Origin of the sequence: [Scytonema hofmanni] UTEX 2349, assembly GCF_000582685.1 — a bacterium.
GTDB lineage: Bacteria > Cyanobacteriota > Cyanobacteriia > Cyanobacteriales > Nostocaceae > Hassallia > Hassallia hofmanni.
In genome coordinates this window covers 485,971-529,368 of sequence record NZ_KK073768.1, presented here as the reverse complement: position 1 = coordinate 529,368, position 43,398 = coordinate 485,971, and the positions used below count along the sequence as shown (strand labels likewise).

General features: G+C 42.0%; 40 protein-coding genes and 1 pseudogene. 24 read left to right on the top strand and 17 right to left on the bottom strand.

Annotation, left to right across the window (positions count from 1 at the left end; all coding sequences use genetic code 11):
• From TOL9009_RS38480 to TOL9009_RS38475, 6 genes and pseudogenes are all read right to left on the bottom strand, one after another.
• The coding region (locus TOL9009_RS38480) for a tetratricopeptide repeat protein (RefSeq protein ID WP_260675859.1) at positions 1 to 1,976 on the bottom strand (1,976 nt) is incomplete at its 3' end.
• 244 nt (positions 1,977 to 2,220) lie between these two features.
• A complete protein-coding gene (locus TOL9009_RS45280; protein WP_144238173.1) occupies positions 2,221 to 2,457 on the bottom strand; it encodes a hypothetical protein in 237 nt (78 codons plus the stop codon).
• Positions 2,458 to 2,515: 58 nt separating this feature from the next.
• Positions 2,516 to 2,575 (bottom strand): annotated as a pseudogene (locus TOL9009_RS50480) (hypothetical protein); the annotation flags it as partial.
• A 167-nt stretch (positions 2,576 to 2,742) separates the two neighbouring features.
• A complete protein-coding gene (locus TOL9009_RS0107430) occupies positions 2,743 to 3,078 on the bottom strand; it encodes a XisI protein (protein WP_029632239.1) in 336 nt (111 codons plus the stop codon).
• Positions 3,066 to 3,485, bottom strand: a complete 420-nt coding sequence (locus TOL9009_RS0107425) for a XisH family protein (RefSeq protein ID WP_029632238.1) — start codon at positions 3,483 to 3,485, stop codon at positions 3,066 to 3,068. Before TOL9009_RS0107425 ends, TOL9009_RS0107430 begins: the two co-directional genes overlap by 13 nt.
• 150 nt (positions 3,486 to 3,635) lie before the next feature.
• Complete coding sequence (locus tag TOL9009_RS38475; protein ID WP_051502833.1) at positions 3,636 to 4,181, bottom strand: phosphoribosyltransferase; 546 nt, start codon at positions 4,179 to 4,181, stop codon at positions 3,636 to 3,638.
• Positions 4,182 to 4,408: 227 nt separating this feature from the next.
• On the opposite strand from TOL9009_RS38475, the gene TOL9009_RS0107415 reads away from it, so the two are divergent.
• From TOL9009_RS0107415 to TOL9009_RS0107400, 4 genes are all read left to right on the top strand, one after another.
• Complete coding sequence (locus TOL9009_RS0107415; protein WP_029632237.1) at positions 4,409 to 5,863, top strand: MFS transporter; 1,455 nt, start codon at positions 4,409 to 4,411, stop codon at positions 5,861 to 5,863.
• Between the two features lie 96 nt (positions 5,864 to 5,959).
• Positions 5,960 to 6,565 (top strand): methyltransferase domain-containing protein, encoded by a 606-nt coding sequence (locus tag TOL9009_RS0107410; protein ID WP_029632236.1) that lies wholly within the window; start codon positions 5,960 to 5,962, stop codon positions 6,563 to 6,565.
• 158 nt (positions 6,566 to 6,723) lie between these two features.
• Positions 6,724 to 7,395: a HEAT repeat domain-containing protein gene (locus TOL9009_RS0107405; protein ID WP_029632234.1), complete on the top strand. Its 672-nt coding sequence runs from the start codon at positions 6,724 to 6,726 to the stop codon at positions 7,393 to 7,395.
• A gap of 192 nt (positions 7,396 to 7,587) precedes the next feature.
• On the top strand, positions 7,588 to 8,154 hold the full coding sequence (locus TOL9009_RS0107400) for a phycobiliprotein lyase (RefSeq protein ID WP_029632233.1): 567 nt from the start codon (positions 7,588 to 7,590) through the stop codon (positions 8,152 to 8,154).
• Positions 8,155 to 8,362: 208 nt separating this feature from the next.
• Here TOL9009_RS0107400 and TOL9009_RS0107395 read toward each other — a convergent pair whose 3' ends face one another.
• Complete coding sequence (locus TOL9009_RS0107395; RefSeq protein ID WP_029632232.1) at positions 8,363 to 9,781, bottom strand: coiled-coil domain-containing protein; 1,419 nt, start codon at positions 9,779 to 9,781, stop codon at positions 8,363 to 8,365.
• A 154-nt stretch (positions 9,782 to 9,935) separates the two neighbouring features.
• Positions 9,936 to 11,414 (bottom strand): site-2 protease family protein, encoded by a 1,479-nt coding sequence (locus TOL9009_RS0107390; RefSeq protein ID WP_029632231.1) that lies wholly within the window; start codon positions 11,412 to 11,414, stop codon positions 9,936 to 9,938.
• A gap of 199 nt (positions 11,415 to 11,613) precedes the next feature.
• Between TOL9009_RS0107390 and TOL9009_RS0107385 the strand changes: the two genes are divergently transcribed.
• The 3 genes from TOL9009_RS0107385 to TOL9009_RS0107375 all read left to right on the top strand — a co-directional run bounded on the left by TOL9009_RS0107385 (position 11,614) and on the right by TOL9009_RS0107375 (position 14,207).
• A complete protein-coding gene (locus tag TOL9009_RS0107385; RefSeq protein WP_029632229.1) occupies positions 11,614 to 12,348 on the top strand; it encodes an MBL fold metallo-hydrolase in 735 nt (244 codons plus the stop codon).
• 209 nt (positions 12,349 to 12,557) lie between these two features.
• Positions 12,558 to 13,460: an RpnC/YadD family protein gene (locus TOL9009_RS0107380; protein WP_029632227.1), complete on the top strand. Its 903-nt coding sequence runs from the start codon at positions 12,558 to 12,560 to the stop codon at positions 13,458 to 13,460.
• A 252-nt stretch (positions 13,461 to 13,712) separates the two neighbouring features.
• Positions 13,713 to 14,207: an AAA family ATPase gene (locus TOL9009_RS0107375; protein WP_260675858.1), complete on the top strand. Its 495-nt coding sequence runs from the start codon at positions 13,713 to 13,715 to the stop codon at positions 14,205 to 14,207.
• 332 nt (positions 14,208 to 14,539) lie between these two features.
• Here the strand turns inward: TOL9009_RS0107375 and ctpA are convergent, their stop codons facing one another.
• Positions 14,540 to 15,793, bottom strand: coding sequence for a carboxyl-terminal processing protease CtpA (ctpA, locus tag TOL9009_RS0107370; RefSeq protein WP_029632223.1), 1,254 nt, complete (start codon positions 15,791 to 15,793; stop codon positions 14,540 to 14,542).
• A gap of 405 nt (positions 15,794 to 16,198) precedes the next feature.
• On the opposite strand from ctpA, the gene petB reads away from it, so the two are divergent.
• The 5 genes from petB (at position 16,199) to TOL9009_RS0107340 (ending at position 20,297) form a co-directional block, all read left to right on the top strand.
• The gene (petB, locus tag TOL9009_RS0107365) at positions 16,199 to 16,846 is read left to right on the top strand and encodes a cytochrome b6 (RefSeq protein ID WP_029632221.1); all 648 of its coding nucleotides are present in this window, start codon (positions 16,199 to 16,201) and stop codon (positions 16,844 to 16,846) included.
• A 177-nt stretch (positions 16,847 to 17,023) separates the two neighbouring features.
• Complete coding sequence (gene petD / locus TOL9009_RS0107360; protein ID WP_029632219.1) at positions 17,024 to 17,506, top strand: cytochrome b6-f complex subunit IV; 483 nt, start codon at positions 17,024 to 17,026, stop codon at positions 17,504 to 17,506.
• A 220-nt stretch (positions 17,507 to 17,726) separates the two neighbouring features.
• On the top strand, positions 17,727 to 18,170 hold the full coding sequence (locus TOL9009_RS0107350) for an ATP-binding protein (protein ID WP_029632217.1): 444 nt from the start codon (positions 17,727 to 17,729) through the stop codon (positions 18,168 to 18,170).
• 492 nt (positions 18,171 to 18,662) lie between these two features.
• Positions 18,663 to 19,835 (top strand): glycosyltransferase, encoded by a 1,173-nt coding sequence (locus TOL9009_RS0107345; RefSeq protein WP_029632215.1) that lies wholly within the window; start codon positions 18,663 to 18,665, stop codon positions 19,833 to 19,835.
• A gap of 90 nt (positions 19,836 to 19,925) precedes the next feature.
• Positions 19,926 to 20,297, top strand: coding sequence for a hypothetical protein (locus tag TOL9009_RS0107340; RefSeq protein WP_029632213.1), 372 nt, complete (start codon positions 19,926 to 19,928; stop codon positions 20,295 to 20,297).
• A gap of 7 nt (positions 20,298 to 20,304) precedes the next feature.
• On the opposite strand, the gene TOL9009_RS0107335 is transcribed toward TOL9009_RS0107340, so the two are convergent.
• Positions 20,305 to 20,736, bottom strand: a complete 432-nt coding sequence (locus TOL9009_RS0107335) for a hypothetical protein (protein ID WP_029632211.1) — start codon at positions 20,734 to 20,736, stop codon at positions 20,305 to 20,307.
• Positions 20,737 to 21,299: 563 nt separating this feature from the next.
• Between TOL9009_RS0107335 and TOL9009_RS0107330 the strand changes: the two genes are divergently transcribed.
• The 3 genes from TOL9009_RS0107330 to TOL9009_RS0107320 all read left to right on the top strand — a co-directional run bounded on the left by TOL9009_RS0107330 (position 21,300) and on the right by TOL9009_RS0107320 (position 24,809).
• Entirely contained in the window at positions 21,300 to 21,650 is a 351-nt protein-coding gene (locus tag TOL9009_RS0107330; protein WP_029632210.1) for a hypothetical protein, read from the top strand.
• Between the two features lie 59 nt (positions 21,651 to 21,709).
• The gene (locus tag TOL9009_RS0107325) at positions 21,710 to 23,833 is read left to right on the top strand and encodes a pentapeptide repeat-containing protein (protein WP_029632209.1); all 2,124 of its coding nucleotides are present in this window, start codon (positions 21,710 to 21,712) and stop codon (positions 23,831 to 23,833) included.
• A gap of 241 nt (positions 23,834 to 24,074) precedes the next feature.
• The gene (locus tag TOL9009_RS0107320; RefSeq protein ID WP_029632208.1) at positions 24,075 to 24,809 is read left to right on the top strand and encodes a hypothetical protein; all 735 of its coding nucleotides are present in this window, start codon (positions 24,075 to 24,077) and stop codon (positions 24,807 to 24,809) included.
• A gap of 255 nt (positions 24,810 to 25,064) precedes the next feature.
• On the opposite strand, the gene TOL9009_RS0107315 is transcribed toward TOL9009_RS0107320, so the two are convergent.
• The 3 genes from TOL9009_RS0107315 to TOL9009_RS38470 form a co-directional block, all read right to left on the bottom strand.
• On the bottom strand, positions 25,065 to 26,198 hold the full coding sequence (locus tag TOL9009_RS0107315; RefSeq protein ID WP_029632207.1) for a quinone-dependent dihydroorotate dehydrogenase: 1,134 nt from the start codon (positions 26,196 to 26,198) through the stop codon (positions 25,065 to 25,067).
• A 213-nt stretch (positions 26,199 to 26,411) separates the two neighbouring features.
• Positions 26,412 to 27,011 (bottom strand): CHAT domain-containing protein, encoded by a 600-nt coding sequence (locus TOL9009_RS0107310; RefSeq protein WP_260675963.1) that lies wholly within the window; start codon positions 27,009 to 27,011, stop codon positions 26,412 to 26,414.
• Positions 27,012 to 27,045: 34 nt separating this feature from the next.
• Positions 27,046 to 27,951, bottom strand: a complete 906-nt coding sequence (locus TOL9009_RS38470; protein ID WP_051502831.1) for a caspase family protein — start codon at positions 27,949 to 27,951, stop codon at positions 27,046 to 27,048.
• A 151-nt stretch (positions 27,952 to 28,102) separates the two neighbouring features.
• Here TOL9009_RS38470 and TOL9009_RS0107300 point away from each other — a divergent pair, with 151 nt between their 5' ends.
• The 6 genes from TOL9009_RS0107300 to TOL9009_RS0107285 all read left to right on the top strand — a co-directional run bounded on the left by TOL9009_RS0107300 (position 28,103) and on the right by TOL9009_RS0107285 (position 33,554).
• Positions 28,103 to 28,336, top strand: coding sequence for a type II toxin-antitoxin system Phd/YefM family antitoxin (locus TOL9009_RS0107300; protein WP_029632204.1), 234 nt, complete (start codon positions 28,103 to 28,105; stop codon positions 28,334 to 28,336).
• Positions 28,323 to 28,703 (top strand): type II toxin-antitoxin system VapC family toxin, encoded by a 381-nt coding sequence (locus tag TOL9009_RS0107295; protein ID WP_029632202.1) that lies wholly within the window; start codon positions 28,323 to 28,325, stop codon positions 28,701 to 28,703. The genes TOL9009_RS0107300 and TOL9009_RS0107295 overlap by 14 nt, the downstream gene beginning before the upstream one ends.
• Positions 28,704 to 28,923: 220 nt before the next feature.
• On the top strand, positions 28,924 to 31,791 hold the full coding sequence (locus TOL9009_RS0107290; RefSeq protein ID WP_029632200.1) for a GAF domain-containing protein: 2,868 nt from the start codon (positions 28,924 to 28,926) through the stop codon (positions 31,789 to 31,791).
• A 399-nt stretch (positions 31,792 to 32,190) separates the two neighbouring features.
• Entirely contained in the window at positions 32,191 to 32,355 is a 165-nt protein-coding gene (locus TOL9009_RS43200; RefSeq protein WP_072022112.1) for a DUF2256 domain-containing protein, read from the top strand.
• A 65-nt stretch (positions 32,356 to 32,420) separates the two neighbouring features.
• A complete protein-coding gene (locus tag TOL9009_RS45275) occupies positions 32,421 to 32,600 on the top strand; it encodes a hypothetical protein (protein ID WP_144238172.1) in 180 nt (59 codons plus the stop codon).
• A complete protein-coding gene (locus tag TOL9009_RS0107285; protein ID WP_029632199.1) occupies positions 32,601 to 33,554 on the top strand; it encodes an isoaspartyl peptidase/L-asparaginase in 954 nt (317 codons plus the stop codon).
• Here TOL9009_RS0107285 and TOL9009_RS0107280 read toward each other — a convergent pair.
• Together TOL9009_RS0107280 and glmU are read right to left on the bottom strand one after the other, a co-directional pair.
• Positions 33,545 to 33,967: a DUF29 family protein gene (locus tag TOL9009_RS0107280; protein ID WP_029632198.1), complete on the bottom strand. Its 423-nt coding sequence runs from the start codon at positions 33,965 to 33,967 to the stop codon at positions 33,545 to 33,547. The two genes, TOL9009_RS0107285 and TOL9009_RS0107280, sit on opposite strands and share 10 nt — an antisense overlap.
• A gap of 105 nt (positions 33,968 to 34,072) precedes the next feature.
• Positions 34,073 to 35,440, bottom strand: a complete 1,368-nt coding sequence (gene glmU, locus TOL9009_RS0107275) for a bifunctional UDP-N-acetylglucosamine diphosphorylase/glucosamine-1-phosphate N-acetyltransferase GlmU (protein ID WP_029632197.1) — start codon at positions 35,438 to 35,440, stop codon at positions 34,073 to 34,075.
• Between the two features lie 132 nt (positions 35,441 to 35,572).
• On the opposite strand from glmU, the gene TOL9009_RS38465 reads away from it, so the two are divergent.
• The gene (locus tag TOL9009_RS38465; RefSeq protein WP_038296227.1) at positions 35,573 to 36,703 is read left to right on the top strand and encodes an RNA-guided endonuclease InsQ/TnpB family protein; all 1,131 of its coding nucleotides are present in this window, start codon (positions 35,573 to 35,575) and stop codon (positions 36,701 to 36,703) included.
• Positions 36,704 to 36,885: 182 nt separating this feature from the next.
• On the opposite strand, the gene TOL9009_RS0107265 is transcribed toward TOL9009_RS38465, so the two are convergent.
• On the bottom strand, positions 36,886 to 38,100 hold the full coding sequence (locus tag TOL9009_RS0107265; protein WP_029632195.1) for a response regulator: 1,215 nt from the start codon (positions 38,098 to 38,100) through the stop codon (positions 36,886 to 36,888).
• Between the two features lie 777 nt (positions 38,101 to 38,877).
• Between TOL9009_RS0107265 and TOL9009_RS0107255 the strand changes: the two genes are divergently transcribed.
• Positions 38,878 to 39,693 carry a sulfurtransferase gene (locus TOL9009_RS0107255; protein ID WP_029632191.1) on the top strand — a complete coding sequence of 272 codons (816 nt, stop codon included), beginning with the start codon at positions 38,878 to 38,880 and terminating at the stop codon, positions 39,691 to 39,693.
• Positions 39,694 to 39,756: 63 nt separating this feature from the next.
• On the opposite strand, the gene TOL9009_RS47000 is transcribed toward TOL9009_RS0107255, so the two are convergent.
• Complete coding sequence (locus TOL9009_RS47000) at positions 39,757 to 41,532, bottom strand: porin family protein (protein WP_051502829.1); 1,776 nt, start codon at positions 41,530 to 41,532, stop codon at positions 39,757 to 39,759.
• A gap of 531 nt (positions 41,533 to 42,063) precedes the next feature.
• Between TOL9009_RS47000 and TOL9009_RS38455 the strand changes: the two genes are divergently transcribed.
• On the top strand, positions 42,064 to 43,398 hold a 1,335-nt coding region (locus tag TOL9009_RS38455), incomplete at its 3' end, for a FecR family protein (RefSeq protein WP_051502828.1).

Genomic DNA, 43,398 nt, shown 5'->3' with positions numbered 1-43,398 from the left:
CCCTGAGCTTTGTACAGTTGTGCCAAATTGTTTAGGCTAGTTGCGACATTGGGATGTTCTTTGCCCAGTACTTTCTCTCTAATTGCCAGCGATCGCACAAGCAGAGGTTCAGCTTTTTTATAGCTCCCCTGTTCTCGGTACAGTTGTGCCAAATTATTCAGGCTAGTTGCGACATTGGGATGTTCTTTACCCAGTGCTTTCTCTCTAATTGCCAGCGATCGCACAAACAGAGGTTCAGCTTTTTTATAGCTCCCCTGAGCTTTGTACAGTTGTGCCAAATTGTTTAGGCTAGTTGCGACATTGGGATGTTCTTTGCCCAGTACTTTCTCGTAAATTGCCAGCGATCGCAAATACAGAGGTTCAGCTTTTTCATAGCTCCCCTGATCTTGGTATAGGGAAGCCAAATTGTTCAGACTTTGTGCGACATCCGGATGTTCTTTACCCAGTGCTTTCTCTCTAATTGCCAGCGATCGCACAAACAGAGGTTCAGCTTTTTTATAGCTCCCCTGAGCTTTGTACAGTTGTGCCAAATTGTTTAGGCTAGTTGCGACATTGGGATGTTCTTTGCCCAGTGCTTTCTCTATAATTGCCAGCGATCGCAAATACAGAGGTTCAGCTTTTTCATAGCTCCCCTGATCTTGGTATAGAGAAGCCAAATTGTTCAGACTTTGTGCGACATCCGGATGTTCTTTACCCAGTGCTTTCTCTCTAATTGCCAGCGATCGCACAAACAGAGGTTCAGCTTTTTCATAGCTTCCCTGTACTCGGTATAGTTCTGCCAAATTGTTCAGGCTTTGTGCGACATCCGGATGTTCTTTGCCGAGTACTTTCTCACTAATTGCCAGCGATCGCACAAACAGAGGTTCAGCTTTTTGATAGCTTCCCTGTTCTCGGTATAGTCCTGCCAAATTATTCAGGCTAGTTGCGACATTGGGATGTTCTTTGCCCAGTACTTTCTCTCTAATTGCCAGCGATCGCACTAACAGAAGTTCAGCTTTTTCATAGCTACCCTGTGCTTGGTACAGTAGTGCCAAATTGTTAAGGCTAGCAGCGATATTTGGATGTTCTTTGCCCAGTACTTTCTCTCTAATTGCCAGCGATCGCACTAACAGAAGTTCAGCTTTTTGGTAGCTTCCCTGTTTTAGGTACAGGGAAGCCAAATTATTCAGGCTAGTAGCGACATCCGGATGTTCTTTACCGAATACTTTCTCGTTAATTGCCAGCGATCGCAAATACAGAGGTTCAGCTTTTTGATAACTGCCCTGTGCGTGGTACAAGCCTGCTAAATTGTTCAGGCTATTAGCGATGTCGGGATGTTCTTTACCCAGTATTTTCTCTCTAATTGCCAGCGATCGCACTAACAGAGGTTCCGCTTTTTGATAGTTTCCCTGTTTTAGGTACAGGGAAGCCAAATTGTTTAGGCTTTGTGCGACAAGAGGATGTTCTTTGCCTAGTACTTTCTCTCTAATTGCCAGTGATCGCATAAACAGAGGTTCAGCTTTTTCATAACTCCCCTGAGCTTGGTATAGTAGAGCCAAATTGTTCAGGTTATTAGCGACATCCGGATGTTCTTTGCCCAGTGCTTTCTCTTTAATTGCCAGCGATCGCAAATACAGAGGTTCAGCTTTTTCATAGCTACCCTGTGCATAGTACAGTTGTGCCAAATTGTTCAGGCTAGTTGCGACATCCGGATGTTCTTTGCCCAGTGCTTTCTCAAGAATTGCCACTGCCCGTTCTGCTAGGGGGATGGCTTGACTGTACTTGCCTGCGTTATACAACTGTCCGGCTTGTTGATTCAGTCGCTTGGCTTCTTCCAACTCTGCTGACTGTTGTGCTGACAGTGAAGGCTGAGATTGTCCTGTCACCTCTTTTGGTATACTGACTAGCAGCCCTAATGCCAGTGCTGCTGTAATTGACCAGGATACCAACTTGATGCAACCTTGGGTTTTGGCTTTTTGCCGGGAGAATCTAGACACGTATTTGTGCTTCCTGGCTGGGTTGGGGGTGTGAGACAGATAATACCGAGTTTATAAAATCTCTCGGTAAATAATTTAAAAATATTTAGATTTCCCAGTTCTCTACTTGACTTGATTGTTTTGCATTATTCTCAATTAGCCTTCTAACCCACCTGGGAATTAATTCCCAGGCTAATAGCTGAAGTCCACTTAAGTGGACTCAAACCCTTGTTCAGTCGTCTTTAGACGACTTTAGCTATTAGCCTCAGAATTCATTCTGAGGCGGTTGTTGAGAATGGTGCAAGATATCCATTGTGACCCGATGCGATCGCATTGTCACTCGATCGCATCGCATTGTCACCCGATGCAATGGCATTGGATCGCGATCGGATCGCATTGTGACTCGATGCAATGGCATTGGATCGCGATCGGATCGCATTGTGACTCGATGCAATGGCATTGGATCGCGATCGGATCGCATTGTGACTCGATGCAATGGCATTGGATCGCGATCGGATCGTATTGTGACCCGACACAATCGTATTGTGACCCGACACAATCGTATTGTGACCCGACACAATGGCATTGTGACTCGACACAATGGCATTGTGACCCGACACAATGGCATTGTGACTCGACACAATCGCATTGTGACCCGATGCAATCGCATTGTGACCCGACGCAATTAAAAACGCTACGCTTTTATGCAAAACTTTATTAAGTAAGAAGTCGGGGCAAATCGTTTTTCAACTTACCTTATCCGAACCGTATTGAGTTTGAAAAGACCCTAACTTACAGCGTATTCCGTAAACTGCCTCATAAATGGTGACTGAAATCCCAGCACAATATCTTCCTTTGGGACTCCCGCAGCAACCAAATCAGCGGCAATATCATCCTCTGTACTATTCCACTGAAGCCAAATTTTTTCGCCTTTAATATCAATGTGGATGATACAGCTATGCACCCAATCCTGACCTTCCCAGCCTACATGAACGATTTGGTAATGGTCGCGTTCTGTATCAAAAATTTTCTCAACTTCTATATCCCCGTAAGCGGGTTTTTGCTTGCCGTATTCAGAAAGCATCTGCTGTACAATTTTGCGGTATTGTGCTAATTTTTCCATTCAGCAATTACCTCATGCTCTATATCATAAATAATCATCTTGACTTGATTTTCTAGCACCATTTCCTTGGGAAAATCAAGCTGAAAAAAAGTTTTGTAAGTTGTCAGAGGCACTGCTAAATATAAAATACGTTCTGGCTCTCTACGCCTTAATGCCCCTCGATAATTGATAAATTGACCTAATGCTGTATGAAATTCTGAGATTGCAGACGATCTCTCTAAAAAGCTTTTGACTTCCACAGCAATTTTTTCTCCTTCGCGTTCTGCTGCAATTAGCTTTTCTGCTGCCAAGTCAATTGACATATTTACACCACCCACACTGAATGATAATGGGTCGTGAGTTATCTGCCAACCGTCTTTTTGTAAAGCTTTTTTGACAACTTCATGAAAGACATCTTTGGCAGACATATTTATCGGTGATAATATTTCCTACTTAAATACTATCTCATTGCATTTTTAAGTGCGATCGCACTCCATAACTGCTAACTCCCGTAGAGACGTTCCAGCGGAACGTCTCTACCTAATTCCCCTACAGACGTTCCGCTGGAACGTCTCTACCTAATTCCCATACAGACGTTCCAGCGGAACGTCTCTACCTCTCACCTTTTCCGCTAAATCCGCCGGCTTCATGTATTCGTAATGCTCAAAGGGTTGATGAATCCAAGGATTATCCGCTAAATAATCAACGTAGTAATCGGGAACGATCGCAGAACACGCTTTATACCAAAGTACAGCAGTGCGAATTTCCTCAATGGCAAACTCATCATTTTCCTTTAACCAAGGAATAGTTTCTTGCAGCGTCACACCAGAATCTACCAAATCATCGACTAAGAGAATCCGCGAACCTAACTCTTCAGTAGTCATGGTCATGTGACGCGAGAAGGTTAAATTGCCTCTTTCTTGCTTGCCAGAACCACTGTAAGATGATGCGGCTAAAATCGCTAACGGCTGATCGTATATACGGGAAATGATATCTCCTATCCTAAGTCCACCTCTAGCAAGGCAGATAATCTGGTTAAATTCCCAACCCGATTGATAAATCTGAGCAGCCAGTTGTTCAATTTTCTGGTGATAATCTGACCAAGAAACGTAAATGTCTGGCATAAGCAATATAATTTATAGCTAAAACAGGGATAGCAAACTCTTTATTTTACAGTGATTTTTAGGTAATGAGACCTAACCCCCACCCCCTTCCCTACGTTCGCGCAGCGTCTCGAAGAGAGGGAAGGGGAGAAATTCAAAGCCTCTCTCCTTGCAGGAGAGAGGTTTGGAGAGAGGTCAGGGTATAGTTTAATTACCTGAAAAGTGCTGTAATATGAGCGCAACATATTATGAATGATTCTGACGATAATGCCTACTCTCAATCTGGGGAAAGCGAAAAGCTAGACATAAGTACTAAACTTGCTTTTGGTGCGGGGGATTTGGGAACAGCGATCGCAGCGATGATTGGCATTTCTTATTTATCGCCTTTTTTAACGGATGTAGCTGGATTAAGTCCCACTTTAGCCGGACAAACTCAACTAGTCGGCAAAGTTTGGGATGCTGTCAACGATCCGATGGTGGGAGTGTTGAGCGATCGCACTCAAAGCAAGCAGGGAAGACGTTATCCTTGGATGATTTGGGGAGCAATTCCCTTTGGTATTTTCTTCTTTTTGCAGTGGATTGTACCACACTTTAGTAATAACGAAAATGCGAATCAGTGGGGTTTATTTTGGTATTACACTGCGATATCGATTTTATTTAACGCCTTTTTTACAATTGTTAATTTACCATATACCGCCCTCACAGCAGAACTAACCCAAGACTACGACGAACGCACCAGTCTAAATAGTTTTCGCTTTTCCTTTTCCATTGGCGGTAGTATTCTTGCCTTAATGATCGGTTTAGTTATTTCTTTACTAGTTCCAAGCGATCGCCGTCAACAATATCTTTTAATAGGAGCAATCTGTGCAATCATCTCAGTTTTGCCTGTATACTGGTGTGTTTGGGGAACCAGAAAACGCGCTCAAGCTGTCGCCAAACTACACCCAGAAACTGAGCAAAGTGTATCTCTGCCCATATTCCAGCAACTGAAAATTGCTTTTACAAATCGTCCTTTCTTATTCGTAGTTGGTATTTATTTATGCTCTTGGTTAGCCGTGCAACTGACTGCCGGCATCATACCCTACTACGTCACCAGTTGGATGCGTCTTCCCCAATGGCACATTAGCTTAGTACTTTTAGCGGTGCAAGGAACCGCTATGGCTATGCTATTTGTTTGGAATGCAGTCAGTCGGCGTTACGGCAAACAAGCTGTATACTTTATGGGAATGAGTTTGTGGCTTATCGCCCAAGGTGGACTCTTTTTCGTACAACCCGGTCAAATTGCCTTGATGTATGTTTTAGCAGTGATGGCAGGTTTTGGAGTATCTACAGCTTATCTTGTTCCTTGGTCAATGTTACCTGATGTAATTGAACTCGACGAATTAAATACAGGACAGCGACGTGAAGGCATTTTCTACAGTTTCATCGTATTTGTACAAAAAATCTGTTTAGGAATTGCCGTCAACATCGTTTTACAAAGACTGGGAACAGCAGGATATATTAAACCCACAACCGAAATTGCCATCCCAATTCAACCAAACTCAGTATTAGACGTCATTCGCTTTTCTATTGGTCCCATACCAGCGATCGCCTTAGTTTGCGGGTTAATTTTAGCTTACTTTTACCCACTTACCCGCGAAGTACACGCAGAAATTTTGCTCAAACTCAAACAACGTAAAGAAGGAGTCCAAAATCATTCTTAAAACCCTCTCCTTCTCTTTCCTCTGTGTTCTCTGCGTCTCTGCGGTTCGTTTTTCTTCACATCTCCCACTTCTGCATCTTTACAAAAACTTAATTTTATGCATTCAGTAGCTAATCCCGAATATTGGGAACAGCGCTATCAAGAGAAAAGCGATCGCTGGGATATCAAACAAGCAGCACCACCCTTTGTAACTCTATTACAATCCACAACAGCACCCTCACCCGGTCGCATTGCCGTGTTAGGCTGTGGTAGAGGTTATGACGCTTTGCTATTTGCTGCACATCAATTTGAAGTTATCGGATTTGACTTTGCAGAATCGGCAATTACCGATGCGATCGCTTTAGCTGAAGCATCTCAAAGTTCCGCTAAATTCCTACAGCGAGACATCTTTGATTTACCAGCAGAGTATGAAAACTATTTTGATTACGTATTAGAACACACTTGTTTTTGTGCGATCGAACCAGCACAGCGTCAAGATTACGTGCAGCTTGCAAAATCAATTTTAAAGCCGCAAGGACAACTAATTGGCTTATTTTTCACACATAATCGACCTGGAGGACCACCCTTTGGTATGACTCCAGAGGAAATTTGCCACTACTTTGAGACAGATTTTCAAATTCATTCTTTGATCCCAGTCACGAATTCCATACGCGATCGTCAGGGAGAAGAACATTTAGGACGATTTACCGTTGTCAAAAATTAAATCTTAAGATTGAAACTACACCCATCAAAGACGCGATTAATCGCGTCTACAAGTATATATTTCCCAACAGGTACGGATAAACCTACCATCTAACCTATGCATTGATAGAAAAGAAATGTTACATATAATGTAAAGATAAGTAAACAAACTTAAAATAAATGGCAAATCTAAGCATTGAAGAAATTTCCAGTCAGTTAGAAAGCGAGAATTTGCGCGATCGCATGGTAGCGCTTGCCAATTTGCGTCATGTATCCAATGAAGACGCAGTACCCTTAATTAAAAAGGTATTAGATGACGAATCTCTGCAACTGCGATCAATGGCAGTATTTGCCTTGGGAGTTAAACCGACAGAAGAATGTTACTCTATTTTGATAAAAATTTTAGAATCTGACCCAGATTATGGTATACGCGCTGATGCCGCTGGTGCGTTAGGATATTTAGGTGACGTTAGAGCATTTGAGCCATTGTCACGAGCATTTTACGAAGATACCGATTGGCTAGTACAGTTTAGTGCAGCGGTTTCCTTAGGTAATATTAAAGACCCCCGCGCTCATGATGTACTGATTCAAGCATTGAAGAGTGAAGAAGTAGTAATACAACAAGCTGCGATCGCAGCATTGGGAGAAATCAAAGACATTAGCTCTGTAGATCATATCCTGGACTTTGCTCAATCAGAAGATTGGTTAGTACGGCAGCGTCTAGCAGAAGCATTAGGTAATCTTCCCAGTGCGAAGACGGTTTCCGCTTTGAAATACCTAGAAAAAGACAACCATTCTCATGTTCGTGAAGCCGCAAGAATTTCCCTCAAACGACTTGAACAAGCAGGTTGATATAATCAGCATTCAACAGATGAAAGGGGAAAGGGACTCATAGTAAGAAAGAAGAAATATTTCCCCCTTGTCCCCCTTGTCCCCCTTGTCCCCCTTGTCCCCCTTATCCCCCATTTCCCCTTTTAATCAACACCTCCTGCTATTTTTTAATAAGTGGGATTTTTTGTATTTTGATGAAAGGTAATTTCATTTATGAATATTGAAGAATTTTTTGAATTGAGCGCAGGTAAATGGTTTTCTCATCGTACCAGTCACCACTTGGCTTTCAAGCAATCTGAAGACGGCAAGTCAGATATTGTAATTGAGATGCTTGCAGCAGATCATCCAGAAGTAGCCAAATTGTGTCAACAATATGAAATCGACCCAAAACTTGCTTCCTGTGGTGCCAGAGTTACCTGGAATGGGACAATGGAATGGGATGAAGAAAAACACACTGGTTCAACAGTGTTGGCTACCGTCCCCAATCAAGATAATCCTAATGAAGGTAAGTTGCTGCGGGAAATGGGCTATGCGGAGAAAGCTCCAGTTGCCGGCAGCTATAAAATGGGTAGTGATGACGCCTTGACACTAATCACAGAGTATGAAACCATGTGGTCTGAAGAACGTCTGTGGTTTGCTAGTCCCAATTTACGGATGCGGGTAAGTGTCCTGAAGCGTTTTGGCGGTTTCAGCATGGCTTCGTTCACTTCTGAAATTCGTATGGGTGTTACTACACCACCAGCAAAAGTATCTGAAGCTGCTAACTCAGCGTCAAGTTAATTTTGTTACTTAACTCTTCGGTTTTCCGGGGGTTTCATATCATGTCCGTTTAATTAACATAAAAACCTACCTACCGTCGTCGTAGAGACGTTCCGCTGGAACGTCTTTTGTAGGAACGTCTTTAGATTGTAAGTAATTTTCCGGACATGATATCAGCCCTTAAAACCTTTGATATGAGCGGTAAACCGCTCACTACGAATTTACATATTTAATCAGTTCCTAGCGTAGTCTTTTTAAATCCTTTGGTTTTTGGTCTGTTAGCTTCCTGGGAATTTGTAATGCGATTTTCTAGATTTGAGATTACTTGAACTAAATTTTCAATTTGAGTTTTGACAGTTTCAAATTCCTGTAATTTATTCTCTAGGGTTTGTAACTTCTCTAGTTGTACCTCGCTTGCTTTCAACTGAGTTTCAAGATTTGAAGTTCCTTGAATCAAACTTTCAACTTGATTTTGCAACGTTGTAAATGCATCAAATTTCTTTTCTAGGGTTTCTAACTTCTCTAGCTGTACCTCTGTGTTACCCGGCACTAACTCCGCAATGCTTGCTTTCAACTGAGTTTCAAGATGTGAAGTTCCTTGAATCAAACTTTCAACTTGCTTTTGCAGCGTTGTAAATGCATCAAATTTCTTCTCTAAAGTTTGAAACTTCTCTAGTTGTATCTCTGTATTCCCCTGGACTAACTCCGCAATGCTTGCTTTCAACTGAGTTTCTAAATTGGAAGTTCCTTTAATTAGACTTTCAACTTGATTTTGCAACGTTGTAAATGCATCAAATTTCTTTTCTAGAGTTTCTAACTTCTCTAGTTGTACCTCTGTATTCCCCTGGACTAACTTCGCAATGCTTGCTTTCAACTGAGTTTCTAAATTGGAAGTTCCTTTAATTAGACTTTCAACTTGATTTTGCAACGTTGTAAATGCATCAAATTTCTTTTCTAGGGTTTGTAACTTCTCTAGTTGTATATCTTTACCTTGCAGCAAAAGAGCAAGACTTTCACTCTTATTATTGTCAGCTTCTAGTAACTGAATCAAACGATTTTCTAGATTTTTATTGGCTACAATCAAAGTTTCAACTTGGGTTTCTACAGATGCAAATGTTTCAAGTTTATTTTCTAGTGATTGCAACTTTTCTGGGAGCATCTCTAGATTGCTTTGTAGTAAATTAGCAATTGTTTCTCGTAGCCGATTTTCTAAATTTAAATTTTCTTTAATTAGATTTTCAACCTGCGATGACACAGGTGTAATTATCTCTAATTGATTACCCAAAGCTTGCAACTTTGCTAATTGCACTTCTGCGTTGTCCCGCACCATATGGGTAAGGCTTTCTCTAGAATTATTGTTGACTTCTAGTACCTCAACCAGACGATTTTCTAGATCCGAACTTCCTTCAATTATACTTGCAAACTGATTTTGGACATTTTCACAAGATTCAATCTGCTTTTTTCGAGCTTCAACAGTTATTTGATATTGCTCTTTATTTAGCTGGTTAGCCGCTTCTACAAATTTTAGTAGTTTTTCTTGTTCTGTTATCGTAGCATTTAAGCTCTGTTTAAGTTGCAGAACTAATACGCCAATTACTACTATTGATATTGTTGATATGGTAGAAACAATTAGTGGCAGATTTTCCATAATTAATCACTAAGTAAATAAACTTCAATATTCATAGTCTTTTAAGCATTTTTTTAATTGCAAAAAAAACTCATCAAACATCATCATATTTTATCTAAACTTATTTTTTTACTAATAGAAGCGCTTAAGCTTTTATTTTTTCTCCTGATGCTGTTTATATTTGCAACAAGCGAGCGATCGCCTGTGGTAGTGGTAGTATAATCAGTACCAACAAAGCCATTGCTGCTAATCCCCAAATATCACGTTTATTATCTAGTTCTGTGACATCGTTTAAAGCGGGTTCATCAATTAGCGGTATAAATAACAAGATAATTGCCCACAAGAAAAATTCCGACTGTACTAAAGAAAGTAGTAGCAGCAATAAGCGAGCAACTTGACCAATTACGATCGCTTTTCTTTGCCCAAACATCGCATGGACAATATGACCTCCATCGAGTTGTCCCACCGGCATCAAATTCAACGCTGTGACAATTAGTCCGAGAAAACCTGCGATCGCTACTGGATGCAAATCAATCGCTGATTGTGACGTTAACTGACTCGATAGCGCTAATTTCGACAGCAACGCCATTAAAATAGAATATTTAGGATTGAGAGCATCAGTATTTAACAGTCCGTTTTTTTCAGCTAAAGGAACCACCTCAGAATGAGCTAAACCCCATATTAGTAAAGGCAAAGTCGCAACAAAGCCTGCAAGTGGTCCCGCGATGCTAACGTCAAATAAAGCTTTGCGATTGGGTATCGGACTACGCATTTGAATAAATGCACCGAAGGTTCCCAAGAAAAACGGCATCGGGATAAAATATGGCAGTGTCGAGCGAATTTTATAGAATCGAGCTGTTAAATAATGACCAAGTTCATGAATGCCCAAAATGGTCATTAGCGTTAAAGCATAAGGCAATCCTTTTAACAGATTAACTGGGTTAGATTCCAATGTCGTCAAATCAACACCAGCCATTTTTACTCCCACGAAGGTAGTAGTTACCAAAGTACCAAGCACTAGTAAAAGGGCTAATCCTGGTCGTGTTAGCTGTTCTGGGTTACGTGTATCAGCTTTGGCGTTCTTTTGGGTGTTGGGAGTGAGGATAAAGAAAGGTTTGCTATTGAAACCTTCTTGAAATATTACCAAGAAGCGATCGCCAAATTGTGCTTCAATATTTGCCTTAATTTTTTGATACGCTTCAGTCGGGGAGGATCGTAACTGTCCCCGGCAAATCACAGCTTGTGGTCGATACTCAATATTTTGGATGTAGTATACAGACCAGGGAAAACAATTTCGTAACTGGGTTTCTTCTGTTGGCTCAATGGGACGCACTGTCACTGGTTCTGCGGTAGGATGAGTAGCCGATTGTGATTCGGAGATTTGGGGTTCGGTCTGTGTGTTTTTTGGTGCTTGACGCCCCCATTGAAACAACAGCCAGTATAACAGAATGCAGATCATTGAGGGCCAAACGATTAGCGATGGTGGGGGAGTTTGTTTCGCTCCATACATCAGCGTCCAGCCAGTTAACACTAATGCTGGTGTCATTAACACCAACCACAACAGCCACACTGGTGTCTTGGTGATATTAGCGACACTGCGCTGCACCATTAGATAAGTAAATAGTCCCAGTAGAAGGAGAAACCAAAATGTCATTTTATTTTCAGATATTTTGAGAACAATGTCCCACCAAAAGGTATTAGCACCACAGCACTTACTACAAACCAGACCTCAAGCTCCAATTTTTCACTCCTAACAATCGTTAAAGTGCTTATCAACTCTTAAGTATCAATTCTTAAGAATTTCAACACTGTAACCATTTCCACAACTGCGTTCTTTGCGTGGTTTTTTACTCATGTGCCCCATACCTCAACAGCCAAATCATACAGTTAAGTCACCACAGGCTGTGTTCTGTGGGAAAATTTCGATTGAAGAAACCCTCAAATCGAACTTCGGGCAAAACAACATTTTTGCCTTTCCACCAAATCGGGACACATTAGGGGGGACTTCTTACTTTATTGTAGGAAATGAAAGTAATATCTTGATAGATTGCCCTGCCTTAGACCAAACAAATCAGGATTTTTTACGATCGCACGGAGGTGTACACTACCTATTCATCACTCATCGGGGTGCGATCGCAAAAACAGCAGAATTTCAGCAAATCTTCAACTGTCAGATTCTCATTCAAGAGCAAGAAGCTTATCTAATACCCGGATTAACCCTCACTACCTTCGCTTACGAATACACTCTGGATAATACAGCACAAGTGATTTGGACACCAGGACATTCTCCCGGCTCCTCTTGCCTGTACTACAGTGAACTTGGAGGAGTACTATTTTCTGGACGCCATTTACTCCCCAACCAGCAGGGCGATCCAGTACCATTACGAACAGCCAAAACCTTTCACTGGAATCGACAAATTAAAAGTGTTAAGTTTTTGTTAGAACGCTTTACACCAGAAACTCTTCAGTATATTTGTCCAGGTGCCAACACAGGGTTTCTGCGAGGCAAGCGCTTCATAGATCAAGCCTACCAGCGCCTCGCCTCCCTAGATTTACAAGCTTTGCTGCCGATACAGCCCCTACTTTAAAGTGAAGTTCCACTACGCCAATGTCATAATACCTAATACCATTTCTCTATGAAGATGCGCCTAATTTAGCCCACGCAGGTGGGCTTCCCTTCTCCTTCGGAGACGCTAACGCGAACGGGACGCTGCGCGAACGTTCGTTTAGCCCCAGCATTCCATGCTGAGGGCGTTATGTCCTAACTTCGGATTTGTGATGATTTGCTAACAATTCCATGACCCGACAACCACACGACCAATTTGCTAAACAATATTTAGAAGAATTGCTTTCCCCATTTGGAAAGGTAGAAGTAAGTCGGGAAGTCACAGATGAAGTTCGCCAAGTAGATATCTTGTTTTCTCCGATATCTTCCCCTAATGCTGACCTTCAATCTCTTGGGTTACTTGGTAGAATTGCCACAACTGCCTCATTATTGGAACCTTTCCGCAATCAACCCAGTAAAACCGAGGTACGCAATTGTCTGCTGAAGCTATTTTCTGTTTATGGAGAATCACAACGCAAAGCCAAGCGTGAAAATACATCTTTACCAGAAGATAATTTACCGCGTTTATGGATTTTGGCAACTTCAGCTTCAACTACTTTACTTGAGAGTTTTGGCGCTAGATTAGATACAGATAATTGGCTAGCGGGTGTTTACTTTCTACCAGACTCATTTAGGACAGCAATAGTGGCGATTAATAAATTACCACTAACTCTGGAAACCCTGTGGTTGAGGATTTTAGGTAAGGGAGAAACGCAACGTCAAGCCGTCAGCGAATTACTGTCACTTGACCAAAACAACCCATTACGGCGAAATATCCAAGAACTGATTACCAGTTGGCGAATAACTGTAATAAACCAGACAAATCTTACAGAAGATGACCAAGAGGTGATTATGAACTTATCGCAAGCTTATTTAGAATGGCGGGAAGCTACTTTACAAGAAGGTGTTCAAGTAGGGCAAAAAGATGAACGTCGCCAAGTAGTAGAAAACTTGTTGCGCGTCCGGTTTGGTTCGCTAGATGAAGAATTGGAACGAGTAATTGAGCCTTTATTACAGTTACCACCACAAGAATATAGTCGCTTGTTACTCGAATTATCCCGCGATGAATTGTTGACAAGATTTGGTGGTGGTTGACTAAAAAAAGCATTCTCTGACGTGACCGTGGCGATTTTAGATTAAATCTAAATCCAGAATCAAAAAAAAGTTTCAATCTCCTGAATTTATTCATGGAAAAACAAAAAAATTCCTTTTTCAATAAGAGTTAATTTATTCATGGGATCAATCCCAAATCGGAAATCTAAAATCAAAAATTGAATGACCGAATTTGCAGCTGTTAACTAGGGCTTGCTGATTAAGTAAGCTGAGAAAATATAAGGATATCCAATAGTGAAAATAGATCCCGTTCTGCACTTTTTCTGCGGAAAAATGGCATCAGGAAAGTCTACTTTGTCGAAAAAATTGGCATTAGATTATAACGCTATTCTTATATGTGAAGATATCTGGTTGTCGAAGTTGTACCCGGAAGAAATTAGCAGTTTTGATGATTATTTAAAATATTCGTCACGTCTAAAAAATGTAGTCTCACAGCATGTGCAAAGTATTCTTGAACAGGGAATATCGGTTGTTCTAGATTTTCCAGGGAATGTTCCTTCTCAGCGAAAGTGGTTTCGCTCAATATTTGAAGCAGCCAAAGTGAATCATATCCTTCATTACATTGATGCGTCTGACTCGTTATGCAAAGAGCAATTGCTGAAACGAAACGCCGAAAAGCCTGAAGGTTCGATGATAATGTCTGAGGCAGAATTCGACTACATCACTACGTACTTTCAACCACCCACGGCAGACGAGGGCTTTAATATCAGTAGGTATGAACCAAATTAAATGTGGTTGATTACAAATAGTAATCCCTACATCAGTAATAGCTAAAGAAACTAGTATTTAGGCTCTTTAGCTATTACTGATGTGAACAAAACAGGACTTAGGCAAAGATAAAATATTTTTGTCATTGCTTCGCTTTGCTCGCTGCGGACAAATCATCGCTGCGTAAGTCCTGCAAAAAAGAGTACAAATGGCACAGACATTAATTTGCATTTAACCCACCTTCGTGGGTTTTATCTGTGTAGCTGCGACTTCCAGTCGCTAAGGCAAGTGTCAAAATAGGGAAGCATCCAGTTTTGGCGAATCGCCCTCAGACTAGAATAGGGCTACACAAATCAGAAGTCTATTGAATGCGAGATTGCTGGCGAATTTTTCGCCAATAGTTCCACCGCTGCTTGATATTGCAAATCGTCTTGCGTACCAATTTGTTCGCGGGTAATTGGGTGTTGAGAAATCTCTTTATCCGGTTTAATACCGAGTTTGTGAATATCTCGGTGTTTAGGAGTTTCATACTTAGCAATTGTTACCGCCAAGCCAGAACCGTCTGACAATTCAAATAAGGACTGAATTAAGCCTTTACCAAAGGTAGTTTCTCCAACTAGTTGGGCACGATTGTTATCTTGCAATGCGCCGGCGAGAATCTCACTGGCACTAGCAGTTCCTTGATTAACTAAAATCACTAGCGGATCTGGCGTCAGCGCTGAACCAGAGGCTTCAAAACTACCTTGAATGCCTTGTCGGTTAACGGTGTAAACGATGGTGCCTGAATTGAGCCACAGGCGGGCAATTTCAATTCCTGATTGCAGCAACCCCCCAGGATTATTTCGCAGGTCAAGAATGTAGGCAGCAGCGCCTTTTTTTTCTAGACTAGTAATAGCGTGTGCCAATTCCATTGAGGCGTTGGCATTAAATTGACTTAGGCGAAGGTAGCCGATGGGCGTACCCTGCTTTGAAGAATCTAATTCTGCTATTACAGGGTTAAGAGCAATGCGCGATCGCACGATTCTAAATTCCTTTTCGCCTTCTCCGTCTCGTTCTATCATCAAAGTAACGAGACTGCCAGACGGTCCGCGCATCTTCGCGGCAGCTTCGTCAAGGGTGAGGTTTTCTGTGGAGATGCCCTCAATTTTGACAATGCGATCGCGTGCCTTAATTCCTGCTTTGTCTGCTGGTGAACCGGCGATCGGTGCTACTACTTCCAACTTTCCTGATCGGGAATTAAGCGCTATTTGCAATCCCACTCCCGTCAGTTCACCAGATGTATTCACCTGTAAACTGCGGTAGTGTTCCGGATCTAAAAAGCGCGTAAAGGGGTCATCAAGGCTCTTGAGCATATTCTGAATTGCCCCATAAGCCGCTTCGCTGTCCTTGAGGGGCTTCTGCAAAACTTTTTGCCTCACCATCGCCCAGTTTTGATGATTAAACGTCTCATCCAAATAAGTACGATTGACAATTCGCCATACTTCTGATACTAGCTTTTGTTCACCCGTCAAAGCGATCGCTGGTTGCGCGAGTAGCCCCAGCGCCAAGCAAAATGCCACTAGCAGTGACAATCCAACCCGAAAAACCTTTTTGTCCATGAACCGCATTTTCAACTTCACTCGTTACCCAAATTGCCAAAAACAGCTTAGTTGTCTTGTTGATTGATGAAATCTATCTCTCGACTATGTTACTTTTTTTATAGAAGTGGAGTGTTGCTCTCATCAAATTGTTTAGGCAAATGATGGCAGTAAATCCCACTCTGAAAACGATAAGATCTACTTTGTGTCCATCATCCCTGCTGTTGAGGTACAAAGAGAACGCAATATATTTCCTCTTTGTAAAGTGTCTAAGTTTCTTAACAATTCTTAACACTCTGAAAGATCACAAGCAGTAAAATGCTCTTTGCTAAATCCCAAGCTCGTTAATTGGGACAGAAGTGTAAGCAGCGATTAGCCGCTTAGAACTTCGCAAAATTTATTAACCGCAACCGACTTCGAGGAACTTGAGATTGTATGGCTAACGTTTACGACTGGTTTGAGGAACGCTTAGAGATTCAAGCGTTGGCTGAAGATGTCACCAGCAAGTACGTCCCTCCCCACGTCAACATCTTCTACTGCTTGGGTGGCATTACCTTAATGTGTTTTCTCATCCAGTTTGCTACTGGATTTGCGATGACGTTTTACTACAAGCCAACAGTAGCTGAAGCTTACTCTTCCGTAGAGTACCTGATGAACGAAGTAAGCTTCGGTTGGCTGATTCGCTCCGTTCACCGCTGGTCTGCCAGCATGATGGTGCTAATGATGATTTTGCATACCTTCCGGGTTTACCTCACCGGTGGATTCAAAAAGCCCCGCGAATTAACCTGGGTAAGTGGTGTCATCCTTGCCGTAATCACAGTTTCCTTTGGTGTAACAGGTTACTCCCTTCCTTGGGATCAAGTAGGCTACTGGGCTGTAAAAATCGTTAGCGGTGTACCAGAAGCGATTCCTGTAGTTGGCGTTTTGATTTCCGACTTGCTGCGTGGTGGTTCTAGCGTCGGTCAAGCAACTCTAACTCGCTACTATAGCGCCCACACCTTTGTATTGCCTTGGTTGATTGCAGTCTTCATGCTCTTTCACTTCTTGATGATCCGCAAGCAAGGCATTTCCGGTCCTTTGTAAATTTAAGTTATTAGCGAAAAAGGTAACAGTTGCCAGTTTTCAGATAGAGATGTTTGTTTTAAACTTATGATACATAAGCGACCAAACAACGAACACTCTGAAAGCTAGCTAATACCTCAAGTGCTGATAGCTTTGACAAACGCTTTAACTTAACTTAAGCAAGAGAGCACACAAAAAATGGGAACACAGAAAAAACCCGATCTAAGCGATCCTCAGTTAAGAGCCAAACTTGCCAAAGGCATGGGTCATAATTACTATGGCGAACCTGCTTGGCCCAACGACTTACTGTATGTATTCCCCATTGTAATGATGGGAACCTTTGCCTCTATTGTGGCGCTAGCGGTGCTAGATCCGGCGATGACAGGTGAACCAGCGAATCCTTTTGCTACACCGTTGGAAATTCTGCCAGAGTGGTACTTGTATCCCGTATTCCAAATTTTGCGGACTGTTCCTAGCAAACTCTTAGGAGTATTTGCGATGGCATCTGTGCCTTTGGGGATGATTCTCATTCCTTTTATTGAGAACATTAATAAGTTCCAAAATCCATTCCGTCGTCCAGTTGCAACCACGGTGTTCTTGATTGGCACTGCCGTTACCCTTTGGTTGGGTATTGGTGCTACCTTTCCAATTGATCAATCTTTGACCTTGGGATTGTTCTAAATCAGCCACCAAGAAGCGCTTTGACGCCTGTGAGTTTCAAGAGCAAGTGCAGATGGATGTATTGCAAGCTTGAAAAATCAACAGGCGTCAATTTTAGTAATCCAGATCACATCTGGAATTTTAAATTTTGGAATAAATGAAAACATTATTCCAAAATCTAAAAACTTTAAGCTACAACAGATACAAACATTTTCACTCATTTATATTCAAGTCACGGTCAATGCTTAGTACAATGAAGCAAGACCATCTGAGGGTTAAGAGCGATCTGAAGCTTCTGAACCAAGTACAACAATGGTTTGAGAATTTTTGTCTGCAACACTTGTCTCAACTTGGCTGGTCAGAAAGCCAACTTTATCGCCTTAACTTAGCATTGGCAGAAGGCTTTACAAACGCGGTTCGCCACGCTCATCATGCTTTGCCCCCGGAAACAACCATTGATATTTATCTTTCTCTATGGATTGATCGGCTAGAAATTAGAATTTGGGATCATGGAAAACCTTTTAATCCCGATGCAATAGTAGAGCCAGAACCGGGCACTTTGCAAGTAGGGGGATATGGATGGTTTCTGCTGCGACGCTTGGCAGACAGCGTTGTTTACGAACGGGGTGGGGATGGAAGAAATTGTCTGCTCATCGTCAAATATGGTCAAAAAGGGCAACAGTAGCTGCGAAAAATCTTAGAACAAGCAAGAAGCGGGGAGCGCACCTGATTTAGGGGGAGAATGCATTCCCTGCTGCCCCCAATATCAAAATTGATATATCTGGCGCCACTATAAAAATACTGAATTTTGCTGAATTATAATAAAGACTTAAAAAAATTGGTGCATGAATCTTGATGTAAAGACGTTCCGGCGGAACGTCTCTACAAAGATTTTAGTATTATGTAAAATCATTCTCATACCCAGATTCAGCAACGCCAAAAATACATCTGTATGAAAAAAAATACTGAATACCGTAAAGACAGCATTCGAGTTGTAGTCACTCGTTTGCTAGGATTTGGCAGTGCTACGTCTTTACATCAATACACTTGGTGTTAAGGATTTTTGGTATTGATTTCGGCATGTAGAGACGCGAAATTTCGCGTCTCTACACTCGTATTTCGGGCTTAACTGAACGGTATTCGTTTATTGCTAATAATTTATATCTGGTAAATAAAAATGCTAATCAATAAATTAAGTAAAACATCAAACATCGGTGGTAATTTTCAAAAAAAAACTCAGCATGTTTTCGTATTCTTAGAAATTTTTGAACGCGAAGGTGGAATTCAATCATATGTAAAGGATATTTTTCGAGCCTATGTCGGATTGAAAGAAACCTATCACGCAGAAGTATTTTTGTTGCGAGACGGTTCTGGCTGCTCAAATCCTTTTAAGTCTGAACATTTAAAATTTCATTACTTTAAAACTGAGTCTCCTCAGGTGGGACGAATAAGAATGGCAACAGCATTGCTGAACCACCTGCTGCGGCAGCGACCAGAGCACGTTTTTTGCGGTCATATTAACCTCGCACCATTGGTAGGTATGTTGTGTCAACCTCTAGGAATTCCCTACACAGTGATGATTCATGGCAAAGAGGTTTGGCAGCCATTACCAGCCCCGACAAAATCCAGCCTGCAAAAAGCAGCACGCATTTGGACGGTCAGCCGCTACACTTGTCAAGTTGCCTGTGCTGTCAACAATCTTAATCCTGCTAATGTAGAAATATTACCTTGTGCAGTGAATGGTGATTACTTTACTCCAGGACCCAAGCCGACTGCGTTGTTAGAGCGCTATGGTTTAACTGATGCCAAGGTCTTAATTACCGTAGCGCGGTTGTGGTCGGGAGATATTTATAAAGGTGTGGATATAACCATTCAGGCGTTACCGCAAATAGCTCGCGTTTTCCCAGAAGTAAAATATTTGGTAATTGGTCGTGGCGACGATCAACCCAGATTAGCACAGCTAGCCAAAGATTTAGGGGTTGCACAGCAAGTTATCTTTGCTGGGTTCGTGCCTACAGAAGAATTGGTAGCACACTACCGTCTCGCTGATGCTTACATTATGCCTTCCCAAGAAGGCTTTGGTATTGTCTATTTAGAGGCGATGGCTTGTGGAGTGCCGGTGCTATCAGGTGATGATGATGGCTCTGCTGACCCCTTACAAGATGGTAAACTAGGATGGCGAGTACCCCACCGCGATCGCGATGCAGTGGCAGCGGCTTGTTTAGAAATTCTCAAAGGTGATGACCAGCGTTGTGATGGCGAATGGTTGCGAGAACAAGCGATCGCTATATTCGGTATCGAAGCCTTCCAACAGCGTTTGCAGCAACTTTCATCAAGAGTCAAGAGTTAAGGGAATATTAATTTTGGACTATTGACCATTGACTATTGACTATTTTATAAAGTCGCTATCCTAGAAGGAGAGCAGGATAACATTTAAAAAATGAGCCTTAAATCCTTACAGTTAAATCTTTTAAATCTCCGCCCTTGGCTGACTGTAGTCGCAGTTATCTGGTTGCTGGGGTCATTGGGCTTGGGCTGGTTGGTTAATTCGCTGCTAATTATTTTTGGGCTGCTATTCTTAGCACCCGTTTTAGCTTTCTTTGGGTTTCGCTGGTGGTTGCAACGCAACTTGGTTAATGACCAGTGTCCCGTCTGTGCGTATCAATTTAGCGGCTTAAATAATACTCCGTTGCAGTGTCCTAACTGTGGAGAGCAATTATTGGTGCAACAAGGTCATTTTCGGCGTTTCACACCAGAAGGGACAATTGATATTACCGCAGTGGAAGTGCCAGCCCAATCAATTGAAGATTAATGAATGACTACTTGTTTTGTTGCGAAAATGAAAGGCTATAGTTATACTGTCGTTGGGATAGCTCACCGACATATATTGAGTAATTCCCTTTTTGCCAGTAACCAGAAATTTCTGGCTTGCCTCCAGAGTAACTATCCGCTAAAACACAAAAGCGCCCTCCAGGACCGTCTATCAACAGTGTCGGCTTTCCAGGGCTTTCAACTGTTAATCGCAAGTAAGGTAGTGGATCTGTAATCTGGATAACTTGATTAGGTGTATCGGCAATGTTACCGCAATTGCTTTTGTTTTGTCCCCCTGACTTGCCATTGACAATCAGTGGTTCGGGTTGGGAATTGGGTTTGATTACTAAAAGTGGTGCGATCGCCAAAGTAACATTGGTGAAAACCAAACTCATCGCCAATACTGCGGGAACAACCATAAATAGCTTAAGCGTCTTCATCTGCTAATGCCCCCGATTTATATAGCGATATTGATATACATAGCTTGAGTTAGTAGACGCTGGCAACTAATTTTTTGTTTCTAAGAGGATGTCTGAGAAGTCTTATTTTTTACTCTACCGGGCGACTACAAGTCGCGGCTACACAATCAAAACCCCCCTACACTGGTTTAAAATCCCTTGTTTTTATATAATCCGCGTAGGCAGACTTGCCTTTGTAGTAGCGAATTATAGTTGTTTTTCAGGCATCCTCTAAGTGTGGCGTATAATTTTTTCTTTGCCAAATAAATCACTACATGCCCTGAGGGGGAAAAGTTCTTTCTTCTTACAAACGTCAACGGGACGGTACAGTCCACCGCTGAGGAAAGCGCTTCTTCCTTTACCCCTTCCCCTTTGCCCTTTCTCCTTCTTGGTAAATGTGATTGGGGCGATCGCCTAAAAACCAACAACAAAAAAACATAATTTTTCCCCGAAGAGAAAGGTATTTTATACACAGAATGAGAAAATCACAAGTGATTTTCACAAATCTGTTATTTCACAAGTATCCTGGCTAAGGTAAAAAATTTATGAATCCTCAAAGAGAAGATGATTTGCAACAACGCCTTCAACAACTAGAAGAAGAAATGAATTCTTCCTCTCCTAAAGTAGTCGTTGAGCAGCCAAAAGCACAAAAACAGACATCTCAAATCAATTTTCTTGCCTGGAAGTCGCACTTAGAGAAATTTAAAATCTGGTTCAAAAGCCTTTCGGGAATGGGAAAACTTGCTGTTGGGGGTGTAAGCGTTGTATTGGGTTTAGCGATACTGCAAACGGTTATCAAACTCGTTGCGTCTGTTGTCAGTTTGGCAGTTTTGGCAGTGTTAGTGTATCTTGGATACAAATTTTTCGTGTCCGGCAGCTTTCAACGTAAGCAATAGTATTGTTGTCATCCACTTTTCAATAGTCGTGTGGAAATAAACTTAAAGGGAATTATGTAATGACGATTCCAAGTGTGAGGAGAAGTAATCATCAAACCAGTCACTCAAAAGAACCGGATAAATCGAATTTTCTACCCTTGGGAACTAAGCGTATTGCCGCTTGGGTAGCCGAAATTACATTGGTTGTTACCAGTGGGTTGATTCCCTTCGGTATGGGTGTATACGCAAATTCTCGAAGCGATCTAGACCGAGTACCACTCAACCCGGTGCTTGTAGTCACTGAAAGAGCGATCGCTCAACCTTTGGCTCTACCCATAAGTTACGGTACGCGAAATGTAGCATGGGCTACTAACTTTTTGTGGACAGTAGCTTTGTTAGCTCCCCTGACAGTCTCTGGCTGGCAATTATACTTACTGGCTAAAACTGGTAGCACCATTCCTAAACGTTGGTTTGGCGTGCGGGTTGTGAACGAGAAAGGCGCACCTCCCGGTTTTGGGGCAGTTTTGGTGCGAGAAGGAATTGGTCGTTGGACTGTGCCTATGTCCATCGCTTATCTGGTGTGGAGATACAGCTTATTCTTTCCTAATTTAAGTGTTTTCACGGGATTAGTTGCTTTGCTTTGGTTGGCAGAAGGGATAGGTTTACCGTCAAAACAAAAGCCGAGACGGGCACTACACGATCGCTTGGCGGGTACTTACACCATAGATGCGACTCGTCCCTTTACCCCCCCTAATGAAAGTCAGCCTAGCTTGATACAAGATGAAGAACAAGCGATCGCATTAGAATATGTCGATCAGCCTAAACTCTGGGGACAGATAGGGCGAAACCCCAGTCTGCCTTTGTTTGCGGTAGCAGTTGTCAGCATGGTTGCCGTATTAGGAACTTTAGTCGGTACTCAAGTTTACATCCAAACTCAGCAAACCAAGCGCGAAGCCGATCAAGGTAAAAGACAACAGTTTCTCTCACTCGAAAAACTGTTAACTCCCAACTCCACCGCTACCGATGAGGAACGCCGAAGTGCAATTTTGGCAATGGGTACTCTGAATAACCCGCAGGCGATGCAATTTTTAGTGAGTCTGTTAGCGAAAGAAACCAATCCCATTTTACTTGATACGATTCAACAAGCGTTGGTAAATATCGGTCCCGAAGCCATCCCCGATTTAAAACGTATGAATCAGTTTCTTGCTGGTGAGATGGATGCTAACAGCAACTCGCCCCAAGATAAAGAAATGCGGCAAACAAAATTGTATATCAATCAGCGAGCGATTAACAAGATTTTAGCTGTCAACAGCAGTCGAATCGACAGCCTCGATCTGAGTCGCACGCAATTGGGACAAAGCAGCAATGGGAATAGTTCCAACTTCAACTTGGTACTAAACAATGTTGATTTATCAGGAATTAATTTCAAATTCGCAAGTCTGAATTCTGCAAGTTTTAAAAGTAGCCGTTTCCGGGGTGTAGGTGAAGATGGACGCTGGGATACATACGACGATTCAATTGCTGATTTAAGTGGCGCTCAAATCAAACAAGCCAATCTTAGTGATGCTAACCTCAGCCGCGTTTTGATGATCGGTACTGATTTGAGACGTGCTACCCTCAACAGAGCCAATTTATCCAATGCGCGTCTGGTTGGTGCCAAACTTGGCAGTGCTCAGTTAGTGGGAGCCGATTTGCGTGGTGCAGTTTTGGAAAATGCTAGCTTAACTGGGGCTGATTTGGGCGAAGCGAAATTAAACGAAGCCAATTTGTATGCTGCTAGTTTAAGTCGGGTGATTGCGATCGGTACGCAATTATCTTTTGCCAACTTAACTAAAACTAATTGGCAAGGATCGGATTTATCGGGAGCTTATTTAGATCGCGCCAATCTCAGCGATGCTAACTTAAGTGCTACTCGTTTGACTGGTGCGATATTGCGATCGGCTCAGATGTCTAATGTTAATTTGCGGAATGCTGACTTGAGCCTTGCAGATTTACGGGGAGCAAATTTAACTGGTGCTGATTTTCAGGGGGCAATTCTTGCTCCTAGCAAACAAGATCCGGCAGATCAATTTGTGCAAACCCCAGCAATGGGGGCACAATCTGCTGTAGTACAGGGAGTTGATTTTACTCAAGTCAAAAATTTAGATCCTAAGCAACTGGCTTACATTTGTACCCAAGGTGGCATTCATCCTCGTTGCCCTTAGTGGGAGATGGGTAGATAAGGGAGACAAGGGAGACAAGGGAGATAGAGAAGTAAGTTTCTTTCTAGTCTCCTTATCCCCTGCGCTTTGCTCCCTGCCCCCCTGCCCCCCTGCCCCCTTGTCCCCTTGTCGCCCTTTCTTTTTGTCGGCAAATTTGCTACATTTTGCCAAATACTACAACCAAACGTGCCAATTTTTGCCAAGATAATATTATTTCCCAAAAAGTCAGTGGGCAATAATCGGCATGAGTGAAAAATCCATAGAAAGTCGCGGGAAGCCTTTTCTCGCTCTACTTTTGCCAATCTGTTTTTTAATTATTTTCCTGGTTTCCACCTGGCGAGTTTTGCTGGGTGTTATTTTGCTGGTAGCTGGTTTTAATCTTTGGCAGCGCTATAAATGGCAAAAGTGGTGTCAAGAAGTTAACCCTACTTTCAATAAAATGATTCGGGAAAGCCAGGGCAGAATTACGCCAATGGATTTGGCAATCAAGGGCAATTTTTCTGGGCAAAGGGCAAAACGTTATCTAGATACTAAAGCCACGGAATTTGGCGCTAGCATCCTGAATGAAGAGAGCAATCCGGTCTATCATTTCATCACTGGTAGCATTCTGGGCAGCATACTTGACAGTAGTGAGCCAATTGAAGAATTTGCATCTTTACCTGTTGCAATTAATACACAATTACTCACAGCACCGTTACCTGAGGTTCAGGAGGAAAAAGCAGAAGCAGAATCTGAATCATTAACACAAACAACAACAGAGGAAGTGAAAAAACCTCTGGATAAACAATTGGTTTTTGGCTCTCTTATCCAATCGGAACTGGCTAAACGGCTAAAGGTTTATTCCAGTACGGTATATAAGCGACGAAACGATCCAGATTTTTCTGAGTGGAGTCGTAGCAAAGATCCTGATGGGATTGCTTGGAGTTTTTCCCGGACAAATAAGGAGTTTTTCCCGTTGGAGGAAGAAGGCAAAAGTTAGAAGTTGTGCTTTAATACCCTCAGGCTGGAAGCCTGGGGCTAAACACACAGAGCTTGCCTACACGGGCTAATTAAGGGCTTTTTCATATAGGAACGCCATTAATAGGCAAAATAAAATAAATTCATTCTTATTTTTTACAGAAGAGGGGAAAACGGACTCATGGGAAAAGGAAAAGAAGTAATTTGAAACATTTCTACTAATTTTAAATAACTCCTCCCCTTTCCCCTTTTTTGCTTTACCCTTTCCCCCTCTTTTTTATTTTTTTATTTGTAAACCTACCGCTTCGGAGATGGAATTTAATCCGTTTTGTTCTAACTTGGAAAGCAAGCCTTGAAGAATACGGCGTACCATAAAAGGACCTTCGTAAATCCAGCCTGTGTAAACTTGGATGAGAGTAGCACCAGCAGTAATTTTTTCCCAGGCGTCTTCTGGGGAAAATATGCCGCCAACGCCGATTATCGGCATTTTACCTTGGGTTTGCGCGGCAATAAACCGAATTATTTCTGTGGAGCGATCGCTTAATGGGGCACCACTAATTCCACCGGCTTCTTCTAGTACAGATTTGCCGGTTTGATCAATAACCTGCGTTTTTAGTTGATCGCGGCGGATGGTGGTATTAGTGGCAATAATCCCCGCTAGTTGGTATGTCTGAGCAAGGGAAATTATGTCAGCGATCGCTTCCCATTCTAAATCTGGTGCTATCTTGACAAAAAGAGGTTTTTGTGCAGTGTTTTCTTTTTGTAAGAGATCCAAGATAGAACTAAGCATAGAGGCATCTTGAAGCGATCGCAACCCTGGCGTATTCGGCGAAGATACATTAACGACAAAGTAATCTCCACAATCTTTAAGTAAGCGAAAACTGTTGAGATAATCACATGCAGCTTCTTCTAAGGGTGTCACCTTAGATTTACCCAAATTTATACCTATTGGGATTGAGATTAAACTTTGCTGGCTTTCTGACAATAATTTTGCCATAACTGCCGCACCACTATTATTAAAACCCATGCGGTTAAGAGCGGCTTTATCCAACGGCAAACGAAACAAACGGGGACGGGGATTTCCTGGCTGTGGGTGGTAAGTGACAGTTCCTAGTTCGGCAAAGCCAAAACCCAAACTCGACCAAATAGGAGCAGCAACCCCATCTTTGTCAAATCCAGCAGCTAACCCCAAAGGATTTGGGAAGTTTAGCCCAAATAGATTTTGTTCTAAACGTGCATCCTCAAGACACAAAGACTGTTGCAAGCGGTGATTTATCCAGCTAGCGGGTGGATTATTGCTTGTTTGCGACAGCCATTTTAAACTGCGAATCGTTGTGGAGTGTAACTGCTCTGGATCTGCTTTTAACAGATTAAATAAAAGAGGTCGAATAGCAACTTGATATATATCCATTTCAATCCCTGATAGGGATTAACATACAATACCCTACTTTTTTATCTGTTATGGCGGGTTGAACTTGGATGCAATACAGAACCTCACCCCGTCCGTTCCGGACACCCCTCTCCTTACTAAGGAGAGGGGAAGGGGGTGAGGTTTTATGTACCTCACTCAACCGAGAACCGCTATAAACCCGGATATTCTGAGTTTATCAAATATTGTCCCTCCTTATTGCCATTCACCTTGGACAGTAAACGCAGCCCAGTAATAAGGTGCTTTCCCTTTTCCTGAGTCCCACATTTCTAACTGTGCTGCTCGCATTGCCGCAACCGGATTTTGTTTTCCTTCCAGATACTTTTGGTAAAAGTTCTGCATGAGAGTGGCTGTACTCAAATCGTTCACACTCCATAAACTCACAACAACACGCTTCGCCCCTGCATACATAAAGCCTCTTGTCAAGCCTACTAAGCCTTCTCCTTGCACATTTTGACCCAAACCGGTTTTGCAAGCGCTGAGGGTAACGAGTTCAACAGGTAAATTGAGGTTGTAGATTTTGTTGAGATTCAGGTTGCCGTCAATAGTTTGACGTTTTTCATCGAACTGGGAAAGCACTAATTTTGTTAATTGCGGATTCTTTTGTGAGACGCAACCGTGAGTTGCAAAATGAACTATCTGATATTGGGATAAATCAGGTTTGACAGCAGTAGTAAGAGATGCAGCAAAACCCAAGGCAGAGAATTTATTTGTGGGATTCCGCTCAAGAGAAAGAATATAATTAGCTTCGTCTTCGGTATAATTTAGACGGTTCAAATTGAGACATTCGTTTATTTGAATGTCAAGTCCAGAACGCTCTCTGGATTGATCATTGCGTGGCTGTGGGATCTTTGTCAGACGCTGATCGAACGATGAGCAAGCGTTTTTGCTTTAGTTGACTCGCTACAGGTGCGAGAATCATTTGGCTCAATTTTATTCCCACTTCTGGGATACCCGCAGAATCTTGTTTTTTTAACAGTTCTTTATTAAAAGCCAGTGCCGCAGCTTTAATATCAGCACCTTTGACAAAATCTTGGCGTTTGAGGTTAAGTTTAGTTAGCCACTTTTCTTGGTATGCTTTTTCTGCCGGCAAAACTTGGATATTCTTACCACCATCACGAGAACGAATGCGAAAATCCCTAGTTGCACCACCAGAAAAACAACTATCTAAAACAGCGGTGAAATTTTCACTTTTCACAGATGCCATCAACAGAAACAAAGTATGTCCCATAATGTCCTTAACCTGTCCACCTTGTTGAGGATATCCAGGAGGTAGCAAACCATCAATGGGTACTAAAGTCCCGTTTAAACCTGTGTTATCAACGAAACTCACTAAAATAGGATCTGGATCGTTAATGCGGGAACCATGTCCTGAGAAGTGAAACACCACCACATCATCAGGGTTGGCTTGTTTAATTAAATACTCTTCAAATGCTTGTAATATATTTTCACGAGTCGCTTGTTGGTTAGTCAGAGTGTGAATATCTTCTTTGTTAAAACCAAAGCGATATTTCAGCAAATTGCGCTGCAACTCCACATCACTGAGACATCCCCGCAAAGGCTGAGATTTATAATCATTAATACCCACCAGTAAGGCAACTTTGCGTGAAGTAGTTTTTGCTAGAACTTTTCCGTAACTTTCAGCCTGTCGGAGAAAGTTAGACTGGCTAAACCCCAAAGTTGCTAAAGTAGAGCCAGCGAATTGGAAAAATCTACGGCGAGAAATAAAACGCATAACTACTGTACGTAATAATACACAAGTGCTTTCACTTTATAATGCCTAGTTCTCAAGTTAGTTGTTTGTATCAGAATTTGTAACATAAACCTTTCTAAAGGCAGAAGACAGAGCCGCTAAAATAAATAATACAGTCATGAGGCGCGAAGCCATGAAAAAGGTTACACTAACGGAATTGAGTAATAATATTGAGCGTCTACTGGATGAAGTACTAGAAACAGGTATTCCACTAGAACTTAACAAAAATGGCAAGTTGTTCAAGATTGTTCCTGTAGAAACAGATAAGCTGAAAAATTTGACTTTTAAACCTAATGCTATTCAAGGGAATCCAGATGATTTAGTTAATATTACTTGGGAACAGGAGATTAAGATTGATTTATCTTGATACTCATGTAGTAGCATGGCTTTATTCTGGTTTGACAGACAAATTAACTGAAAAAGCTAAAAACTTAATTAATGACAATGAAATTTATATTTCGGCAATTGTTCGATTAGAGTTACAGTATTTATATGAGATAAAACGTCTTACAGATGAATCGGATCTGATTATTGCCCAACTGTCCGAGCAGATTGGTTTAAAGATATGTAATAAAGACTTTAAAGATATTATCAGCATTGCTTTAACGATTACTTGGACTCGCGATCCTTTTGACCGGATTATTACGGCAAATGCTCTGTTAAATAACAACATATTACTGAGCAAAGACCAAAATATTCTAAATAACTATCTGTATGCAAAATGGTATGATTGAAACTTACTTAAATTAATCACAAAAGCAGCGATGCCTACACAGTTTCAAATCCGCATCACCTAAGAAACACAGAACATCCATCTACGCAAATCAACGTAGGGTGTGTTAGCGACGAAAGTACGACACCGAAAAATAGCATTATGAGTCCTATAGTTGCAATATTAGTTTGAGTGCTTTTCTGGGCATTCTATATTACTAGCTATGTTGACTGATAATTCAGATGGCGCCGAACCAAAAACCTATAGCCGCCGAATCACAACTTTTTTCCTTGGGTCGCGTTCTCCAAAGCCTTAGGGAAGAAAATAATGTTGACGTTCTGATTGAAACTACTATTTCTTATATCCAAGAGCAGTTTGATTATAAATTGATTTGGATTGCTCTTTACGACAGATTTAATCATATATTATTTGGTCAAGGGGGCTTCACGCCAGGTAATGACACCACTCTTTTACAACAACGCGTGGTTCTGAGTCCGGGAGATTTATTAGAGCAAGTACTAATTGAACAGCGTCCCTTGGGTGTAGCCGATTTGCGAGCCGAAAACCGAGGGGAAGAATGGCAGAAATTAGCAAAAAAATACAACATTCAAGGAACAATTTTTTTGCCAATTCGTTATAAAGACCGTTGTTTGGGTGTGGTGTTGCTGGGTTCAGAACGTTGGGGTTACTCACTGGGAGGGGAAGACAAAGTAAGGATATTAATAGTTTTAGGCGAACTGGGCGCACAACTGCATCAAAGTGAGATTAATTTGCAAGAGCGGCAAATAAAGCGTCTTGATGAGCCTTTGATGAAATTGTTGGAGCGAGTCCAAACTTTAAATAATTTAGAACCAAAGTTACAAGCAGTAGTGCAGGCAACTCATGAATTTGTCTCTCCTAGCCGCACTAATATTTACTGGTTTGTGCGCGAAGGGCGCTATTTTTGGCGACGGGTTAGCAATCAATCAAAGAGCATTAGCCATACAAATAATCAGCAAGTTGCGGGAATTACGGTACAGGAGTTTAGCGATTTTTACTATGCTTTGTCGGTCAATCAAATTGTCTCGATTAGTGAGGCAGGTAGTTCTATTAAAAGTAATTTTACTGGAAAGTTGCTACAACGGCTGCGAGTGCGATCGCTTTTAGCTGCTCCTATCATCTGGCAAAAAGATTTACTTGGCTTTTTAACAGTGGAAGCAAATGAAGCGCGAATTTGGACGGAAGCTGATACAAATTTCCTCAAAAGTGCTGCTGGGTTAATTTCTCTAGTTGTTCCCACTGAAAGTATGGAAACTACTATCAATCAAGTTCAACAAGATTCTGAGTTAACTAGCCAAGTTGCCCAAGCTATTTATAGTAATCATGATGTGGAAGAAATTTTAAGTAACTGTGCGGCAAAAGTTTTGCAGCGCTTAGGGGCAAATTGGTTTTTACTCTTACAGTACAACCCAGACCAAAATAATTATCAATTTGTTTACCAAAGTCAGCTTGCTAATCGCCGATGTTTGACATTTACTCTCGATGCTCTCAAAGAAGTCGATTCACAGCTTTTGCAACGTTCTACAGTTGCAGTGGGGATAGAAAATTTCCAGGAAGATTTGCGCTTTTTTAATTGGCGTTTTCCGTTATTGGAAAATGGCGTGCGATCGCTTTTAATTAGTAATTGTGCGGCAAAATATGCACCAGAAGCGCTTTTAGTAATTGCTCACGAAGCCTACCGCGTTTGGACAACTTTAGAAAAAGAGCTTTTGCAGGTTGTCGCTCAACAAATTGGTCTGATTGTCCGTCAGTGGCAGTTACACGCAAGCACGGATCAACAGCAAAAAATTTTACAAACCTTCCAGCAATTTTTTCGCGTTACGGAACAGGCATACACTACAATCGAAGCTGAAGAAAACCATCTAGAACGTACAGCACTGCAACAAATCGCATCTCTTCTCAAGTGTCCTTTGGCGATACTATTATCTTGGTCGCCCGGTCAGCATGTAGCCGAAATTATACCCGGAGTAATTGCCAATAATCGGTTTGCGATCGCTCTCAATGCACCCATCTTAATTGAAACAGAAGTTTTGATTCAGTGGGCGCTTGCTACAGATGGTTTATTAACTCTGAGCGTGAATGATTTACCACCTGATACTAAGAAATGGTTGAATGGTACTGACATCGGTCAAATTTTGGTGATGGCATTACGTACCAATCCTGATTATCAACCTACAGGTGTAGTGTTGATGGCTGACAATTCAGAACGGCGCTGGTCAGAACAAAGTTTTCTCACCATAGAAGCGTTAATTTGTCAATTAGCTTGGTCGCGACGATGGCTAAAAATCACTGAAAGTCTTGAATCAACAACAGAGGAATTACAACAACTCAATTGGTACAAACATCGTCGTTTAGAAGACATTCAAAGAACGACAACGTTGTTACTCGGTCAAATTCATGATTTGGGGGTTCCGGGGACGGAACTAGCTCAAATGCGCTTTGGGGAACTGCTGCGGCAATTAGATTATACAACCACTTCGATGACACAATTGTTAAAGCTGGAGCAGTGGCAGTTGGTTTTTACCTGTGAAAAAATGCCAATCGCTAGTTTGTTCAAGCGATCGCTCGAACGAATTGATAATTTAATTAAACAGCAGAAGTTGTGGGTAGGGGTGCATGGTTTAGGATCTGTTGGCATTCAAGAGTCAGAACAAAGCGGTTTGCTTTACACTAAAGGGAAAACTACAAACAATCAATCCTCAATAGCGATCGCTGGTGACATCGTGAAAATAGAATTAATTCTGCATGAATTGTTGCTTGGAGCATGTCATCGTTCTCCAACAAACAGCAGAATTGATATTTGGTGTCGCTATCTAGATGAGCGTTCCTTAGAAGTGTCAATCACAGATAATGGCATCATTGACCTACAGCTACTTCAAGAGCTACACCAAGATACACCCAAAGATTTACTTGCTTTGTTAAACCTCAATCAACTACCCGGTTTACACCTACTGATTTGCCAAAACCTCATGCAAAAACTAGGGGGAGAATTGCAGGTTTATCAATTACCAGATAATCGAGTAGTCAGCCGTTTATTGTTACCTCTAGTTTGTGGCAATGAATCATATTAACTTGCAGATTTAAGCATGAAACTGCAAACCTTCAATTGAAATTGCCAAGCTGGACTGAAACAGTCTTTATAAGTATTAACCCTGTTTAACTAGTTTGAAAAAGTACATAAAAAGCTTGGTTAGGTTTTGAGGGGTATAACCCATTACATTTCTCGGTTTAGCAGTGGCAAAAAAATGTTTGAGAGACTTCTTTACATTCCTCTATTCATCTTAAATAAAGGGAATTTTTCCTTAAAGAGCCGCCAAGTAGATTAAATATCTCCGTAGCAGATCGTCAAAAAGCTTAGGAGGGGAATGACCCCACATTTGTTCGCAAAAAGTATTCAACCGTTGTAGCATTCTGGTTATAATTGTCTTCCATCTGACTTTCACATTTAACTCAAATCTGCACCATTTGATATGGCACGTACCCGTTCTAAATCTGATTTACCTACAAAAATCTGTCCGGTATGTCAACGTCCCTTCACATGGCGTAAGAAATGGGAAGATTGCTGGGACGAAGTGAAATATTGCTCAGAACGCTGTCGTCGTCATCGTTCTGAGGCTAAAACAACTGGGGACTAGGGAAAATTTGAAGAGGGGGAAAGGGGAAAGGGGAAAGGGAAAAGAATTATTACCAATGACGCCAGATGCTTCAACGGTCGTGTTCCTCCCTTCGGGTTCGCCACTTCGACGGGACGGAAACCGACACCGCCGAGTGGACTCACCGCAACGCACTGGCTCCCCAATGCCCAATGCCCAATGCCCAATGCCCTAATCTCCTGGTTAAACGCAACTTAGTATTAGACGCAAATAGCGCAAAGGTATAAATGAAGTTACATATGCAACCTAAATTGATTATTCATGGAGGAGCTGGGAGTTCTCTCCACGGTAAAGGGGGAGTAGAGATAGTGCGGCGATCGCTCTATAAAATAGTAGAGGAAGTTTATTCTCTTTTACTTTCTGGTGCAAGAGCTTCGGAAGCGGTGGTGCGGGGTTGTCAAATGTTGGAAGATGACCCCCGCTTTAATTCTGGTACTGGTTCAGTACTGCAATCTGACGGTCAAATCCGCATGAGTGCTTCTTTGATGGATGGAACAACGCAAAGCTTTAGTGGTGTAATTAATGTTTCGCGGGTGCAAAATCCGATTGAATTGGCGCAATTTTTACAAAATTCACCCGACCGAGTGCTGTCAGATTACGGTTCTGCTGAACTAGCGCGGGAAATGCAAATTCCTAGTTACAACGCTTTAACTGAGTTGCGTTTGCAAGAGTGGATGCAAGAACGCCAAGATAATTTTAAAAGAACAATGGCTGGGGTGGTGGCAGAACCGGAACTAGTGGAAACTAGTAACGCTCGACGCGGTACCATTGGCGTAGTAGTATTAGATACTCACGGCAGACTTGCTGTTGGTACTTCCACTGGTGGTAAAGGCTTTGAGCGGATTGGGCGTGTCAGTGATTCTGCCATGCCTGCGGGTAATTATGCTACAGTGAATGCTGCCGTAAGTTGTACAGGTATTGGCGAAGATATCATTGATGAGTGTTTGGCACCAAAAATTGTCATCCGGGTTACTGATGGTATGTCCCTCAAAGATGCAATGCAGCGTTCATTTAGGGAAGGACAAAACCACAAGCGGGATTTTGGGGCGATCGCTCTTGATGCGAATGGGGCGATCGCTTGGGGTAAAACCAGCGAAGTCTTGCTTGCAGCTTACCACGATGGCGAAAAAATTAATGACACTTTGGAATGGACTAGCGAAGAACTAGTAGGTTATTGCTGAATTAATTTCAGCGCTGAAGCTATAATTTCTTGTTCGTCAATCATTACTGCTAATTCTTCCGTTTCATAACGTCCTTCAAAAGCTTCAAGCGCCGCTTTTTTCAAAGCTAGTTGATATCCTTGTTGCAGAATATCGATTAATTCTGCCCTCTGCAAGTAAAAACCGCCTGATTTGCCGCGCTTGTTGATTTTGTTTATTTCTCGCACCGCATTTTCTATAGATATCTCCCAAGAGCGAGTAGAACGTTTTTCAGCTTTCTGTTTAATTAAATAAATGAGAAGAATTACGCCGTAACTATCAATTTTATTGATTTTGTTACTCAGGCTCATTTCTTCTAACTCATCCACCAATAGCAGGGCTTCATAAACTTTACCTTGTTCTAGAAGTTGCCTAAGTTCTAGTAGTTCTTCCATATTGAATTATGCGTTATCCAAAACCCTTGTAGAGACGTAGCACTGCTACGTCTCTACATTGTTTTTCTATTGTAAAAACGTTCCGGTGGAACGTCTCTACGACGGTTAGCCCAAATCCTCGTCGGGAGTCTTCAACCGCCAACCGGGTTTAACTACTTGACGCGCACGGGCTATTACCAGACAATCATCAGAGACATCTTCTGTAACAGTGGAACCGGCAGCGATTGTGACATCATTTCCTAGTGTCAAAGGAGCCACTAAAACGCTACTCGCACCAGTTTTAGTCCGATCGCCTATTTTGGTAGGATGTTTTTTGACACCATCATAATTGGCGGTAATTGTACCAGCACCGATATTTACTTGATTTCCGGTAGTGGTATCGCCCAAATATGACAAATGTGCTGCATTGGTGCGATCGCCTAACTTCGTATTTTTTAATTCCACAAAATTACCGATGCGGCAATTTGCCCCCACTTGTGCATGTCCGCGCAAATGGGCATAAGGACCAATTCGGGTGTTTTCCTGCACTGTGCTATCTGTCACCACAGAATACATCACGGTGACATTTTCACCCAATTGGCTATTCTCAATTAAACTCCCAGGTCCGATGCGACATCCTGTTTGAATGACCGTATTGCCTCGGAGGTGAGTTTGCGGTTCTATAATTACATCTGGCTGTAATTCTACTGTGTCATCAATTGTAATGCTGGTGGGGTCGATGAGAGTGACACCTGCCGCCATCCATTTTTCCTTGACTCGCCTTTGTAAAATATCAGATGCTGTTGCTAATTGCAGGCGATCGTTAATACCGAGAATTTCCTGATAATCTGGCACATCAACTGCCATCACTTTGCCAACTTGAGTTACCGCATCAGTGAGGTAGTATTCTTTTTGAGCATTATTGCAAAGCAAATGTGGTAAAATATTTGCTAATTTTTCCCAATTAAAGCAGTAAATTCCCGCATTGACGCGGCGATTTTCTTTTTGGGCAGTAGTGCAATCTTTATCTTCAACCATTTGTTCAACAATGTTATCACTGTTGCAAAAAACACGCCCGTAGCCTTTAGGATCGCTCAGGTGTGCAGTGAGGATGGTAGCAGCGTTGTGATTTTCTTGATGAGTTTGCAACAGTTGTTTGATTGTTTCGGTGCGTAATAACGGCACATCCCCGTTTAACACCAGTAAATCCCCAGTATAGCCTTCGAGGTGGGGGAGTAATTGCTGGATGGCATGACCTGTTCCCAATTGTACAGCTTGTTCAACAAACTCCAAATCTGGGTTTGATTGCATAGCTGTTTTTACTTCAACAGCTTGATATCCGACAATTAGCATTTGCCGGGAGGGCTTGAACGGTTGTACACTTTCGAGAACTCTCTCTACTAGCTTACGCCCACCCAAAGAATGTAAAACCTTGGGTAAGTGTGATTTCATCCTTGTCCCGCGTCCTGCCGCTAGAATTGCTACAACTACCATAATTAGCTATCAGTGAATTACGATCAATCTACCGACAATTGTGGGTTTAGAGCCTCCCCCTTCGTCGTGCTTCTTTAATTAATTTATTCCTATGACGAGTATGCTATCATAGGAATAACCAGAGAAAAGAAAATGCTAGTTCTCGAATTCAAAGTTTACGCCAAACCAAACCAATTCCAAGCGATCAATGAAGCGATTAGAGTTTGTCAATTCATTCGCAATAAATCGATTCGCTTATGGATGGATGGCGGCGCAAAATCTTGGTTCGATCTTTCTAAATACTGTGCGATCTGGGCTAAAGAATTTGACTTTGCAAATAAGTTGGGTGCAATGGCACGGCAAGCTAGCGCGGAAAGAGCATGGTCGGCAATTTCTCGGTTCTATGACAATGTTAAGAAAGGGATAAAAGGCAAGAAAGTTGGCTTTCCAAAATTTCAAAAAAATTGTCGCTCTGTTGAGTACAAGACAAATTCTTGGAAGCTGTCGAATGACCGCAAATCAATCACTTTTACCGACAAATGTGGTATCGGCAGATTAAAAATGAAAGGTACTCGCGACCTGAATTTTTATGCTCCGAGCCAAATAAAGCGAGTACGGTTAATCAAACGAGCGGATGGATACTATGTCCAGTTTTGTTTAGCGATTGAGCGTGTTGAACAAGTCAAAACAACAGGTAAAACAATTGGATTGGATGTTGGCTTGAAAGAGTTTTACACCGATTCAAATGGCGAGATGGAACAAAATCCTAAATTTCTGCGTAAGGGTGAAGCGCGATTAAAACGCGCCCAACGCTTAGTAAGTCGGAAAACTTCATGTGGAGCAAATCGCCGCAAAGCAAGGGTGGTTTTGGGTAAACGACACCTTAAAATAAGTAGACAACGTAAAGACCATGCTATCAAGTTAGCGCGGTGCGTAATCACATCAAACGATGTAGTGGTCTATGAAGACTTGAGAGTGTCTAACCTGGTAAAAAATCACTGTTTAGCAAAATCAATTAGCGATGCTTCTTGGTATCAATTTCGAGTGTTCTTAGAATATTTCGGAAAGGTATTTGGCAGAATTACAATTGCTGTAAATCCCGCCTATACAAGCCTTGAATGCCATAACTGCGGAACGATTGTTAAAAAGAGCCTGTCCACACGAACACATATATGTAAATGTGGTTGCGAGATGGACAGAGATCATAACGCAGCAATTAATATCCTAAATCGTGGGATAGGTACGACAGGGCATGTCGGAACTTTGATCGAGGAACGATCATAAACGCTTAGGGAGATTAGACCTCTATCTTTAGGTGCGGTAACGTTCTTAATTTAAGTCCGATCATTGAACTAAGAATCCTCACGCCTTCAGGCGTGAGGAGTGTCAAACAAATAGTTTGAGATTCCCGCTCAAATGATACCTGATTACGCTCTGAACCAAAATGTTAATTATTATTAAAAAATTTATTGCTGCCTTGAGAGAATAAATTCTGTAAACTTTAGCATTAGTTTGGGGTTGCGCCAACCCTTAGCTGTTTCTTCTGCCATGACGCTGAGAGCTTCTTCTTCACTCAAAGCTATTTTGTAAGGTCGTTCGCTAGTTAGGGCATCATAAATATCAATTATTTGAAAAACTTGTGCCAGATAAGGAATTTCATCTTCCTTCAGTCCATCGGGATAACCTGAGCCATCCCAGCGTTCGTGGTGGTGGCGAATTATCGGAATTACACCGCGCATACTGCGTAATGGCTGGCAGATTTTTTCTCCCATCAAAACGTGTTTTTTCATAATATCCCACTCTTCGGGAGTGAGTTTACCATGCTTTAGTAGCACTGTGTCAGGAATACCCACTTTCCCGATATCGTGGAGATAACCCCCCCACGTCAAATTCCGAATTTGGTTGGGTGAGAGATTGAGGAATTCTGCAAAAGCTTCTCCCAATGTTACCAGTCGCTCGCAGTGGTCGCCAGTGTTGGGATCGCGACTTTCAATTGCTCTGGCAATGGAAAATAGCACTTTTTCGGCATGGTCTAAATCTTCGTTTAAACGCTTTTGCCTGACTAAAGATTTAACCCGTGCTGCCAATTCTAAACGGTCAAAAGGTTTGGTTAAAAAATCATCTGCCCCAGCTTCAATTCCTTGAATGCGCGATCGCTTATCATTTAAGGCTGTAATGAAAATCACCGGAATTAACCTGGTATGTTCATCTTGCTTAAGTAACTGGCACACTTGAAATCCATCCATCCCCGGCATCATTACATCTAGCAAAATTAGATCCGGTTGTTTTTGTGTTACCAGTTCTATGCCAGTATAACCACTGTCCGCCTCAATTACTTCGTAGCCTTCCATCGCTAAAAGTGCGACAGCAGTCATCCGACTGGGGGCATGATCGTCTACTACTAAAATTTTTGGCGCTTCATAATCAAAGCCATCCACATTAGACACTTTCGCTTGTAGCGTTGTCGAGACCAGTGAATTTTCAGTTGTATTAACATCAATATCCATCCAACAAGACAAGGTTTCGGTTTCTTTAGCCATCACCTTTTGTTTAGATAAGCTCAAGGAATTACTCTCGGTTTTGTTGAATACTAAGGCGTGATTTGAAGCGATAATACCATTGACATTGTTTGAGGGGTTTAACCCACTAACAAGTTGTTCGTAGAGCCTATATACTTGCATGTCCATTGAATAACAAACGCACTCCAATAAAAAACTTCACAATGTTAGATAAAACATTTTTATTATTTGACTAGATTCCAGTTTGTATTTTCACAAGCTTTATGCATCATAACTGTCAAATGTTGGTTGTAATACATAGCATGTGTTTTTTATGTGTTATTGGAACAAGATAAAACAAGTATAGTTACCAAATTTTCCACTAGTCTAATTCCAGTATGAGCAATTTTGACAAATGTTAAATCAGGTTTTTTACGGAGATTTTTTTTAAACATTGCAGCGCCATAAGATGTTGTCCTGGCTAAATTTAGATCAAAGTAAGGGTAAGGGATTTTTAATTCCAAGTTTTTATTTTCCACACTATCACACGCGCATTTTTCGCTTTACGAATGGAAAACATCTAAACTATGATTGGCAGAGTTTCACAGTCACAACTTACTTGTATCCTTAGTGATTTGTATCACATCATGAAGAGTGGGAAAGGGGAGGCAGTGCGGTGAGGCAGTTATTCTACTTGGAGAAACCCCTTGGAGAAGCGCCTCTCCCTTCGGGAGAAGACCGCACTTCCTTCCCTTTTTTGCTTTCCCCCTTTTCCCTTGCTTGATAAATAGCTTTTATTTAACTATGATTAGCAAAGTTTTGCAGTGATAACTTACTTATATTCTTAGTGATTTGTATCACATAAATATTTTTACCCACAGTTGTGAAAAAAAATTATAAATTTTGTGAAAATTCTTACCCTTTCCCCTTTCCCCCTATTTTTCATCAATTACCAATTTTATGACTAAGACTCAATTTGTTGTTTCTGTCGAATGGTTGTTTGCACACCTTGACAATCCGCAAGTTGTGATTGTGGATTGTCGATTTTCACTTGCCGATCCAATTTTAGGACAACAGCAATATCAAGCAAGTCATATAACTGGAGCTTATTATTTAGACTTAAACCAGGATCTTTCTAGTTCTGTGGGAGAACATGGAGGAAGACATCCTTTACCCAACCCCGCAGATTTAGCGCAGAAGTTATCAGCAATGGGGGTGAAGCCAAAGACTTTAGTTGTAGCTTACGATGACTCGCGTCTTGCTTTTGCAGCTCGTTTGTGGTGGCTTTTGCGTTATTTAGGGCATGAGGAAGTAGCCGTGCTTACAGGAGGCTTTGCTGGTTGGCAAAAAGCCGGGTATCCCGTCACAGATGTTATTCCTGAACCTCGGATAGCAACATTCGTCCCACAGGTACAAACACAAATGGTGGTAGATAGGGAAGAAGTGAAAACTCGCTCATCTTTGCCAGGAGTAGTGTTGGTGGATTCACGGGAAAGCGATCGCTTTTCTGGTGAAAGAGAACCAATTGATAAAATTGCCGGACATATCAGCGGTGCTGTAAACTATCCTTGGCTAGAAGTGACAGATTCTTCAGGCTACGTACTTTCACCACAACAGCAAAGCGATCGCGCATCCAAACTGGAAAAAGCAGAGGAAATTATAGTTTATTGCGGTTCTGGCGTTACCGCTTGCGTCAATTTATTATCTTTAGAACTAGCTGGTATTCAAAACGCTAAATTATATGCTGGCAGTTGGAGTGATTGGATTAGTTATTAGTGAGTTGATAATTGATAGTGGATAGTGGAATAACAACTAACAACTATCAATTATCAACTTTTTTCAAAACTTACCTAATTCAAAATTGTAATTGAGACTAAAGAACCAGCCATCAAAATTAATATTTTGGTCGGTAGAACCACCTAAGCTTACACCGCCTTGGACGCTGACATTAGTGGAGTCAGATATTCCATAAGTTAAGCTAGTGTATAATCGATGATATTGGTCTTCTCGTTGGCGCAGCGTAAAGTCTGACAAATTAAACTGGTAGTTAAAACCAACTTGCAGCGATTGTAACCAGTAGTAACTCAAAGAAAGTAAGAAAGAGTTGTTTATCCGGTTACGACTGTCTGGATCGGCAAAATTCAGACGTAATTCATAGAAGCTGTCTAGCACCAACTTTTGAGTTAGGGGATCTCGCCGTCCTAGAGAAAAATGCACAGAATTTTCATTTAAAAAGCGATCGCCTGCCGAAAAGAAATCGCCGTCTTTAGCATAAAACAGCTGTTGATTGCTCCAACCGAGTTCACCATACATCCGCCGTGATAGCTGTTGATAAATACTTACGTAGAATCTTACCTGATTGTAATTAAATTGTGATTGATCTATATAAAAAATCAAATTGCCATCAATTCCTGCATTTAAATAAGTCTTAGGTCCTAAGGCTAAAGGTGCAGAAGCTAGCGTCAGTCCAGTAAAAACCAAGCCATCCTGTATCCGACCAACTTCTGACGAAAAAATATTATTTGTTCCAAAAAATCCCACATAACCCCGCAGGGAGCCTATGGGCTTAAACTTAGTTACGGGTTTTGGTGAGGGTGGTGGTGGTAGTTGTTCTACTGGTGGTGGCAAATCTATAGGCTTCGCTAGTATTGTGCCTATTTCCTCAAAGCTATCTGACTCAGGTGATGTCTCTTTGACCTCTTGCAACCGACGTATGAGCCTGTCTAGCCTTTCGGAGTTAGTTAAAGGCGGTTTCTCCAACAATTGCTCTAATGGTGTTGGGGAAGTTTGGAGAAAATCGTTTGGCTGTCCTTCTAACTGCGGTGGTTCATTGCGCTGTTGAGGAGTGGTAGGAATGTTGCTTGGTTCTTCCCTTGGCGCCGGATTTGGGGGTGGTGGTGGTGGATTTGGTGGCGCCGGATTTGGGGGTGGTGGTGGTGGATTTGGTGGGGGTGGTGCTTCAGGTGGTGGTGGTGGTGCTTCAGGTGGGGGTGGTGCTTCAGGTGGGGGTTGCTGTGAGTATAAAATTGGCGAATTATAGAAATTGAAGGTACTAAAGACTGAGGAGCCAACGCCGTACAAAGATAAGTTGTAATGACTGGCGTTGCGTAAATCCTGCCCAAGATTAAAGTTGGCGGTTTCCGAGGTTGTACTGAGTTGAAAATACTTGATATTTTCTTTTTCAGTAGCGTAGAAGCGTAGCGCTGAGGGGGTCGCAGTCTTCTCCCAAGGGGAGACGCTAAGAGCGATGGCGGTTTCCGTCGATTGCGATAGCGTTCGCGTAAGCGTCCGCTCTGCGGAAGCGTTAGCGAGTCTTCTCCCAAAGGGAGACGCCAAGGGCGAACGAGCGTCACCCCGGAACCCGTTGGCGCAGCCTCTCGTAGAGAAGGGCTTGTCGTCAGATATCGCTTTCAAATTAATATTTTTATGACATGGCTGATGTGTTTCTTCTTTCACACCCATAGATGATATGATTGATACTGTGTGCTTGTTAGCATCTTGTGTATCTGAATTTGCCGCTAGCACCGCATCTACTTGGGTGATGCAACACCAGTTTGCACCACTGCACGCTAGTAAAGTCGAAAATAAGAGATTTTTCCGGAACTTGGGTTGCATCTTTAATCGCGTTTGCCAAACTTAGACTCGTAAGCTTACTTATAAGTTCCAGCTAAGAATGTTAAATCTTTGAGCTGGTTTGATCACGGTACAAGACTTTCTCCTAAGTCATAAGAAAAAGTCATAATTGCTACGGTTTAGTATTCAGTTAAATTATGATTTATCTGAATAAGTTAAAGGAAGTATGTAGTATAGTACATTTGCGTGTTCTACCTTTAAAGTTTTAAATAAAGTTTAGGGAAATATACGTGAATCAACTGATTATAACAACTAGCAAGCTTAAACCAATTTTACGTGAGGCAGCACATAACGCCCTGCGCTCCCCCGATCGCGTTCAGGCGCTTTAACCTGGATGCCACATGCGTAACTGGCGGAAAACCCGTCCAACGGAGTGGCTCGGCTAAACAAACAAAGCGCACCTGCGTGAGCTAAATTAGGCGCATTTTCATACAGAAATGATATTAAACCTTTAACATCAGAATTTGTGTTGAACTGGCTTGGTATCAGTTAAAGATTTTGAGGTTCCAAACTATGTTGCGTAAATTATTACCACTTTTAGTCATTGGTATGTGGGGGGTGACGGTGGTGTCTTTGCCTCAAGAGGCAAGTGCTACAACTCCTTTAACTCGTGCGGATATTGAAAAAATCCGCAACTTAGTGCAACTGAAGCCAAAAAATAGACAGCAACGTCCCGCACGTTCATCAGATGCAATGTTTCCTGGGGATGGAGTGTCCACAGGTAGAGCTTCTCTAGCAGAGTTACGTTTCAACGATCGCTCTTTAGCACGAGTTGGAGAACAAGCAGTATTTCAATTTTTGCCGAGGACGCGAAATTTTAAATTGTCCAACGGGACTGTATTTATACTGATTCCACCCAAACAAGGGCGAACACGTATACAAACGCCAAATGCAGCAGCAGCAATTCGCGGTTCAGCATTATTCGTGCGCTATGACGAACAAACAGATACTACAGTAGTCGGCGCACTGACAAATAGCGGTATTGAAGTTTCTAATAAAGATGCTTCCCAGAGTCGGGTACTAGAAGCCGGACAGATGCTGGTTATAGTTAAAGACAGAATTAAGGGATTATACGAGTTCGATTTGAGAACTTTTTATGAGACGAGCGATTTAGTTCGAGGACTTGATTTGGCTAGGAAAACCGGTGTGCCAAGTGCAGATCCGGCGATCGCTCAAGTTCAAGAAGAAACTACCGCAGCTATAGCAGCACAGAAGCCAATCACCGGCGCAGGAGTTATTACAAACCCATCTTTTCTAAAGCTTACAGGGAGTTCGCCTACTTCGCCAAGTGCCGCCGATAACAACATTATTAATAACAATTCCTCTGTAGATACCTTTCAGGAAATAGGAGAAATCCTGTCAAATAACGATAAGAAAAAAGACAATTTAAGCGGATCTACATCAGTTACAACTCCACCCAAGATAGAGTCACCTACAGATCCACCAGTTATAACTCCAACCAAGCCAGAGTCACCTACAGATCCACCAGTTATAACTCCACCCAAGATAGAGTCACCTACAGATCCACCAGTTATAACTCCAACCAAGCCAGAGTCACCTACAGATCCACCAGTTATAACTCCAACCAAGCCAGAGTCACCTACAAATCCACCAGTTATAACTCCAACCAAGCCAGAGTCACCTACAAATCCACCAGTTATAACTCCAACCAAGCCAGAGTCACCTACAAATCCACCAGTTATAACTCCAAATCCACCCGTTATAACTCCAAATCCGCCAGTCATAACTCCAAATCCGCCAGTTATAACTCCAAATCCACCCGTTATAACTCCAAATCCGCCAGTTATAACTCCAAATCCGCCAGTTATAACTCCAAATCCGCCAGTT

Excerpts from the sequence above, each read along its gene's own strand:
- TOL9009_RS45280 (WP_144238173.1), bottom strand. The coding sequence starts at position 2,457 with ATGCCATTGCATCGAGTCACAATGCGATCCGATCGCGATCCAATGCCA.
- TOL9009_RS38475 (WP_051502833.1), bottom strand. The coding sequence starts at position 4,181 with ATGCCAGACATTTACGTTTCTTGGTCAGATTATCACCAGAAAATTGAA.
- TOL9009_RS0107320 (WP_029632208.1), top strand. The coding sequence starts at position 24,075 with ATGAGTGAAAAATCCATAGAAAGTCGCGGGAAGCCTTTTCTCGCTCTA.
- TOL9009_RS0107280 (WP_029632198.1), bottom strand. The coding sequence starts at position 33,967 with ATGGAAGAACTACTAGAACTTAGGCAACTTCTAGAACAAGGTAAAGTT.
- petB (WP_029632221.1), top strand. The coding sequence starts at position 16,199 with ATGGCTAACGTTTACGACTGGTTTGAGGAACGCTTAGAGATTCAAGCG.
- petD (WP_029632219.1), top strand. The coding sequence starts at position 17,024 with ATGGGAACACAGAAAAAACCCGATCTAAGCGATCCTCAGTTAAGAGCC.
- TOL9009_RS0107395 (WP_029632232.1), bottom strand. The coding sequence starts at position 9,781 with ATGGAAAATCTGCCACTAATTGTTTCTACCATATCAACAATATCAATA.
- TOL9009_RS0107330 (WP_029632210.1), top strand. The coding sequence starts at position 21,300 with ATGAATCCTCAAAGAGAAGATGATTTGCAACAACGCCTTCAACAACTA.
- TOL9009_RS0107265 (WP_029632195.1), bottom strand. The coding sequence starts at position 38,100 with ATGCAAGTATATAGGCTCTACGAACAACTTGTTAGTGGGTTAAACCCC.
- TOL9009_RS0107380 (WP_029632227.1), top strand. The coding sequence starts at position 12,558 with ATGACCCGACAACCACACGACCAATTTGCTAAACAATATTTAGAAGAA.
- TOL9009_RS0107385 (WP_029632229.1), top strand. The coding sequence starts at position 11,614 with ATGTGCCCCATACCTCAACAGCCAAATCATACAGTTAAGTCACCACAG.
- TOL9009_RS0107290 (WP_029632200.1), top strand. The coding sequence starts at position 28,924 with ATGGCGCCGAACCAAAAACCTATAGCCGCCGAATCACAACTTTTTTCC.
- TOL9009_RS0107350 (WP_029632217.1), top strand. The coding sequence starts at position 17,727 with ATGCTTAGTACAATGAAGCAAGACCATCTGAGGGTTAAGAGCGATCTG.
- TOL9009_RS0107410 (WP_029632236.1), top strand. The coding sequence starts at position 5,960 with ATGCATTCAGTAGCTAATCCCGAATATTGGGAACAGCGCTATCAAGAG.
- TOL9009_RS0107390 (WP_029632231.1), bottom strand. The coding sequence starts at position 11,414 with ATGACATTTTGGTTTCTCCTTCTACTGGGACTATTTACTTATCTAATG.
- TOL9009_RS0107285 (WP_029632199.1), top strand. The coding sequence starts at position 32,601 with ATGAAGTTACATATGCAACCTAAATTGATTATTCATGGAGGAGCTGGG.
- TOL9009_RS0107255 (WP_029632191.1), top strand. The coding sequence starts at position 38,878 with ATGACTAAGACTCAATTTGTTGTTTCTGTCGAATGGTTGTTTGCACAC.
- TOL9009_RS0107325 (WP_029632209.1), top strand. The coding sequence starts at position 21,710 with ATGACGATTCCAAGTGTGAGGAGAAGTAATCATCAAACCAGTCACTCA.
- glmU (WP_029632197.1), bottom strand. The coding sequence starts at position 35,440 with ATGGTAGTTGTAGCAATTCTAGCGGCAGGACGCGGGACAAGGATGAAA.
- ctpA (WP_029632223.1), bottom strand. The coding sequence starts at position 15,793 with ATGCGGTTCATGGACAAAAAGGTTTTTCGGGTTGGATTGTCACTGCTA.
- TOL9009_RS38470 (WP_051502831.1), bottom strand. The coding sequence starts at position 27,951 with ATGCGTTTTATTTCTCGCCGTAGATTTTTCCAATTCGCTGGCTCTACT.
- TOL9009_RS0107405 (WP_029632234.1), top strand. The coding sequence starts at position 6,724 with ATGGCAAATCTAAGCATTGAAGAAATTTCCAGTCAGTTAGAAAGCGAG.
- TOL9009_RS47000 (WP_051502829.1), bottom strand. The coding sequence starts at position 41,532 with ATGCAACCCAAGTTCCGGAAAAATCTCTTATTTTCGACTTTACTAGCG.
- TOL9009_RS38465 (WP_038296227.1), top strand. The coding sequence starts at position 35,573 with ATGCTAGTTCTCGAATTCAAAGTTTACGCCAAACCAAACCAATTCCAA.
- TOL9009_RS0107300 (WP_029632204.1), top strand. The coding sequence starts at position 28,103 with ATGAAAAAGGTTACACTAACGGAATTGAGTAATAATATTGAGCGTCTA.
- TOL9009_RS0107400 (WP_029632233.1), top strand. The coding sequence starts at position 7,588 with ATGAATATTGAAGAATTTTTTGAATTGAGCGCAGGTAAATGGTTTTCT.
- TOL9009_RS0107340 (WP_029632213.1), top strand. The coding sequence starts at position 19,926 with ATGAGCCTTAAATCCTTACAGTTAAATCTTTTAAATCTCCGCCCTTGG.
- TOL9009_RS0107415 (WP_029632237.1), top strand. The coding sequence starts at position 4,409 with ATGAATGATTCTGACGATAATGCCTACTCTCAATCTGGGGAAAGCGAA.
- TOL9009_RS0107335 (WP_029632211.1), bottom strand. The coding sequence starts at position 20,736 with ATGAAGACGCTTAAGCTATTTATGGTTGTTCCCGCAGTATTGGCGATG.
- TOL9009_RS0107345 (WP_029632215.1), top strand. The coding sequence starts at position 18,663 with ATGCTAATCAATAAATTAAGTAAAACATCAAACATCGGTGGTAATTTT.
- TOL9009_RS43200 (WP_072022112.1), top strand. The coding sequence starts at position 32,191 with ATGGCACGTACCCGTTCTAAATCTGATTTACCTACAAAAATCTGTCCG.
- TOL9009_RS0107425 (WP_029632238.1), bottom strand. The coding sequence starts at position 3,485 with ATGTCTGCCAAAGATGTCTTTCATGAAGTTGTCAAAAAAGCTTTACAA.
- TOL9009_RS45275 (WP_144238172.1), top strand. The coding sequence starts at position 32,421 with ATGCTTCAACGGTCGTGTTCCTCCCTTCGGGTTCGCCACTTCGACGGG.
- TOL9009_RS0107315 (WP_029632207.1), bottom strand. The coding sequence starts at position 26,198 with ATGGATATATATCAAGTTGCTATTCGACCTCTTTTATTTAATCTGTTA.
- TOL9009_RS0107430 (WP_029632239.1), bottom strand. The coding sequence starts at position 3,078 with ATGGAAAAATTAGCACAATACCGCAAAATTGTACAGCAGATGCTTTCT.